Origin of the sequence: Blastococcus colisei, assembly GCF_006717095.1 — a bacterium.
Taxonomy (GTDB): Bacteria; Actinomycetota; Actinomycetes; order Mycobacteriales; family Geodermatophilaceae; genus Blastococcus_B; species Blastococcus_B colisei.
On record NZ_VFQE01000001.1, the window covers coordinates 1,257,480 to 1,312,674 of the forward strand.

Consider the following 55,195-nt stretch of genomic DNA (forward strand, 5'->3'; position numbering starts at 1 on the left):
CGTGCTGTCTGCCCGGGGTCCTTCGACCCGGTGACCAACGGGCACGTCGACGTCATCACCCGGGCCGCCGGCCTCTACGACGAGCTCGTCGTCGCCGTCCTGGTCAACCCCGGCAAGGCCGGGCTGTTCACCGTCGCCGAGCGCATGGAGCTGCTCCGCGAGGCGGTCGCCGACCTCCCCAACGTGACCGTGGACAGCTTCGAGGGGCTGCTCGTCGACTACTGCCGCGCCCACGAGATCCCGGTGATCGTCAAGGGCCTGCGCGCGGTGAGCGATTTCGAGTACGAGCTGCAGATGGCGCAGATGAACCGCGAGCTGGCGGCGGTCGAGACGCTGTTCGTCCCGACCGCCCCGCAGGTGGGCCATCTCTCCTCGAGCCTGGTCAAGCAGATCGCGAAGTTCGGCGGCGACGTCTCCCGGCTGGTGCCGAAGGCCGTCGACGACCGGTTGCGCGAGGGCGCGCGGCGGGAGGGCACGTGACCGAGCTCGCGAGGGCACGCGGAGACAGAGCATGACGGAGGTCGTCTACCGGCTGTACGAGACCGTCGACGAGCTGACGACGGTCATCGAGAACGCCCGCAGCGTCCCGATGTCGGCGTCCTGCATGGTGCCTCGTGACCACCTGCTCGACCTGCTCGACGACCTGCGGGAGTCGCTGCCCGAGGATGTGCAGGCGGCCGGCGCGATCGTGGAGCAGCGCACCGAGATCCTGCAGCAGGCCCAGGCCGAGGCCGAGCGGCTCACCGGCCGGACCCGCGGCGAGAGCGAGCAGTTGCTCTCCTCGGCCCGGCGCCAGCGCGACGAGCTGCTGGGCACCGCCCGCCGTCAGCGCGACGAGCTGCTCGCCCAGGCCCAGGCCGACGCCGAGGACATCGTCGCCGAAGCCGAGGCCGAGGCCGAGCGGCTGGTCGCCGAGGCCGTGGCCCACCGCGAGGCCGTGCTCGCCGACGCCCAGGGGCAGCACGCCGGAATCATCCAGGCGGCGCACGCCGAGCACGAGCGGCTGATCACCGAGACCGAGGTCTACCGCGGTGCCGTCTCCCGCGCCGACGAGCTCGGCGCCCAGGCGCACACCGAGGCCGCCCGCACCCGTGCCGAGGTGGACCAGTACGTCGACAGCCGCCTCGCGGACTTCGAGTCGACCCTCGAGCACATGCTGCTGTCGGTGGAGAAGGCCCGGACGACGTTGCGCGAACCCTGAAAGGACCCTCTTCTTCCCGCCGTTCGCAGGCTCACGGCGGGACCCTGAAGGGGGGCACCTCGGGGCCCGCCAGCCCGGTCCGGGGATCGGGTAGTCTCGACTCCTGGTCCGACCGCCGGTGGTTCCCTGCACGAGGTGGTCCCGGCCGGCCCTTTCCCCACTGCCTACCGCGAGTACTGACATGTCTGCCGCTTCTCCGTCCCGCTCCGGCGCCGCGTCCCCCGACGCCCGGCGCCCCGCAGCCAACCCCTGGCGCGTGGACCTCCGGGAACTCGGCCGTCGCGCGGGATCGATGCAGGAGCTCGACCGGACCGCCCCCACGCCCGAGGACTGGCGGGTGGAGCTGATCGGCGTCCCCGCCGGCACCGAGGTGCACCTGCGGCTGCGGCTGGAGTCGGTCATGGAGGGCGTGCTCGTCACCGGCGAGATCGACGCCCCGGTCACCGGCTCCTGCGCCCGCTGCCTCGAGCCGATCGAGGACACCCTCTCGCTCGACGTCCAGGAGCTCTACGCCTACGAGGGCAGCACCACCGAGGCGACCAGCGAGGAGGACGAGGTCCGTCGCATCGAGGGCGACCACCTCGACCTCGAGGCGCTGGCCCGCGACACCGTCGTCCTGGCGCTGCCGCTGGCCCCGGTCTGCACCGAGGACTGCGCGGGACTCTGCGCCGGCTGCGGCCAGCGCCTCGACGACCTGCCCGCCGACCACGCGCACGAGATCGTCGACGCCCGCTGGGCCGGTCTCGCCGCCAAGTTCGGCGCCACCCCCACTTCCTCGCCGGGCGCCCCCGGCGAGAGCCCCACCACTGAGGAGAACTGACCGTGGCTGTCCCGAAGCGGAAGATGTCCCGCGCCAACACCCGTTCGCGCCGCTCGATGTGGAAGGCCACCGCGCCGACCCTCTCGCCGTGCCCGAACCGCGCCTGCGGCGAGCTCAAGCCCCCGCACCAGGCGTGCCCGACCTGCGGCCAGTACGACGGTCGCCAGGTCCTCTCGGTCTGAGCCGACTGCCCTGAGTCGCTCCGTCGTGGCCGGCGCCGACCCGCTCGCGCCGGGTGGGAAGGCGCACGCCGAGCTCGCTGCCCGCTGGCTGCACGACGCCCTCGGCGTCGAGCTGCCCGGCGGGCTGCTCGGGCTGGCGTTGACCCACCGGTCGTTCGCGTACGAGAACGGTGGTCTGCCCACCAACGAGCGCCTGGAGTTCCTGGGCGACTCGGTGCTCGGCCTGGTCGTCACCGACGAGCTCTACCGCAGCCAGCCGGACCTGCCCGAGGGCCAGCTGGCCAAGCTGCGTGCCTCCGTGGTCAACATGACCTCCCTCGCCGGCGTCGCCCGGCGGCTCGGGGACGGCGGCATCGGTCCGCACCTCCTGCTCGGCCGGGGTGAGGAGACCACCGGCGGCCGGGAGAAGGACTCGATCCTCGCCGACGCCCTGGAGGCGCTGATCGGCGCGATCCACCTCGGCTGCGGCCTGGACGACGCCGCGGCCATCGTCCACCGGCTGTTCGACCCGATGCTGGTCGAGGCCGCGACGCGCGGCGCCGGCCTGGACTGGAAGACCAGCCTCCAGGAGCTGGGTGCCGCCCGCGGCCTGGGCGCCCCCAGCTACCGGGTCGAGGACGAGGGCCCCGACCACGCCAAGACCTTCGCCGCCTCGGTGCTCCTCGCCGGCACCGTCTACGGGCAGGGCAACGGCCGGACCAAGAAGGCCGCCGAGCAGGAGGCCGCCGAGGCGGCCTGGCGGGCGCTCACGCCGGAGGTCTGAGGGCGTGCCGGAGCTTCCCGAGGTCGAGGTGGTCCGGCGGGGCCTGGAGCAGTGGGTCGCCGGGCGCACGGTGGCCACGGTGGAGGTGCACCACCCGCGTGCGGTGCGCCGGCACCTCGAGGGCGCCGAGCACTTCGTCGCGGCGCTGACCGGTCGCACGCTCGCCGCCGCTCACCGCCGCGGCAAGTACCTGTGGCTGCCGGTGGCCGAGCCCGACGGGGCGCCGTCGGGCCGGGCGCTGGTCGCGCACCTGGGCATGAGCGGGCAGCTGCTGGTGGAGAAGCGCAACCAGCCCGACGAGACGCATCTGCGCGCCCGGTTCACCTTCACCGACGGCGGCCGGGAGCTGCGCTTCGTTGACCAGCGCACGTTCGGCGGGCTGGCGGTGGAGGAGAGCGGAGCCGACGGCGCCATCCCACCGCGTCTCGCGCACATCGCGATCGACCCGCTCGACGGCGCGTTCGACGTCGACGCCTTCTCCGCCGCGCTCCGGCGGCGCCGCACCGAGGTCAAGCGGGCCCTGCTGGACCAGACCCTCATCGGTGGCGTCGGCAACATCTACGCCGACGAGGCGCTGTGGCGGGCCCGTCTGCACGGTGCCCGGCCGACGGACAAGCTGACCCGCGGGCAGGTCACCGACCTGCTCGACGGTGTCCGGGACGTGCTGGGGGAGGCCCTCGCCCAGGGCGGTACGTCGTTCGACTCGCTGTACGTCGACGTCAACGGGCAGAGCGGCTACTTCTCCCGGTTCCTCGCCGTCTACGGCCAGGCCGACCGGCCCTGCCCCCGGTGCGGGACACCCATCCGCCGGGAGTCGTTCATGAACCGCTCCAGCTACAGCTGCCCGCAGTGCCAGCCGTCCCCGCGGACCCGGCGGAAGTCGGCAGAGTCCGGAGTGCGGCGGTCATGACCCGGCGGGCGGTGGCCCTGGTGTCCGGGCGCGTGCAGGGCGTGGGCTACCGCTGGTTCGTCCGCGGACTGGCGGAGGCCGCCGGGCTGGTGGGCTTCGCGCGCAACCTCTCCGACGGCCGCGTCGAGGTGGCACTCGAGGGCGACCACGACGCCGTGGCCGATGCGCTGGCCGCGCTCGACGGGCCTCGCGCGCCCGGCGTGGTGACCGCTGTGGACGTACGGGACGAAGCCGCGCGAGGCGGGTCGGCGTTCACCACAGAGTGACGAACGCTACATCCCCCCGACACGGGGAGTAGGCAGTTCTCGCGTTGACCAGCGTGTCCGGGCCTGTCACCCTGGGGATACCACAGCTCGCGCCGACCGTCACCCGGGGCGCCGGGCTCACCTCCTCGCTCGGAAAGGCCCTTGCAGTCATGGCCAAGGCCCTGTTCGGTCACGTCGTAGCACCCGCGGAACTCCGAGTAGTCGAGGAGAACGCGATCCTGCGGGCCAAGGTGCGTCGGCTGGAACAGGAACTCGACGAGCTCCGCGCCCAGCGGGACGCCGCCATCGCCCACGAGCTGCTCTCGATGGCCGGCGACAACGCCGAGCCCGCCCTGGCCTGAACCCTTCCGTCACACCGCCCCCAGACGCCCCTGAGTTGCGGGGCGCGGGTCGTTCCAGCGACTAGGGTGCCTGTTTCGTGCACCTCTCCAGCCTGACGCTCAAGGGCTTCAAGTCCTTCGCGTCCGCCACCACCCTGCGGCTGGAGCCCGGGATCACCGCCGTCGTCGGCCCCAACGGGTCGGGCAAGTCCAACGTCGTCGACGCCATCGCCTGGGTCCTGGGCGAGCAGGGCGCGAAGAGCCTCCGCGGCGGCAAGATGGAGGACGTCATCTTCGCCGGCACCGCCGGCCGCCCCGCCCTGGGGCGGGCCGAGGTGACCCTCACGATCGACAACTCCGACGGCGCGCTGTCCATCGAGTACACCGAGGTGTCGATCACCCGCCGCATGTACCGCTCCGGTGAGAGCGAGTACGAGATCAACGGCGACAAGGTGCGCCTGCTCGACGTCCAGGAGCTGCTCAGCGACTCCGGCATCGGCCGGGAGATGCACGTCATCGTCGGCCAGGGACAGCTCGACGCCGTCCTCTCCGGCCGTCCCGAGGACCGCCGCGCCTTCATCGAGGAAGCCGCGGGAGTCCTCAAGCACCGCAAGCGCAAGGAGAAGGCCCTCCGCAAGCTCGAGGGGATGACGCACAACCTCGACCGGCTCGGGGACCTCACCGTCGAGCTCCGGCGCCAGCTCAAGCCACTGGGCCGTCAGGCCGAGGTGGCCCGCCGCGCCGCGGGTGTGCAGGCCGACCTCCGGGACGCCCGGCTGCGGCTGCTGGCCGACGACCTGGTCCAGCTCCGCGACTCCCTGGACAAGGACGTCGCCGACGAGACCGCCGCCCGCGAGCGCCGGGCCGTCGTCGAGCGCGATCTCTCCGCGGTCTCCCGCCGCGAGGCCGAACTCGAGGCGTCGCTTGCCGCGAGTGCGCCGCGCCTGCAGGCAGCCTCGGAGACCTGGTACCGGCTCTCCGCGCTCGGCGAGCGGTTCCGCGGCGTGGCGTCCCTCGCGGCGGAGCGGCACCGTCACCTGTCGGCCGCCGCGCCGGCGGCCGCCCCCGGCCGCGATCCCGACCACCTGGACGCCGAGGCCGACCGCGTCGAGGCGGCCGAGGCCGAGCTTGCCGCCGGCCTGGAGAGCGAGCGCAGCCGGCTGGCCGCCGTCGTCGCCCGGCGCGGAGAGCTGGAGACCACGCTCGCGGCGGAGGAGCGCGCCTGGGTCGCGGCGGCCCGCGCCCTGGCCGACCGCCGGGAAGGCCTGGCGCGGCTCTCCGGCGAGGTCGCCGCGGCGCGTTCCCGGGTCGCGGCCGGCCAGGCCGAGATCGAGCGGCTCACCCTGGCCGCCGGCGAGGCCGCCGACCGCGCCGAGGTCGCCGCCGAGCGGCTCGCCGAGCGACGGGAGTCGGTGGCCGACCAGCAGGACGGCGACGTCGCCCTGGTGACCGCGCACGAGGAGGCCGTCGCCGCGCACGCGGCCGCTGCCCGGCTGGTCACCGAGCTCACCGAGGCCGAGCGGGCCGCCGAGCGGGACCGGGCCTCGTGGCAGGCGCGCAGGGACGCCCTGGCCCAGGGCCTCACGCCGGTGGACGGCGCGGCCGCCGTCCTCGCTTCGGGTCTGGCCGGCGTGCTCGGCCCGCTGGCCGACCGGCTGACCGTGCGGGCCGGCGACGAGGTGGCCGTCGCCGCGGCGCTGGGCGGGATGGCGGACGCCGTCGTCGTCTCCGGGATCTCCGAGGCCGCCGCCGCGCTCGCGCACCTGAAGGGCACCGACGGCGGGCGCGCGGGTCTGCTGGTCACCGGCGGCCTGCCGCCGGTCCCGCGGGACGGCTGGCCGGCGCTGCCCCAGGACGCACGGTGGGCCCTCGACGTCGTCGAGGCGTCCGAGGAGCTGCGGCCCGCGCTGGCGCGCGCGCTGGAGCGGGTCGCCCTGGTGCCCGACCTGGACGCCGCCGTCGCGCTGGTCGGGGCGCACCCCCGGGTGCGCGCCGTGACCGCCGCCGGTGATCTCGTGGGCGCCGACTGGGCGGTCGGCGGGCAGACCGACGCACCGTCGAACCTCGTCGTCCGCGCGCGGGTGGACGAGGCGGAGGCGGAGTTGAGAGCCGCCGAGGCGCGGGCTACGTCGCTCGCCGAGGAGCTCGCCGCCGCACGCGAGGCCGCCACCCAGCGGTCGGCCGACGTCGATTCGGCTCTCGTCGCCCGCCAGGCTTCCGACCGCTCGCGCTCGGCGGTGGCCGCCGTGCTGGCCGAGCTGGGCGCTGCCGGGCGGTCCGCCGAGGCGGAGGCCGAGCGCTCGCTGGCCGCCCGGGTCCGTGCCGAGCAGGCGCTGGAACAGGTGGTGTCCGGTCTGACCGGGCTGGAGCAGCGGCTGGCCGAGGCCCAGGCCGCCCCGGTGGAGGAGGAGCCCTCCACGGAGGCACGCGACCGCCTGCGGGCAGAGGTCGCCGCGGCCCGGCAGGCCGAGACCGAGGCGCGGCTGGCGGTCCGTACCGCCGAGGAGCGGGCGCGCGCACTGCACGGCCGTGCGGAGTCGCTGCGCCGGCAGGCGCGGCAGGAACGGGCCGCCCGCGACCGGGCGGCAGCTGCCCGCGTGGCCCGGGAGCAGGGGGCTCGGGTGGCCGCCCGTGTGCGGGCCGATGCGGAGACGGCGCTCGCTGCGCTCGCGACCTCGCTGGCCCGCGCGGCCGCGGAGCGGGACGCGCTCGCGTCCGCGCGGAGCTCGTCGGAGGCCGAGTTGCTGGAGGTGCGGGCGCGGGTCCGCTCGGCCACGGCTGAGCTGGACCGCCTGACCGACGAGGTGCACCGCGACGAGGTGGCCCGCGCGGAGCAGCGGCTGCGCATCGAGGCGCTCGAGGGACGTGCCGCCGAGGAGTACGGCGTGGACCTGCCGACGTTGCTCGGGGAGTACGGCCCCGCGGCGCCAGTGCCGCCCACGCCGCAGCAGGTCGCCGCGGCCGAAGCGGCGGGGGAGCCCGAGCCCGAGCCGGCCCCCTACGACCGGGCCGTCCAGGAACGCCGGGCCGCCCAGGCCGAGCGCGACCTCGCCACCCTGGGCAAGGTGAACCCGTTGGCGCTGGAGGAGTTCGCCGCCCTGGAGGAGCGGCACGCCTTCCTGGCCACCCAGCTCGAGGACCTCAAGAACACCCGCCGCGACCTGCTCACCGTCGTCCGGGAGGTCGACGAACGGATCCACGACGTCTTCGCCGCCGCCTTCGCCGACGTCGCCCGCGAGTTCGAGGGTGTCTTCGCGACCCTCTTCCCGGGTGGCTCCGGCCGGCTGGTGCTCACCGAGCCCGACAGCATGCTCACCACGGGCATCGAGGTCGAGGCCAGGCCGCCCGGCAAGAAGGTCAAGCGGCTGTCGCTGCTCTCCGGTGGCGAGCGGTCGCTGACCGCCGTCGCCCTGCTCGTGGCCATCTTCCGGGCCCGGCCGTCACCGTTCTACGTCCTCGACGAGGTCGAAGCGGCCCTGGACGACGTCAACCTCGGCCGGCTGCTCACCCTGATCGAGCAGCTCCGGTCGACGTCGCAGCTGATCGTCATCACCCACCAGAAGCGGACGATGGAGATCGCCGACGCCCTCTACGGCGTGAGCATGCGCGGCGACGGCATCACCGGCGTCATCAGCCAGCGCCTGCGCGAGCTCGAGACCGCCTGACCCCACCGCCCAAGGCATAGGAAGCTATGCATACGGATTCGCGCCGGCGGATTCAACTGGTCGTCGCAACACCAGCTTGTTGATCTTCGGAGAGTAGCTGGGCGAAGGCTTCGGCGGGGGTCTTGAAGCCGAGGGTCTTGCGGGGTCGGCCGTTGAGTCGGGTCTCGATGGCCTCGAGGTCGGCGATGGTGTGCACCGAGAGGTCGGTGCCCTTGGGCAGGTACTGGCGGAGCAGGCCGTTGGTGTTCTCGTTGGTGCCGCGCTGCCAGGGGCTGTGCGGATCGCAGAAGTAGATCGGCAGGTCGGCCGCGATGGTGATCTCGGTGTGCCTGGCCAACTCGATGCCCTGGTCCCAGGTCAGCGAGCGGCGCAGATGTACCGGCAGCGTGGCGATTTTGGTGGTGATGGCGTCGCGGACGGCTTCGGCACCGTGATCGGCCGGCAGGTGCAGGAGCATGGTGAACCGGGTGGTGCGCTCGACCAGGGTGCCGACCGCCGAGCCGCTGTCCTTGCCGACCATCAGGTCGCCTTCGAAGTGGCCGGGTACGGCGCGGTCGTCGGCCTCGGCGGGCCGCTCGGAGATCATGACTTTGTCCTTGATCCGTTCCCGGCGGCCATCGACACGACGGCGGGGCTTACGCAGCGCCCGCCCGGTGCGCAGGTGCTTGGTCAGCTCCCGGTTCAGCCCACCGCGGCCCTGGACGAACAGGGCCTGGTAGATCGCCTCATGTGAGATGCGCATCCGTTCATCGTCGAGGAAATCCACGACCAGACGGCCGGTGATCTGCTCGGGGCTCCAGCCCTCCTTCAACTGCCGCTGCACGTAGGCCTGCAGCTCGGGGAACTCGGCGATCTTGCTCGGCTTCGGGCGGCGGCCCCGCGCCTCGGCCTTGGCTTGCGCCGGCGCGGCCCGATAGCGCAGCCGTGGGCGCCGTCCCGGGCCCTGAGTCCCCGGCGCCGGCCCGGGGCGGTGCCGCTGGCCGACGGGCAGCGGCGGACGCCGCGGATAGCCCTCGAGTCGATTGCGGCGCAGCTCGCGGGAGACCGTCGAGGGATGCCGGCCGATCTCGCGGGCGATGTCGGCCTGCGGCCAGCCCTCGGCCCAGCACAGGTCGATCGTCTCCCGCTCGGCCACGGTCAGGAATCGGTCGCTGGGCTCGGTCAATGCCATCGGCGCCATGCCGCCACCGTCGCGGAACCACCGCTGCCCAGTGTCGGCCGACACGCCGACCGCTTCCGCCGCCTGCTCCGTCGCCGATCCCGCAGCGATCAGCCGCCAGAACCTGCGCTCGATCTCCTTCGGCATCCGCGGACGCCCCATCGACACCACCCCACTTCACCGCGGGGTGTTGCATCGACTCCTTGAACCCAAGGCCCGGATCCACACGAAAAGCTTCCTTTGCCTAGACCCCCGACGGAATCAGCAGGTCGACCACGAGCGGCAGGTGGTCGGAGGCGCCGTCGGCGTCGAGGACCCGTGCGGTGGCGACGGCGATGCCCGACGACACCCAGGCCTGGTCGATGCGACGGTGCGGGGCGCGCGCGGGATGCGTGTGCCCCTCGTCGCGCTGCCAGAAGCGCCAGCCGGCCTGGTCATCGCGGTCCTCGGCCAGCTCCCACGCGTCGGTGAACCGCTGCCTCAGCGGGTCCAGCTCCGGCGCGTCGGGGCGTGCGTTGAAGTCGCCCACCAGGACGCCGGCGGCCATGTCCTCGGTGTGCAGGGCGGCCAGCGCCGTCACCTGCTCGGCCCGCTCCTCGGGGGACCGGGTGGTGAGGTGGGTCGCGGTCACCCACAGCGTGCTGCCGTCCAGTTCCAGCATCGTCCGGAGGGCGCTGCGCGGTTCGCCGCTGCCGGGGAGCCGGTGAACGTCACTGACCAGGATCGGCAACCGGGACAGCAGCGCGTTGCCGTACTGACGCGGCGGCCGGGCACCGGGCCGTGGTTCGTCGATCGCCGGGCCCCAGGCCAGCTGCATGTCCAGCGCCCGCGAGAGGAGCAGCGCCTGGTCGACGTCCTCGCTGCGGTCGCCGAAGTGGCGGTCGACCTCCTGGAGGCAGATCACGTCGGCGTCCGCCGATGCCAGCAGCGTGGCCAACCGCGGCAGGTCGTGCCGGGCGTCGTCGCCGACGCCGTGGTGGGTGTTGAAGGTGACCAGCCGGACGGGGACGGGCGGCTGGTCGGGACCAGGGGCGGGCCGCACCCCGTGCGCACCAGTCATGCGCCCAGCCTGTCACCCGTCCGACAGCGGGCTGTCGAGCACCTGCCGCAGGCGCTCGTCGCCCTTCTCCGACACCGACAGCAGGAACCGGGCCTCCCGGCCGTCGAGCACCAGCTCGCCGATCTGGTTGCCGAAGAACGGCCCGGCGTTCTTGTCCCACTCCAGCGCGGTCGACTCGGCCTGGACCCACCGGGCCAACCGCTCGGTCAGCCGTCGTGCCCTCCTGCTCCAGCCGATCTTGAAGCCGACGCGGATGGGGTGCGGAGCCTGGTTGTGCAGCGGGGAGACGGTGAGCTGGTGCACGCGGGTGATCAGGTCGCTCGGCTCCACCAGTTCCGCGGCGTAGGCATGGTGGACGTCGCCGGAGAGCACCAGCGTCGTGGACGGCGCCCGGCCGTGCTCGCCCCGCGCCACCCGCGTGACCGCCTCGCCCAGCCGGTCGAAGGAGTGCCCGAACGCCGCCCAGTGCTCGAGGTCGGACGTCTGGCGCACGACCTCGGAGATCCGCCCACGCCACCGGCCGTGGTGTCGCACGTTGAGGGTCTCGTTCCACCGCTCCAGGTTGTGGATGGCGTGCGGCAGCAACCACGGCAGGGAGGTGCCGAGGATCAGGTGCTCCACGCCCTCGTCCACGGCGCGGCGCATCGCCGCCTCGACCCAGGCGAACTCGTCCTCGTCGAGCATCCGGCGGTGCTGCTCCTCGAGGACCCGGCCGGCCCGGGTGTCGACCATGATCAGCCGCGCGTCGCCCCAGTGCCGCACGAAGCTCCACCGGATCGTGGCCGGTTCGGCATCGGCCAGTTCGGCCATCTCGCGCAGCATCGGCTCGGCGTCCCGGGTGAGGTCGTCGGCGCTCATGCCCAGGATCGCCTGCCAGGTCTTGTTCTCCGCCAGTTCCTGCGGGCTGAGGTTGCCCAGGTGCTGGTAGACCCAGTAGCTGACCAGGCCGCCGATGATGCGACCCTGCCACCAGGGCTGCCGGGTGATCTTCTCCCGCCACGCGGCCGAGGTGTTCCAGTCGTCGATCATCTCGTGGTCGTCGAAGATCATCGACGACGGGATCGTCGACAGCAGCCACCGCACCTGCGGGTCCCGCCAGGACTCGAAGTACAGCCGCGTGTACTCCTCGAAGTCCGCGACCTGACCGCCCGGGGACTGATTCCTCATCCGGCCGTCGCGCCGGCGGTGCAGCAGCGACTTCGTGTGCTTCGTGAGCTCGTCGGCGTAGACCTGATCGCCCAGGAGGACCAGCGCGTCGGGCCACCGGTCCTCCGGCAGCGCCGCCACCTGGCTCGCGTACAGGTCCAGGGCGTCCGGCGGGATGCCCTCGGAGGCCTCGACGGTGCGCGGGCTGGCGTAGCGGCAGGAGCCGAAGGCCAGCCGGAACGGCCCGGGATGCCCCGGCGTCCGGATGCGGCTGGCCGGGAACGCCGAGTCCTCGGGCGGCCACACCCGGACGTCGTCCAGCCGGACCTCGTAGGGCGTCGTGCTGCCGGGCTCGAGGTCCTCCACGACGACCAGGGCGTAGTGGTGACCGCCGACGCAGAAGGTCCGTGCCGTCCGGCCGAGGACGTCGACCTGGCAGGGGCGGTCGGTCTCGACCCACACGGTGGCGGAGACGGGGTCCACGTGCCGTAGCAGCGGGCCGAGCAGGAGCTCCGGTGAGGACCGGTCGGGGACGGACATGCACCCAGCCTGGCCCATGAACCTGCGTCCCGCCGCAGTGTCCGCTGTGAGGCCGACTGCGACGGCTGGGAGACTCGGGCCCATGGAATTCGTCCTGATCGCGATCGCGATCCTCGTCGTCGCCCTGATCGCCGGGGTCGGTCTGCTCGTCGGCAAGGGCCGCCGAACCACCCGCCTCGACGACGATGCGGTGACCGGGACGACGCTCACCCGGCCGCGCCCACCGGCTCCGGTCGAGGAACCGCGCCCGTCGGGCGCCACGGCCTCCGGGCTGGGGCTGCCACCGGACACCGCGGAGGCGCCCGAGGTCGAGCTGCCCCCGGCCGAGCCGGAGCCCGGGCTGGTCTTCGAGACGCCGCCCCCGTCGGCCGGCCGGCTGGTGCGGTTGCGCTCGCGGCTGGCCCGCTCGCAGTCCTCGCTCGGCCGCGGCCTGCTCACCGTGCTCGCGCGCGAGAAGCTGACCGAGGACGACTGGGAGGAGGTCGAGGAGACCCTCCTGGCCGCCGACGTGGGCCTCGCCGCGACGACCCAGATCGTGGAGCGGCTGCGGACCCAGACGATGGTCCTGGCCACGGCCTCGGGGGCGGAGCTGCGGGAGCTGCTCGTCCGCGAGCTGACCGCCGTCCTCGGGCCGGACATGGACCGCACCCTCGGCACGAGCCGGCACGAGGGCCGGCCCGGGGTCGTCCTCGTCGTCGGGGTCAACGGCGCCGGCAAGACCACCACGGTCGGGAAGATCGCCCGCGTGCTCGTCGGCGACGGCAAGAGCGTCGTCCTCGGGGCGGCGGACACCTTCCGCGCGGCTGCGGCCGACCAGCTCGAGACCTGGGGCGAACGGGTCGGGGTCCTCACCGTGCGGGGCCGCGAGGGCGGCGACCCGGCCTCGGTGGCCTTCGAGGCGGTCCGGACCGGCGTCGAGGGCGAGGTGGACGCCGTCCTGGTCGACACCGCCGGGCGGCTGCACACCAAGTCGGGTCTGATGGACGAGTTGGGCAAGGTCAAGCGGGTGGTCGAGAAGGTCTCGCCGGTGACCGAGGTGCTGCTCGTGCTCGATGCGACGACCGGCCAGAACGGCGTCGTCCAGGCGCGGGTGTTCACCGAGGCCGTCACCGTCACCGGCATCGTCCTCACCAAGCTCGACGGGACGGCGAAGGGCGGCATCGTCGTCTCGGTCCAGCGCGAGCTGGGCATCCCGGTGAAGCTGATCGGCCTGGGGGAGGGGCCCGACGACCTCGCCCCGTTCGAGCCGCGCGCGTTCGCCGAGGGCCTGGTGGGCGAACTCTAGACGTACTTCGGGTCGAACCCGTACGGGAGCTCGAGCCGGTGCCTGCCGAGCAGCTCGGCGTCGCTCAGCAGCTCGCGGGTGGGCCCGTCGGCGACCACCACGCCGCCGTCGAGGACCACCGAGCGCGGGCACAGCTGCAGGGCGTAGGGCAGGTCGTGGGTGACCATCAGCAGGGTCACCGGCAGGGCCTGGAGCACCTCGGCGAGCTCGCGGCGACCCGCCGGGTCGAGGTTCGACGACGGCTCGTCGAGGACGAGGATCTCGGGGTGCATCGACAGCACCGTGGCGACGGCGACCCGCCGGCGCTGGCCGAACGACAGGTGGTGCGGGGGCCGGTCGCCGTACCCGGCCATCCCCACCTGCTCCAGTGCTGCCGAGACGCGCACGGCCACCTCGTCCTCGGGCAGCCCGAGGTTGCGGGGACCGAAGGCGACGTCCTCGCCGACGGTCGGCATGAAGAGCTGGTCGTCGGGGTCCTGGAACACGATGCCCACCCGCCGTCGGACCTCCTGCAATGCCGGCTTGGCCACGGGGAGACCGGCGACGCCGACCCGGCCCCGGCCGGCGCGCAGGATGCCGTTGAGGTGCAGCACGAGGGTGGTCTTGCCGGCGCCGTTCGGTCCGAGCAGGGCGACCCGCTCGCCGCGCTCGATGCGCAGGTCGACGCCGAAGAGCGCCTGGTGGCCGTCGGGGTAGGCGAACGCCAGGTCCTCGACCAGCAGGGACGGCGGGGGAGCAGTCATCCGAGGAGGAACCCGGCACCGAGAACTGCCGCTGCCGAGGCGGGGAGGCTCAGTGCGGTCGGCCACTGGGTGGCCGGTACCGCTCGTCGCGGTCCCTGCGGCAGGCGTCCGTCGTAGCCGCGGGACAGCATCGCCAGGTGCACGCGCTCGCCGCGTTCGTAGGACCGGACGAACAGCGCCCCGGCCGCCGGGCCGAGCACCCGCAGCGCGCCCAGGTGCCGGCCCCGGAACCCGCGCGACTCCCGCGCCACCCGCATGCGCTGGAGCTCGCCGCCGACGACGTCGGCGTACCGGATCATGAACATCAGGATCTGGACCAGCAGCTGCGGCAGCCGCAGCCGCTCCAGGCCGTGCAGCAGCTCGCGCGGCTCGGTGGTCGCGGCCAGCACCGTGGCCGCGAGCACGGCGATGGTGGCCTTGGCCAGGATGCCCCCGCCGGTGGCCAGCCCGTTCTCCGACAGTGACAGGCCGAGCACCTCCACCCGCGGCCCGCGCGCGACGAAGGGCAGCAGGACGGCGAACGCGACGAAGGGGATCTCCACCACGAGGCCCCGGGCCAGCCGGCCCGGTGCGACCCCGGCCACGGCTGCGACGCCGAGGACGAGCAGGAGGTCGGCGGTGTAGACCGCCGGGGCCCAGGGAGCATGCACCGGGGTGGCGACGACGACGAGGGCGAACGCCAGGACGGCCACGAGCTTGGCCTGCGGCGCCAGCCGGTGGACGGGGCTGGAGCCGGCGATGTATCGGGCGCTCAGCGCGCCCGCGGGGCCGGCGGCCACGTCAGTCGGGGACGGGGGTCTCGTCGCGACCGCGGCGGCGGACCACCAGGGCGAGGCCACCGGCCAGCAGCAGGGTCACGACGACGCCGATGACGCCGGCGGCCCCGCCGGACAGCGCGCCGTCCTGGCCACCGATCGCGTAGTCGGCCAGGGGCGAGCCGGCGACGGCGCTGTCCTCGGCGGTGTGCCCGAAGCCGGTGTCCTCGGCGGCCCACTCCAGGCCGTCGGGCGAGGAGCTGGCGAAGCCGCTCAGCACGGCGGCGACCACCAGGGTCACCGCGATGCCCGCCACCCAGAACCAGCGACGGCGGCTCATCGGGTGACGCCCGCCGGCTCGAGCCCGGGACGGCGGGCCAGGGCGGCCTCCCGACGCAGGTGCCCCGCGGCGTGCACGAGGTCGGGCCGGACGGCCAGCACCGCACCCAGGACGGCCACGGTGATCGCCGCCTCGCCCAGGCCGATGAGCAGGTGCACGCCGGTCATGGCGCCGGCGACGGCGCCCAGCGGCACGTCGGCGACACCGCCGAGACCGAACAGCCCGACGAAGGCCAGCGCCGCGACGGGCACCGAGAGGAAGGCGCCGATCCCGGACGCGGCCAGCAGCGACGTGCGGGTGCGCGGCAGGACGGCGGTGAGCGCGCGCACGACCCCGTAGCCGATGACGACGGCGACCAGCCCCAGCAGGGTGACGTTCGTACCGAGCGCGGTGAGCCCCCCGTCGGCGAAGAGCACCGCTTGCACCAGGAGGACGACGGTCATGCTCAGCACCGCCGTCCACGGCCCGACCAGCACCGCGGTCAGTGCGCCGCCGATCAGGTGCCCGCTCGTGCCGGCCGCGACGGGAAAGTTGACCATCTGGACCGCGAAGACGAAGGCGGCGGTGAGTCCGGCCATGGGCGCGGTGCGGTCGTCGAGCTCCTGCCGCGCCTGCCGCAGTGCGACGGCCACGGCGCCGGCGGCGGCCACGCCGGTGGCCACGGACGTGGGCGCGTCGAGGAATCCATCGGGTACGTGCACGCGGCGACCTTATTGCACATCGTTTGCAACTGCGACCGGCCCGGCCCGCTCCAGGTGGCCGAGCCCCGGGGCGCGCAACACCGCCGCAACGCAGGCGCCGGACACGCGGCGGGAGTTCACCGGGCCGAAACGCGAGGACGAACGCCCCGGAAACACCGCGACGGCACGGTGAGCGCCGACCGGATCGACCGGGTCGCCCCTCGACCCCGAACCCTTCAGGAGGTTGCCGTGGTCAACACCGGCGACACCGCCTGGATCCTCACCAGCGCGGCCCTCGTGCTGCTGATGACCCCAGGCCTCGCGCTCTTCTACGGCGGCATGGTCCGTGCCAAGAGCGTGCTGAACATGATGATGATGAGCTTCGGGGCGTTGGCACTGATCAGCGTCCTGTGGGTCCTCTACGGCTATTCGGTCGCCTTCGGCGACGACGTCGGCCTCGGCCTGCTCGGGAACCCGGCGGAGTTCTTCGGCCTCGCGGGCCTCATGGAGGACACCACCAGCGCCGACGGCGGGCTCCCGGCGATGGCGTTCGTCGGCTTCCAGGCCGTCTTCGCCATCATCACCGTCGCGTTGATCTCCGGTGCGATCGCCGACCGCGCCAGGTTCGGCGCGTGGATGGTCTTCGCCGGCGTCTGGGCGACGATCGTCTACTTCCCGGTCGCCCACTGGGTCTTCGACTTCACCCTCACCGACGACGGCACGGTCACCCACACCGGCGGCTGGATCGCCAACGACCTGGCGGCGATCGACTTCGCCGGTGGCACCGCAGTGCACATCAACGCCGGTGCGGCCGGCCTGGCGCTCGCCCTGGTCCTGGGCAGGCGCCGGGGCTTCGGCCGCGAGGCCATGCGCCCGCACAACCTGCCCCTGGTGATGATCGGTGCCGGACTGCTGTGGTTCGGCTGGTTCGGCTTCAACGGCGGCTCGGCGCTGGCCGCCAACAACACCGCCTCGGTCGCCTGGGTGAACACCCTCGTCGCCACCGCTGCGGCCACGCTGGGCTGGCTGCTGGTGGAGAAGCTCCGTGACGGTCACTCGACCTCGCTGGGTGCCGCCTCGGGTGTCGTCGCCGGGCTGGTCGCCATCACGCCCGCGTGCTCCTCGGTCTCGCCGATCGGCGCGATCGTCGTCGGCGCCGTCGCCGGTGCGCTCTGCGCCCTGGCCGTGGGCCTGAAGTACCGGCTCGGGTACGACGACTCGCTCGACGTCGTCGGTGTCCACCTCGTCGGTGGGCTCTGGGGCACGATCGCCGTCGGGTTCCTCGCCACGGCCGAGGCCCCTGCCGGCATCGACGGACTCCTCTACGGCGGTGGCGTCGACCAGCTCTGGCGTCAGGCCGTCGGTGCGGTCGCCGTCCTCGCGTTCTCCTTCGTCCTTACCCTGGCAATCGGCATCGTCATCCAGAAGACGATGGGCTTCCGGATTCCCGAGGAGGACGAGGTCACCGGCATCGACACCGTCGTGCACGCGGAGTCCGGCTACGACTTCGCCTCGCTCGGCAGCAGCGGCTCCACTGCGCCACCGGCCGGCCAGGCGCGCGCCACATCGGCGGACATGGCCCGTAACACCGAGAGGACCCTGGCATGAAGCTGGTCACCGCGATCGTCAAGCCGTTCAAGCTCGACGACGTCAAGAACGCCCTCGAACTGATCGGCGTCGCCGGTCTGACCGTCAGCGAGGTCCAGGGCTTCGGCCGCCAGCGGGGTCACACCGAGGTCTACCGCGGGGCCGAGTACCAGGTGGACTTCGTCCCGAAGGTGCGCATCGAGGTCGTCGTCAGCGAGCTCGACGCCGCCCGCGTGGTCGACGCGGTGGTCGAGGCCGCCTCGACGGGTCAGATCGGCGACGGGAAGGTGTGGGTGACGACGATCGACGAGATCGTCCGGGTCCGCACCGGTGAACGCGGCGAGGACGCGGTGTGAGGGGGACACCCTGAACCCTCTGGCGCTGCCCGGGCTGACCCGCTCCGAGCGCGTCGACGCCGTCGACACGTGGCTGGGCGGACTGCTCGCCGACGCGGTCGCGGGCACGCCCCCGCCCGGGCCGCGCCGCGGTTCGGGTGGGCGGGGGATGGAGCAGCTGCCGACGGGCACCGACGGCGTCGCCCTGGTCGCCGTCGGCAGCCTCGGCCGCCGGGAACTGCCGCCCCACGGGGACCTCGACCTCGTGCTCGTCCACGAGGGCCGGCCGGAGATCGCCGCCATCGCCGACGCCCTCTGGTATCCCGTCTGGGACGCCGGACTCCGCCTGGACCACTCGGTGCGCTCGGTGTCCGAGGCGGTCGCGGTCGCCTCCACCGACGTCAAGGCCGGGCTCGGGCTCCTCGACGTCCGCCTCGTCGCCGGTGACGCGGAGCTCGCCGCGCGGCTGCGCACCGCCACCCTCGCCAGCTGGCGGCAGGCGGCGTGGAAGCTGCTGCCCCAGCTTCGCGACCTCCGCCGCGACCGCGCGCGCCGGCTCGGCGAACTCGCCTTCCTGCTCGAACCCGACCTCAAGGAGGCCTACGGGGGCTTGCGCGAAGGGCAGGTCCTGCGCGCCGTCGCCGCCGCCCAGCTCGGCGACGAGCCGGGCGCGGAGCCGGATCAGGCGTACGCGTTCCTGCTCGACGTGCGCGACGAGCTGCGCCGGCGCACCGGCCGGCCGCACGACGTGCTGATCCGCCAGGAGCAGCGCCCGGTGTCGGTCGCCCTCGGTCTGGCCGACGAGGACGCGCTGCTGCGCGAGGTGAGCCTGGCCGGACGGCGGCTGGCGTTCGTCGCCGACGAGACGTGGCGGCGGGTCGAGGCCGCGCTGGTCCGCCGTCCCCGCGGCCGGTACCGGCGGGTGCGCCGCGAGCCGCTGGCCGAGGGCGTCGTCCGGCAGGGCGACGAGGTGGTGCTCGCGCAGGGGGCGAAGCCGGTCGCCGATTCCGGGCTCCTGCTGCGCGCCGCCGCGGCCGCCGCGCGGGCCGACCTGCTGTTGTCGCCGTACACGCTCAAGGTGCTCGCCGTGCACAGCCCGCCGGTGCCCGAGCCGTGGCCGGCGGAGGTCCGCTGGTCGTTCCTGCGCCTGCTGGCCAGCGGGCGGGCCGCCGTTCCCGTGCTCGAGCAGCTGGACCAGGAGGGACTGCTCGTCCGGCTGCTGCCGGAGTGGGACCGGATCCGGTCCCTGCCGCAGCGGCATCCCTTTCACCGGTACACCGTGGACCGGCACCTGATCGAGGCCGCCGCGGCCGCCGCCGAGCTCACCCGCGACGTCGACCGTCCCGACCTGCTCCTGGTGGCGGCGCTGCTGCACGACATCGGCAAGGGCCGCCCGGGTGACCACAGCGAGGTCGGCGCGCCGATCGCTGCCGGGATCGGCGCGCGGATGGGATTCTCGGATCCGGACGTCGCGACCCTGGCCACCCTGGTGCGCCACCACCTGCTGCTGCCGGCGACCGCCACGCGGCGCGACATCGACGATCCCGCGACCATCGACCGGGTGGCGGCGACGATCGGTCACGACTCCGCCGTCCTCCATCTGCTGCACGCCCTGGCCCAGGCCGACGGCGCGGCGACCAGCGCGTCGGCCTGGTCCCCGTGGAAGGCCCACCTGGTCGCGGCGCTCGTGGCGCGGGTGCAGGCGAAGCTGGGCGGGAGCCCGGTGCCCGACGCGGAGCCGGTGCTGCACCCCGCCGAGGCGCAGGTGACCGCCCGCCCGCTGGGCGTCGCCGGGGCCGAGGGTGCGGTGACGGTCGGCATCGAGGACGTCGCCGACGGCCAGCAGGTGACGATCGGGGCCCCCGACCGGCCGGGCCTGCTGAGCACCTGTGCCGGCGTGCTGGCGCTCAACCAGCTCGACGTCCGCGCGGCCAAGATGTCGGTGGCGGACGGCTACGGCACCAGCGTCTTCGCCGTCCGCCCGCGCTTCGGTCGCGCCCCCGTGCCGGAGATCCTCGCGGACGCCGTCCGGGCCGCGCTGGAGGGAACGCTGCCGCTCGCCGACCGGTTGCGGCAGCGCGAGGCCGACTACCGGCAGGACGACGGCCGGACCGCGCCCCCGCGCATCTCGTGGCACAACAGCGAGGTGAGCGGTGCGGCGACCGGCATCGTCGAGGTGCGGGCCGCCGACCGGGCCGGACTGCTGTACCGGCTCACCGCGGCGATCGCGCGGGAGGGGCTGGACGTGACGTCGGCCCGGATCGAGACCCTGGGCGCGGATGCGGTCGACTGCTTCTACGTGTGCAACCCCTCAGGGTCGCCGGTCGAGCCCGAGCAACGCCGGCGGGTCGACGACGCGCTCGTGTCCGCGACGGTCGGGGTGGGTGTGGCCGGCGGGTTCGGCAAGGCCGACACGCCGGGTGGGTTCCGGTGAACTGTCGGTAGGGCGTGCGACGGTCGCGTGGACGGGGACGGAACGGTCCCCCTGCCGAGAGGAGCCCACGTGGACAGCCGACTGTGGCCCTGCCCCCCGTGCGGGGAGATCACCGAGTTCGTGCAGCCGCCCTGCGCCGACGGGCACACCGACGACGGCGGCGACTGCCCTGAGTGGGCGTGCGTGGGCTGTGGCTCGGCCGTGGTCCTGGGGGAGCTGTCGCTGGTGGCCGACGTCGTGCGCGCCCGCATCGCTGCCTGACACCTCGATACCCTGGGGTCAGGTGGTGCGGGGCTCCCGCATCCGTTGACCCCTGCGAGGACGTGCTGTGTTCGAGACCCTCTCCGACCGCCTGGACAAGGTCTTCACCGGCCTGCGCGGCAAAGGCCGCCTGACCGATGCCGACATCGACGCCACCGCGCGCGAGATCCGCATCGCGCTGCTGGAGGCCGACGTCGCCCTGCCCGTGGTCCGGGCCTTCATCGGCTCCGTCAAGGAACGGGCCCGGGGTGCTGAGGTCTCCGGTGCGCTGAACCCGGCGCAGCAGGTCATCAAGGTCGTCAACGAGGAGCTCGTCGGCATCCTCGGTGGCGAGACCCGCCGCATCCGGCTGGCCAAGCAGTCGCCGACGGTGATCATGCTGGCCGGTCTGCAGGGCTCCGGTAAGACGACGCTCGCGGGGAAGCTCGGCCGCTGGCTGAGGGAGCAGGGGCACACGCCGCTGCTCGTGGCCTGCGACCTCCAGCGCCCCAACGCCGTCAACCAGCTCTCGATCGTCGCCGGCCAGGCCGGGGTGGACGTCTACGCCCCCGAACCCGGCAACGGCATCGGGGACCCGATCCGGGTGGCCGCGGACTCCATCGAGCACGCCCGCCGGACCATGCACGACGTCGTCGTGGTCGACACCGCCGGTCGCCTCGGCATCGACGCCGAGCTGATGGCGCAGGCAGCGGGCATCCGCGATGCCGTCCAGCCCGACGAGACGCTGTTCGTCGTCGACGCGATGATCGGCCAGGACGCCGTGAACACGGCGACGGCGTTCGCCGACGGCGTCGGCTTCAGCGGCGTCGTCCTGACCAAGCTCGACGGCGACGCCCGCGGTGGTGCCGCGTTGTCGGTGCGGTACGTCACCGGTCAGCCGATCATGTTCGCCTCGACCGGCGAGAAGCTCACCGACTTCGACGTCTTCCACCCCGAGCGGATGGCCTCGCGCATCCTCGGCATGGGCGACGTGCTCACCCTGATCGAGCAGGCGGAGAAGACCTTCGACGCCGACCAGGCCGAGCGCATGGCCGGCAAGCTGGCGTCGCGCGAGGGCTTCACGCTCGAGGACTTCCTCGAGCAGATGATGGCCATCCGCAAGATGGGCCCCATCGCCAACCTGCTGGGCATGCTCCCCGGCGCCGGGGCGATGAAGGAGCAGCTCAAGCAGGTCGACGACCGCGACCTCGACCGCACCGCGGCGATCATCCGGTCGATGACGCCGCAGGAGCGCGTCAACTCCAAGATCATCAACGCCTCGCGCCGGGTGCGGATCGCCAACGGGTCCGGCGTCAGCGTCACCGACGTCAACCAGCTGCTCGAGCGGTTCGCCCAGGCCCAGAAGATGATGGGCCAGATGGCCGGCAGCATGGGCCTGCCCGGCATGGGCCCCATGTCGAAGAAGCAGCGCGGGCGGCAGATGCAGGCGCAGTCGAAGAAGGGCAAGAAGGGGAAGGGCGGCAAGAAGGGTGGTCCCGCCCGCCGGCCCGTCGGCGCCCCGGGGCTGCCCCCCGGTGCCGGGTTCCCAGGGGGTGGCATGCCCGGGGGGATGCCGCAGCTGCCGCCGGGTCAGGCGCTACCCGATCTCTCGAAGCTGAACTTCGACCAGTTCAAGGACGACCGGCCGGGCCGGTGAGCGCCATGGCACCGGGGCCGCCGTTCCACCTCGCCGGTGTGGTGCTCCCCGAGGGGGAGCACCGCGACCTCTGGGTGCGCGAGGGCCGGTTCAGCTTCGAGCGCGTCCCCGGTGCCGAGACGATCAGCACGGGCGGCTGGCTGATCCCCGGCCTCGTCGACGCCCACTGCCACGTCGGCATCGGTGTCGGCGGTGCGCACGTGCACGACCTGGACGGGCTGCGGCAGCAGGCGCTCGACGAGCGCGCGGCCGGCGTGCTCGCGCTGCGCGACTGCGGCTCACCCGTCGACACCCGGATCCTGGACGACGAGCCGGACCTGCCGCGGATCATCCGGGCGGGGCGGCACATCGCACGGCCCCGGCGCTACATCCCCCACCTCGGCATCGAGCTGGAGCCCGAGGACCTGAGCGCCGAGGTGCGCGTGCAGGCCGGCCGCGGCGACGGCTGGGTCAAGCTGGTGGGCGACTGGATCGACCGCTCCGTCGGCGACCTGGCGCCGGAGTGGCCGCCCGACGTGCTGGCGGCCGCCATCGCCGCCGCGCACGAGGCCGGCGCCCGGGTCACCGCGCACACCTTCGGCACCGACGCGCTGCCCGACCTCATCGCCGCGGGCATCGACTGCATCGAGCACGGCACCGGCCTGACCGAGGACCTCATCGGCGAGATGGCGAGGCGGGGGACGGCCGTCGTCCCGACGCTGGTGAACGTCGAGAACTTTCCGGGCTTCGCCGCGGCGGGGGAGGAGAAGTTCCCGTCCTACGCGAGCACGATGCGGCGGCTGTACGCGAACTCGGGCGCCGTCGTCCGTGCGGCGTTCGAGGCGGGCGTCCCCGTGTTCGCCGGCACCGACGCCGGCGGCGGCATCGAGCACGGCCGGATCGGCGACGAGGTCCGCGCCCTGCACGAGGCCGGGTTGCCCGCCGAGGCGGCGCTGGCCGCGGCGTCGTGGTCGGCCCGGGCCTGGCTCGGCCTGCCGTGCATCGAGGAGGGCGCGCCGGCCGACGTCGTCGTCTACGACCGTGATCCCCGCGTCGACCTCGACGTCCTCGCCCGGCCCCGTCTCACCCTCCTGCGCGGCCGCGTCGTCGCTTAGGTTGCCGGCGTGCGGGACTACAACTGGATCGCCATCGGCGGCGGGTTCACGATGGACGACGACGCGACGCGCATGCATGCGTTCATGCGCAACGCCGGGAAGGCGCAGCGACTGCTCGATGCTGCGGACGCCGACCTCGAGGCGTGGCGCGACGCGGCAGGGATCGACGCGATACACCTGGTGCTGGAAACCGATTCGGACGCGAGCGAGCCGGAGATCGACCCCATGCCGGTCGGCGAGGACCGCGTGCAGGTGTACGCGGTGCGGGCACCATGGTTGGTGGACGACTTCGTGGACGAAGACATGGGCGCATGGCAGCTCGTCGTCCACGTCGTCGCGGTCCTGATGACCATCCACCGCGAGACGGGGCTGCCCCTGCCCGCGTTCCGCCTCGGTGCCGGGGAGTACGTCATCGGGTGACGCCCTCCGGGCTGTCGGGAAACCGCTTCCGCCCGCCTGGGAGACTTCTTCCGTGCTGTTGCGGATGTCGACCCTGTTCCTGCGAACCCTGCGTGACGACCCGGCCGACGCCGAGGTCCCGAGCCACCGGCTGCTCGCGCGCGGCGGGTACATCCGCCGGGCCGCACCCGGTGGGTTCACCTGGCTCCCGCTGGGCTTCCGCGTGTTCCGCAACGTCGAGCGCATCGTCCGCGAGGAGATGGACGCGATGGGCGCGCAGGAGGTCCACTTCCCGGCGCTGCTGCCCCGCGAGCCCTACGAGGCGACCGGCCGGTGGACCGAGTACGGCCCCAACCTCTTCCGCCTGCAGGACCGGCGGGGCAACGACTTCCTGCTCGGCCCCACGCACGAGGAGATGTTCACGCTCCTGGTGAAGGACCTCTACGGCTCCTACAAGGACCTGCCGCTCTCGCTGTACCAGATCCAGACGAAGTACCGGGACGAAGCGCGGCCGCGGGCCGGGCTCTTCCGCGGGCGCGAGTTCACGATGAAGGACAGCTACTCCTTCGACGTCGACGACGCCGGGCTGGACCGCTCCTACGCCGCGCACCGCGCCGCCTACATCCGGATCTTCGACCGGCTCGGCCTGGACTACGTGATCGTCTCGGCGATGTCCGGTGCGATGGGCGGGTCCAAGAGCGAGGAGTTCCTGCACCCGACGTCGATCGGCGAGGACACCTTCGCCCGCTCGCCCGGCGGCTACGCGGCGAACGTGGAGGCCGTCTCCACCGTCGTCCCCGAGGCGATCCCGTTCGACGGGCTGCCGGAGGCGCACGTCGAGGACACCCCCGACACCCCGACCATCGAGACGCTGGTCGCCGTCGCGCAGGAGATGTTCCCCGACGCCGGGTACACCGCCGCGTCGACGCTGAAGAACGTCGTCGTCACCCTCGTGCAGCCCGACGGCAGCCGCGAACCGCTGGTCATCGGTCTGCCCGGCGACCGCGAGGTCGACGCCAAGCGGCTGGAGGCGCAACTCGCCCCGGCCGAGGTCGAGCCGTTCACCGACTTCGCCGGCAACCCGGCCCTCGTCAAGGGCTACATCGGACCGCAGGTGCTCGGCAGCGAGAGCGAGTCGAAGATCCGCTACCTGGTCGATCCCCGGGTCGTCCCCGGCACCCGCTGGATCACCGGCGCGAACGAGTCCGGCAAGCACGTGTTCGACCTCGTGGCGGGGCGGGACTTCACCTGGGACGGCGTCATCGAGGCGGCCGAGGTGCTGCCCGGAGACCCCGCGCCCGACGGCTCCGGGCCGCTGGAGCTCGCCCGCGGCGTGGAGATGGGCCACATCTTCCAGCTCGGCCGCAAGTACGCCCAGGCCCTCGACCTCAAGGTGCTCGACGAGAACGGCAAGCTGGTCACGGTGACCATGGGGTCCTACGGCATCGGGGTCTCCCGCGCCGTCGCGGCGATCGCCGAGTCCACGCACGACGAGCTGGGCCTGGTCTGGCCCCGCGAGGTCGCCCCGGCCGACGTGCACGTCGTCGCCACGGGCAAGGACGCGGCCGTGTTCGAGGCCGCCGAGTCCCTGGCGGCCGAGCTCGTGGCCGCCGGTCTCACCGTGCTCTACGACGACCGGCCGAAGGTCTCCCCAGGCGTGAAGTTCAGGGACGCCGAGCTGCTCGGTATGCCGACGATCGTCACGGTCGGCAGGGGCCTCGCCGAGGGCGTCATCGAGGTGCGCGACCGGAGGACCGGCGAACGCGAGGAGGTGCCCGTCGCCGAGGCGGGTGCCCGCGTGCTCGCCGCCGTCCGCGGCTGACGCCGGGGGCCGGACGGCGCCCCCACACCGTCTGGCACAATGGCGGGTCGAACACGGCGGTGGCGGCCCTCTCACCGTTTCCGGCCGTGTCCATCGCTCCGCCCCGGCGTACCCCCACACGCCGCTCCGGCGAGCAACCACACAGCGTTCGAGGAGTACACCACCCACCGTGGCCACCAAGATCAAGCTCATGCGCCTGGGCAAGATGCGCGCGCCGTACTACCGCATCGTCGTCGCCGACGCCCGGACCAAGCGTGACGGCCGCTCGATCGAGACGATCGGCAAGTACCACCCGAAGGAGGACCCCTCCTTCATCGAGGTCGACGCCGAGCGCGCTGCCTACTGGCTCGGCGTCGGCGCCCAGCCGACCGAGGCCGTCGCCGCCATCCTCCGGGTGACCGGCGACTGGCAGAAGTTCAAGGGCGAGCCGGCCCCCGCCCCGATGCGGGTCGCCGAGCCCAAGCCGGACAAGAAGGCCCTCTACGAGGCCGCCGTCCGCGCCGGCATGGACGAGCCGACCAACGAGGCGACCACCGCCAAGAAGAAGGCCGCTCCCAAGAAGGCCGCCGCTGCCGACGAGGCACCGGCCGCCGAGGCTGCGCCCGAGGCACCCGCCGCGGACGCCGCCGCAGAGACGCCCGCCGAGTAAGACGTGCTGGAAGACGCGCTCGAGCACCTGGTCAAGGGCATCGTCGACCACCCGGAAGACGTGACCGTCGACCTGCTCACCAACCGTCGCGGCAAGACCCTCGAGATCCGGGTCCACCCCGACGATCTCGGCAAGGTCATCGGCCGGGGCGGGCGCACCGCCAAGGCGCTGCGCCAGGTGATGACCGGCGTCGGCGGGCGCGGCCTCCGGGTCGACGTCGTCGACACCGACGGGCGCTGAGCGTCGGCTTGACCGAAGGTTCCTCCGACACCGTGGTGGTCGGCCGCATCGGCCGACCCCACGGTGTTCGTGGTCTGGCCACCGTCGAGGTGCGCACCGACGACCCCGACGACCGGTTCGCCCCCGGCGCGGTGCTGGCCACCGATCCGCCCAAGCGCGGGCCGCTCACCGTCGTCGACAAGCGCTGGCACAGTGGCACCCTGCTGCTGCAGCTGGCGGCCCCCTCCGGTGAGGTCTACGGCACCCGCGAGGACGTCGACGCCCTGCGCAACACGCTCCTGCTCGTCCCCGTCGCGGACCTGCCGGAGATCGAGGACCCGGACTCCTACTACGACCACCAGCTGGTGGGCCTGAGCGTCCGGCTGCCCGACGGCTCGGCCGTCGGCGAGGTCACCGCGGTCCGCCACGAGGCGCAGGATCTGCTGGTCGTCCGCCGCGGCGACGGCGGGGAGGCGCTGATCCCCTTCGCGTCCGCGATCGTGCCCACGGTCGACGTGGCCGGGGGCTTCCTGGTCGTCGACCCACCGGAGGGGCTGCTCGACCTGTGACCTTCCGCGTCGACGTCGTCACGATCTTCCCCGAGTACCTCGCCCCACTGGGGCAGTCGCTGCTGGGCAAGGCCGCCGAGCGGGGGCTGGTCGCAATCGGTGTGCACGACCTGCGGCAGTGGACCGACGACGTGCACCGCACCGTGGACGACGCTCCGTACGGCGGCGGCCCCGGCATGGTCATGAAGCCCGAGCCGTGGGCGCTCGCCCTGGAGGCCGTCCGCCCGCCCGGTACCCGGCTCGTCGTCCCCACGCCCGCCGGCCGGCCCTTCACCCAGGCCATGGCCGCCGAGTGGGTGACCGAGCCCGGCCTGGTCTTCGCCTGCGGCCGCTACGAGGGCATCGACCAGCGGGTCGCCGACTGGGCAGCCGAGGCGGGCCCGGTGTCGGAGGTCTCCATCGGCGACTACGTGCTCGCCGGCGGGGAGTCCGCGGTCCTGGTGATGGTCGAGGCGGTCACCCGGCTGCTGCCCGGCGTCGTGGGCAACCGGGAGTCCGTCGAGTTCGACTCGCACGCCGACGGGCTGCTCGAAGGGCCCTCCTACACCCGGCCGGCAACATGGCGCGGCCACGAGGTCCCGCCGGTGCTGCTGTCGGGCGATCACGCGGCCATCGCCCGCTGGCGGCGCGCGGAGTCGCTGCGGCGCACGGCCACCCGCCGTCCCGACCTGCTCGCCGCACTTCCGGAGGATGGCCTCACTGACGCGGAACGGGCCGCTCTGGACCACTCGTGAAGCGTCCATGGGTCCGGCCGACCGCTCGGGTCGTCGTCCTCGATCCCTCCGACCGGGTGCTCCTGCTCGGGGCCCGGCTCAGCGACCCCGCGGTGCCGCCCGGCGACGTCCTGTTCTGGTACACGCCCGGCGGGGGAGTGGAGGACGGCGAGGGCGTGCGGGATGCCGCCGTCCGCGAGCTCGCCGAGGAGATCGGATTCGTCGCCGCACCGTCGGCGCTGGAAGGACCGGTGTGGCTGCGCCGGCACGTCGGCGTCTTCGCGGGGATGGACATCGACTCGCGGGAGACCTTCTTCGTCCTCCGCGACGTCGTCCACGAGGTGGACGCCCGCGGCCGTACCGAGCTGGAGCTGCTGGGTGAGGAACCGCACCGCTGGTGGTCGGTCGAGGAGATCGCCGCGAGCACGGAGACCTTTGCGCCCGGTGACCTCGCCGACCGGCTGTCGGAGCTGCTCACCGGCTCGTGGACGGGGCCGCCGCGCATCGTCAGCTGAAGATGTGGCACAGTAGAGAGCTGCTGCAGACCGTCGGCGCCGCCGGTGGGAGCTCCTCCGCAGGAGCCGCAGCTCCCCGGGACCGGACAGCCGGGGCGTTCCGCTGTCCGCACCGAGAACGAGCCATCTGAGACTGAGGACTGCCGAGATGAACACCCTGGACGCACTCGACGCCGACTCGTTGCGCGACGACATCCCCGACTTCCGCCCCGGGGACTCCGTCAAGGTGCACGTGCGCGTGGTCGAGGGCAACCGCTCGCGTATCCAGGTCTTCCAGGGCGTCGTGATCCGGCGCCAGGGTGGCGGCATCCGCGAGACCTTCACCGTGCGCAAGGTGAGCTTCGGCGTCGGCGTGGAGCGCACCTTCCCGGTGCACACCCCGGTCGTCGAGAAGATCGAGGTCGTCACCCGCGGTGACGTGCGCCGCGCCAAGCTGTACTACCTCCGTGAGTTGCGCGGCAAGGCCGCCAAGATCAAGGAGAAGCGGGACGTCGTCTCGCGCTGACACGCTTGACAGTCGGTTCTGACCGGCTGTGGTCGCGGCGGGTCTCCCGCGCCGTACGCTGCTCCCTGATGAGCAGCGACCGGCCCGGGGGGCCCGCCGACGTCGTTCCGGGGGATGGCCGGGGGGACGACGTCCCCACGGCGGACGAGGCGACCGGCCGGAGCTCGCGCCGCGCCCGTCGCGACAAGGCCGCGAAGAAGGGCTCCCTGCTGCGCGAGCTGCCGGTGCTCCTGCTCATCGCGTTCGTGCTCGCCCTGGTCGTCAAGACCTTCTTCGTCCAGGCCTTCTTCATCCCCTCGGGGTCGATGGAGCAGACGCTGCACGGTTGCACCGGGTGCACCGGGGACCGCGTGCTGGTGAACAAGGTGCCGTACTGGTTCGGCGAGCCCGAGCCCGGCGACATCGTCGTCTTCAGGGGCCCGGACACCTGGACGCCGGAGGTGTCCGTGGCCGAGCCGTCCAACTGGTTCTCCGCGGCGATGCTCTGGCTCGGTCGCACGGTGGGGGTGGCGCCACCGAGCGAGGACGACTTCGTCAAGCGGGTGATCGCCGTCGAGGGCCAGACCGTCGAGTGCTGCGATCCCGAGGGCCGCGTGACCGTCGACGACGAACCCCTGGACGAGCCCTACATCTTCGAGAACATCCGCCTCGAGGACCGCCCCTTCGGCCCGGTGACCGTCCCGGAGGGGCGGCTCTGGGTGATGGGTGACCACCGCTCGGCCTCGGCCGACTCCCGGTCGCACGTCGGCGACCAGTACGGCGGCACGATCGCCGTCGACGACGTCATCGGCAAGGCCGCGGTGATCGTCTGGCCGCTCAGCCGTTTCGGGCTCCTGGACTCTCCCGACATCCAGGCTGCCCACGCGGCAACTGCGGACCCGTCCGGCATCGCGGCGTCGACGGTGACGGCGTCGGCGGTGGCACCCTGGGCGATCGGGCTGACCGGCGCCCTGCCGGTGACGGCCTGGCTGCGGCAGCGGCGCTCGTCGGAGCGCTGACCACTCCCGCTCGTCCCTCTGCTGCGCCGCGATCCTGACCGGCGCGGTTCTTCCCGCATATCCCCATCACGACCGTTCTCGTGTTACGCGTGGGGTCACGCCGCCGCCATTGCGCCGCTGCTGATACCAATCAAGAAATTGTCGAGAAAGTGTTCAAGTAACCGTTTCACCCTTCCGATGGAGACATTGCAAGTTCCCGGAGTCGAAACGGAGTCAGTTGTGTCTGCACCTATGGCGAGCAACGCCCGCGGGGTCACCCGCGTGCTCCTCCTCGCTGACGCGCCCGTCCTGCGTCGCGGTCTGGTCAGCATGATCAACGAGACGGCCGGCATGCAATCGGTGGGTACGCCCGGCGAACTGCGCCGCGCCCTCACGCTGGTCGAGTCGGCCCGTCCCGACGCCGTCGTCGTCGAGCTCGGCTCCGGCCGCGCCGCGACCCTCAACGCCTGCCGCGACCTGCGGCGCCGCTTCCCCCGTGTCGCGATCGTGGCACTGGCCACGTCCGAGGACCCGGCGATCGTGAACGAGGCGATCGCCGCGGGCATCCGTGGCTACCTGATGATCAACACCTCGCCGACGCTGCTCGGCTGGGCGATCCTGGCCGCTCGTGCGGGCCGGACGGTCGTCGACCCGCAGATCCGCCGGGTCGAGCCGTCGGCCGTGCCGGCCGCCAAGCCCTTCACGCCGGAGGTGCCCCTGACCCGGCGCGAGTCCGACGTGCTCGACGAGCTGCTGCTGGGCCAGTCCAACCGGCAGATCGGGCGGAACCTCTTCATCAGCGAGGACACCGTCAAGTCCCACGTCAAGGCCATCCTGCGCAAGCTGGGTGCCCGCGACCGGGCGCACGCGGTCTCCCTGGTGCTGTCCAACCGGCAGCCCGGCTGCACCTGTGGTGCCCACGGCCTGTCCTCCGCCGCCCCGGCGGAGGCCGAGGTGTCCAGCCCCGACATGGGGCTCGCCGAGCTCTGACTCCACGGCGCTTCCTCCGGCAGAACGGGCCGGCCCCATCCGGGGGCGGCCCGTTCTGCCGTTCCGGCGGTGTCCGGTCGTCGTGCGCCGGTCGAGCCGTCGTACTGTCGGAGCGCGATGGCCTCCCGATCCACCCACTCCACGTCGAGCCCGGCCGTGCGTGTCCGGCGCACGATCGCCGAGGAGGACCGCCCCGACTCGCTCTGGGACATGGAGCGTTCCCTGCGCCGTCGCGGGTTCGAGGTCGTCGCCGGCGCCGACGAGGCGGGTCGCGGGGCCTGTGCCGGTCCGCTCGTGGCCGCCGCATGCGTCCTCCCGTCCGGCCGTCGGGGCCGGGTCCCCGGCCTCGCCGACTCCAAGCTCCTCACCGCGGCCGTGCGGGAACGGGTCTACGCCGAGGTCGTCGACCGGGCACTGGCCTGGTCGGTGGTCGTCATCCCCGTCGACGAGCTGGACGCCCGCGGCATGCACGTCACCAACATTGAGGCGCTGCGGCGGGCCGTCAGCGCACTGGACCCCTCGCCGGACTACGTCCTCACCGACGGCTTTCCCGTGCCCGGCATGGCCAGGCCGGGCCTGGCGGTGTGGAAGGGGGACCGGGTGGCCGCGTGCGTCGCCGCGGCCTCGGTGCTGGCGAAGGTCACCCGGGACGGGATGATGCTCGAGCTGCACGAGAAGTGGCCGCAGTACGACTTCGCGGGCCACAAGGGCTACATCACCGACGTGCACAGCGCCGCCCTGGAGCGGCACGGCCCCTGTCCCGAGCACCGGATGCGGTTCGTCAACGTCCGCAGCGCGCGTGACTCGTACGCCGCGCGGGCGGCCCAGCTGACCGGCTCCGGTGGGATGGTCGATGATGGGGCCATGAGTCCAGTGCCCGGAGAGGTTCGATGAGCACCGAGGATCTCGAGAAGTACGAGACCGAGATGGAGCTGCAGCTCTATCGCGAGTACCGGGACATCGTCCGCCAGTTCACCTACGTGGTGGAGACCGAGCGGCGGTTCTACCTGGCCAACTCGGTCGACCTCCAGGTCCGCGAGGCCGGCGGAGAGGTCTACTTCGAGCTGAAGCTGTCCGACGCCTGGGTCTGGGACATGTACCGGCCCGCGCGCTTCGTGCGGAACGTGCGGGTGCTGACATTCAAGGACGTCAACGTCGAGGAGCTCGACAAGCCCGACCTCGAGCTGCCGGAGAACCCGCGGATCACCTGAGCGGCCTCGACGGCGTTGGTCACGTGCTGGAGCGGTCCGACTGCACGGTGTGGTCCTCATCCGCGTGCCCCGGGGCGCCGGCGTCATCCGTGGAGGATCCGATTGTCGGAGCTACACGAGGCTCCCTAGCGTCCGGGCACTGCGCCCGCCCGCCGAAGGGAAATCCCATGCGCGCATCACGAGTCCTGCTCAGCGTCACCGTCATCGCCGCGCCCCTGCTGGTCGTGACACCGGCGACGGCCGCGCCGCCGGAGATCCCGGCGGACTGCGCGGTGCCGCCGGACATCGACCTCAGCGAGTACAACGTGATCATCGGGACCAACCGCTCCGAGGTCATCCAGGGCACCAGCGGACCTGACGCCATCTGCGCCCGGCTGGGCGACGACGTGATCCACGCGGGATCCGGGAACGACCTGATCCTCGGCGACACGTCGACCTTCTTCGGCAACGTCGGAGCTGCCGGCGGCCACGACGTGATCGACGCCGGCTCCGGGGACGACGAGGTGCTGTCCGGCCCCGGGAACGACCGGGTGTCCGGTGGGTCCGGCAACGACTTCCTCGCGCTGGCCGTCGGCAACGACGTCGGATCCGGTGGATCCGGCGACGACGCCATTCAGGGGGGCTTCGGTCGGGACGAGATCGATGCCGGCTCAGGGAACGATTTCGTCGCGGGCGGCTTCGACGCCGATGTGCTCCTGGGCGGCTCGGGAAGCGACTTCCTCGCGGGCGAGTTGGCGCCCGACTCGCCGCCTCCGCCGCCGGGAGTGCAGGTGCCCGGGCCCGCGCGCGACGTCTGCCAGGGTGGCAGCGGAACCGATACCGGAGTCGACTGCGACGTCCGCACCTCCGTCGAGGCATGACCGCCGCGGATTCCTGACCGGGGTAGTCCACAGGGCGATCCGCTCTCCACAGATCCGGTGGCCTCCTGTCCGGGGGCCACCGGACCGGCCAGGGTCGATCCGTGTCCACCACTACCGACCTCGGCCTCCGTGGCGAGCGGATCGCCGCTGCCTTCCTGAGCGACCTCGGGTTCCTCGTCATCGACCGCAACTGGCGCTGTCGCGAGGGCGAGCTCGACCTCGTCGCCCGTGAGCACGACGCCCTGGTCTTCTGCGAGGTGAAGACAAGGCGGGGGGTCGGCTACGGCCATCCCGTCGAGGCGGTCACCTCGGCGAAGCAGCGGCGGCTGCGCACGCTGGCCCACCGCTGGCTGGCCGCCCACGACGAGCACGCGCCCGAACTGCGCTTCGACGTCGTGGGAGTCCTGGTCCGTCCTTCCCGTCCGGCGCTCGTCACGCACATCCGGGCGGCCTTCCTGTGACCCTCGCCCGCACCTGGTCGGTCGGCCTGGCAGGCGTGCACGGCGCCATGGTCGAGGTCGAGGTCGACATGGCCAACGGCGTGCCGCACGTCGCGCTCGTCGGCCTGCCGGACGCGGTGGTGCGTCAGTCGGTGGACCGCGTGCGCGCCGCGGTCGTGAACGCAGGTGCGAGCTTTCCGCAGCGGCGGATCACGATCGGCCTCTCGCCGGCCTCGATGCCGAAGCAGGGGAGCGGCTTCGACCTGGCCCTGGCCGCGGCGGTTCTCGCGGCGTCCGGGACGGTGTCGCCGGAGTCCGTCGACCGGCTGGTCCTCCTGGGCGAACTGGGGCTGGACGGATCGGTGCGCGGCATCCGCGGGGTGCTGCCCGCGGTTCTGGCGGCGGCCCGGGCCGGCCACGCCCAGGTGGTCGTCCCCGCCGCCAACGCCGAGGAAGCCGCGCTGGTCGACAGCGTCGAGGTGCTCGCGGCGCGCACGCTCGGGGAGGTCCTCGCCCACCTGGCCGGGCGCACGCGGCTGAGTCCGCACGTCCGGGGGCCGCTGCCCGAGCCTCCACTCCCACCCGACCTCGGCGACGTCGTCGGCCAGGCGGCGGGGCGGCGGGCCGTCGAGGTAGCGGCCGCGGGCGGGCACCACCTGCTCCTCGCCGGCCCACCGGGAGCGGGCAAGACCATGCTCGCGGAACGCCTGCCCGGCCTCCTGCCGCCGCTGGACGAGCAGGCCGCGCTGGAGGTGACGGCCATCCACTCCGTGGCGGGCACGCTGCCGCCAGGGGCGCCGCTGGTCACCCGGCCGACGTTCGAGGCGCCCCACCACTCCGCCACCATGGCTGCCCTCATCGGCGGCGGCTCGGGCCAGATCCGGCCCGGCGCGGTCTGCCGGGCCCATCGCGGCGTCCTCTTCCTGGACGAGGCACCCGAGTTCCCTCGCGCGGTGCTCGACACGCTGCGGCAGCCGCTCGAGCGCGGCCAGGTGACGATCCAGCGCGCGGCCGGATCGGCCACGTTCCCCTGCCGGGCCCAGCTGGTGCTGGCTGCCAATCCCTGTCCTTGCGCGAGCGCCGCCGGCGACACCGCCTGCACCTGCAGTCCGCTGGAGCGGCGGCGCTACCGGTCCCGTCTGTCGGGGCCGTTGCTGGACCGGATCGATCTGCGGGTCGACCTGCCACCGGTCACGAGGGCCGCGTGGCTGGACGGGCTGGAGGCGCCGGAGACGACGGCCGAGGTGGCCCGGCGGGTGGCCGCCGCACGGGGCGCGGCGGGGGAGCGGCTGACGGGCACCGGCTTCACGGTCAACAGCCAGGTCCCCGGGCGGCTGCTGCGGGAGCGGTGGGCGGTGCCGCGCTCCTCCCTCGGGCTGGTCGAGCGGGCCCTGGAGCGGGGGGCACTGTCGGTCCGCGGGTTCGACCGGGTCCTGCGCGTGGCATGGACGTTGTGCGACCTGGCCGGACGCGCCGTGCCCGGTCCCGACGAGGTGGCCGAGGCCCTCGGCATGCGCCTGCAGCGGGTGGCGGCATGAGCCTCGACGAGGATCTCGAGGAGGCCGCGGCTGCCGGGGTCGGCCTGCCCGCCGGTCTGGGCCTGCGCCGGGCCCGTGCCTGGCTGAGCCGGGCCGTCGAGCCCGGCACGATCGACTTCTGGCGCTACGTCGAGGACGTCGGCCCGGTGGAGGCCGTCCGCCGGCTGCGTTCGGGCCGGGCGCCGGAGCGGATCCGGTCGCTGGTCGGGGCCCGGGCGGAGCAGGACGCGACCCTGGCCGACCTGACGCGGGCCGAGCGCTGCGGCGCCCGGCTCGTGGTCCCCGAGGACGACGAGTGGCCGGCGCTGCCGCTGCACGCGCTCACCCTGGCGGTGAGCGCCGAGCCACGGGAGCCGGCGAACCAGTCCGACCGCACCAAGGCCCCCGTACCGCCGCTCGCGCTGTGGGTGCGCGGACCGGCGCGGCTGGACGAGCTGGTCGACCGGTCGGTGGCGATCGTGGGGTCGCGGGCATCGACCGCGTACGGCGAGCACGTGGCCGCCGAGCTGGGGCACCAGCTCGGCGAGCGTGCGTGGACCGTCGTCTCGGGCGGGGCCTTCGGCATCGATGCCGCGGCCCATCGGGGGGCCTTGGCAGCCGGAGCGCCGACCCTGGCCGTCCTGGCCTGCGGCGTCGACCGGCCCTATCCCGCGGCCCACGGCGCGCTCTTCCACCGCATCGCCGAGACCGGGCTCCTGGTCAGCGAATGGCCGCCGGGCTGCGCGCCACTGCGCCACCGCTTCCTCGTCCGCAACCGGCTGATCGCCGCGCTGACGAGGGGAACCGTCGTCGTGGAGGCCGCCGCGCGCTCCGGTGCCCAGGCGACGGCACGTCGCGCCCAGGACCTCGGCCGTCAGGTCCTGGTCGTGCCCGGCCCCGTCACGAGCGCGATGAGTGTGGGGTGCCATGAGCTGCTGCGCGACGAGAACCTCCAGGCGGTCCTGGTGACCTCTGCAGCACAGGTCGTCCAGGCTGTCGGGCGGATCGGCGACGACCTCGCCCCGCCGGTGGTGGGACCCACGTCGCTCCGGGACGGGCTCGGTGACCTGGCGGCCCGCGTCCTGGACGCCTGCCCGGTCCGCGCCGGCGCGAGCCCCGAGCGGCTGGCCGCCATCGCCGGCTGCGACGTCCTCGAGGTCCTGAGAGTGCTGCCGGTCCTGGAACTGGCCGACCTCGTGGAGTGGACCGGCACCGGGTGGCGGGTGGCGCCACCGTCCGGGCGGAAGGGAGGTCCCGGCGCGGCGGCTTGACGGTCGGGGGAGCGCCGTCGGACGGTTCCCGGGTGGCCGCGGGGACAGCAGACGTGCGGGCGGCGCTGCCGTCAGCGCTGGCCGCTGCCCTGGAAGGGTACGAGGACCACCTGCGCACCCAGCGTGACCTGTCCGACCACACCGTTCGCGGCTACGTGACGGACGCGGTCGGTCTGCTGGACCACCTCTCCCGGCGCGGAGGCGCGCAGGCACACGACCTCGACCTCGCCACGCTGCGCAGCTGGCTGGCCCAGGGCCGCACCCGGGGGCACACCCGCGCGACGATCGCCCGACACGCGGCGTCCGCCCGGTCGTTCACGGCCTGGCTGCGTCGTGCCGGGCTCACGCCGGAGGACGCCGGCCTGCGGCTGGTCAGCCCGAAGGCGCACCGCACGCTGCCCGGGGTGCTCGCCCCGGACCAGGCGCGCGCGGTCGTCGAGTCGACCTCCGGCGCCGACGAGCCGATCGGGCTGCGCGACGCGGTGGTGCTGGAGCTGCTCTACGCGAGCGGAATCCGGGTCAGCGAGCTCGTCGGCCTCGACGTCGACGACGTGGACCGCGGTCGACGGCTGCTCCGCGTCCTCGGGAAGGGGAGCAAGGAGCGCAGCGTGCCCTACGGCGTCCCGGCCGAGTGCGCCCTGGACGCCTGGCTGACCCGTGGCCGGCCTGCGCTGGCCACGCCCGACTCTGGGCCGGCCCTGCTGCTGGGCGCGCGCGGCCGCCGGCTCGATCCCCGCGAGGTCCGGCGGACCGTCCACGCAGCCGTCGCCGGCACGGACGGAGCGCCCGACATCGGACCGCACGGCCTGCGGCACTCCGCGGCCACCCATGTGCTGGAGGGCGGCGCCGACCTGCGCTCGGTCCAGGAGTTGCTCGGCCACGCTAGCCTCGCGACGACCCAGATCTACACGCACGTGACGGTCGAGCGGCTCCGTGCGGTCCATGCGCAAGCGCATCCCCGCGCCTGAGAGGGTGGCCGCCTGCCGATACGAAACGGCAGTGGCTGCAACGGGGCAGGACCACAGGGCAGGACCGACCACCAGTACCGAGGAGCGCGACCGTGCCTGAGGCGACCATCCACCGGCTGGACGAGTACGACGATTCCCACGATGACGCGGACGCCTTGCTGGCCCAGCTGTGGGCCGACTACGTCGCCGACCGTGACCCCGGGCTGCGGGACCGGCTGATCCTCCACTACGCGCCCCTGGTGAAGTACGTCGCCGGCCGGGTGGGCAGCGGCCTGCCCGCGCACGTCGAGCAGGCCGACCTGGTCTCCTACGGCACCTTCGGTCTCATCGACGCGATCACCCGCTTCGAGCCCACCCGCGAGGTCAAGTTCGAGAGCTACGCGATGGCGCGGATCCGCGGCGCGATCATCGACGAGCTGCGCAACACCGACTGGATCCCGCGGTCGGTGCGCATGAAGGCCCGCCAGTTCGAGCGCACCGTCGCCGAGCTCGAGGCCAGGCTGCACCGCACCCCGACCGATGAAGAGGTCGCGGCCGAGATGGACATGGACGTCGAGGACATCCGCAAGTTCCTCGGCCAGCTGTCCCTGGTCAACGTGGTCGCCCTCGACGAGCTGCTCACCGACGACGACGGCGGCGGCTCGCCGCGTCTCGGCGACACCCTCCAGGACTCCAGTGCCCTCGACCCGCAGGCCATGGCCGAGCACGGCGAGGCTCGCCAGCTGCTCGCCCGCGCCGTCGAGCAGCTGCCCGAGCGCGAGAAGGTCGTCGTCAGCCTCTACTACTTCGAGGGGCTCACGCTGGCCGACATCGGGCGGGTGCTGGGCGTGACCGAGAGTCGCATCTGCCAGCTGCACACCAAGGCCGTGCTGCACCTGCGCACCAAGCTCGCCGACATCGCCTGACACCGGGACGGTCGACTCCCCATCTTCCGCCTCCGGGCAGTTCGCTCGTCGCCATCGGCGGCGCCGTGCGGTCTCGGCGTCGATTCGCCATCAGAAGTATCGGCAGTTGTGGCTATCATCGCCGCGTGGCGATGCAGATGTCCGAACCCCAGCGTGCCGCGGAACCGGCGGTGAACGAGTCCGCCGCGCTGTCCGCGGCGGCGTGCATGTTCCGCAGCCTCGGCGATCCCGCCCGCCTGGCGATCCTGCGGCACCTCGCACTGGGCGAGCACAAGGTCGCCGACCTCACGTCCCACCTCGGGCTGGCGCAGTCCACGGTCTCGGCGCACCTGGCGTGCCTGCGCGACTGCGGCCTGGCCGTCTCCCGCCCGCAGGGTCGCGCGTCGATGTGGTCGTTGGCCACCGCCCCCGAACTGCTCGACCTGCTCGCTGCTGCCGAGCGGCTGCTCGCGGTCACCGGCGACGCCGTCGCCCTCTGCCCGGCCTACGGCGAGGCGGCCGGCCGATGATCGCCACCCACGCGCACCCCGGTCTGACGGCGGCCCAGCGCACCCGGCTGGGCCGCCGCGCCCGGCTGCTGGCCGGTGCGTCCGTCACCTACAACGTCGTCGAGGCGATCATCGCGGTCGCCGCCGGTGTCGCCGCGGGATCGGTCGCCCTGATCGGATTCGGCCTCGACTCGGTCGTCGAGGTCTCCAGCGGGTTGATCATCCTGTGGCAGTTCCGGCACCGGCTGCCTGAGTCCCGGGAGCGGCAGGCGCTGCGGCTCATGGCGCTCTCGTTCTTCGCCCTCGCCGCCTACGTGACCGTGGAATCCCTCCGGGCACTCTTCCTCGGCGGTGACCCCGAGCCCTCGCCGGTCGGCATCGCACTCGCGACCGCCTCGCTGCTCGTCATGCCGTTCCTGTCCTGGGCGCAGCGGCGCACCGGCCGTGCTCTCGGCTCCTCCGCGGTCGTAGCCGACTCCACCCAGACGCTGCTGTGCACCTATCTGTCAGCGGTGCTGCTCGTCGGCCTGCTGCTCAACGCGACACTGGGGTGGGGCTGGGCGGATCCGATCGCCGGCCTGATCATCGCCGCCGTCGCGGTCCGGGAGGGCGTCGAGGCGTGGCGCGGCGAGGGCTGCTACCCACCCGGCCCCAGCGGCGACATCAGCGCCGTCGAGAAGGCGTGCGGCTGCTGCGCGCCCGCTGCGACCGCAGGGCCGCAGACCGTCGCGCCGGGCCGGCCCCCAGCCGCCCGCTGATGGTGCCCGAACGCGGAGTCCGGGTCACCGCCTGACCGCGAGGGGTGGCAGCCGGCTCACGGCACCTGACCGAGCAGCGGCTGCACGCCGGGGGCGTTCCGGTACCCGGGCTGCCACGGCAGGCGGCCGGTGGAGTCCGGCCAGACCAGTTGCAGAGCCTCGACCGAGCCGTAGACGTCCCGCGCCGACGCCAGGCCGCCGGTGTCCTCGACCCGGAGGAAGACCACGGGGCCGTCCTCGTCGGTGAACTCTCCGGTGCGCTGTCCGGGGCGGTAGGAGCCACCCGCGCGGACCTGCTCGGCGACGGCGTTCAGGAAGTCCTGGGCGACCGGGGCCGGCAGCCCCAGCACCACGATCTCGGGATGGCCGGCCGCGGTGAGCCCGACGGTGTAGGACGACGGCGTCCCCGTCGACCTTCTCGGTACGCGGACGTGCTCCACCGCCCAGCCGAAGCGTTCGATGAGGAGCCGCAGGTCGGCGTGGGGCTCGGAGCTGCGCGAGCGACGCCATCCCATCGGCCGACCATAGCGACGCCCCGAGGAGCAGGTGCGAGGAAAGCAGGGGCGTGCCGCATCGGCGCACGGAGCCCGCCGACATCGCCCGACGACATGCCCGGCTTCGCCCGATAGCGTCGGGTCGTGCCCACGTCGGATCTCGCGCGCATGATCGGGGCCGGGCTGGCCGGCCGGGTCGCAGAGGCCCGGGCTCGCGCGGCGGCGCTGCCCGTCGTGCCGGCGCTGTGCGCCGAACCCATCCGTCGGGAGGAGCGGGAAGCGTGACCGGCCTGGTCGCGAGATCGCTCGACGCCACGACGTGGCCGGACGTCGCCCGCCTCGTGGAGAGCCACAACGGCGTGTGGGGCGGCTGCTGGTGCATGGCCTTCCACCCCCAGCGCGAGGGCGGACCGAAGACCGCCGCCGACAACCGCAGGGACAAGGAGTCGCTGGTCCGCGAAGGCCAGGCGCACGCGGCACTGGTGTACGACGGCGCCGACTGCGTCGGCTGGTGCCAGTTCGGCCCCACGGACGAGTTGCCCCGGATCAAGCACCGCAAGGCCTACACGGCCGGACCGAGCACCCTTCCGGACTGGCGCATCACCTGCTTCTTCGTCGACCGCGGGGACCGGCGCCGCGGCGTCGCGTCGGCGGCACTCGACGGGGCCCTGCAGGAGATCGCGCGACTCGGCGGTGGACTCGTGGAGAGCTACCCCGAGGACGTCGAGGGCCGGAAGGTCTCCAGCTCCTTCCTGCACAACAGCACCGTCTCGTTGTTCGAGCGACACGGGTTCGAGCGCACCCGACGGATCGGCAAGGACCGCTGGGTCGTGGCCCGGCTCGTCCTCCAGTCGGCGCTCGGCGCCGGGCTGGTCAGCCCATAGGCAGGAGACGCACGCGCGGCGGCCGCAGCAGCGTCAACGGGTCGAGGTAGGTCCCGCCGCGACGCAGCCCCCAGTGCAGGCAGGCCTGGACCGGGCACCCGGCGTGGCCGATGGCCAAGGTCCCGATGGGAGAGCCCCGGCTGACGGGCTGGCCGGCCGCGATGGACGGGTCGACCGGCTCGTACGTCGTCCGGAGTCCGCCCGCGTGGTCGATGCTCACCACCGGGCGGCCGGCCACCATGCCCGCGAAGACCACCACGCCGTCGCCGGCCGCGAGCACCGGAGCGTGCGGCGGGCCGTGCAGGTCGACCCCACGGTGACCGGCGGCGTAGGGATGGGGGAGTCGGTCGAAGGGGCGGGTCACCGTCAGGTCGCCGTCCAGCGGTGGTCCCCACGCACTGCCGGCCACGGAGAGGGCGCGCGCCACGGCTACCGGCTCGGCCGCCGCGGATGCCGGCAGCACGGCGAGGCCGACGCAGAGCAGGAGGAGGGCCAGAGCGCGGGAGGGCATGGGGCACGCTGGCTCGGAGCCCGCCGTCGGAGGGTGGTCCGGACGCATCTGTGGACGGCCGCCACCGCTGGGGAGAGCAGCGCCCGGCCTCGCGTATGCTGTCCGGTGCGACCCGAACCGATGGGTCGACTTCGCGCGTCCTCTTCCCGCCGCATTCGGCGGGGCAGTCGCCACCTCGGTCCCGACGGGCAACCGCCGGGGATGTGGCGCGGCCGGACGCCAGGGCGGTGCACCACCCGGTGCCCGCGACGAACCGAGACGAGCGCGGCTCCGGCCGCGCGGACACAGAGAGGCTGCAATGGCAGTCGTCAGCATGAAGCAGCTGCTCGACAGCGGCGTGCACTTCGGGCACCAGACCCGCCGCTGGAACCCGAAGATGAAGCGGTTCATCTTCACCGAGCGCAACGGCATCTACATCATCGACCTGCAGCAGACGCTCGGGTACATCGACAACGCCTACGAGTTCGTCAAGCAGACGGTCGCCCACGGCGGCTCGATCCTGTTCGTCGGCACCAAGCGCCAGGCGCAGGAAGTCGTCGCCGAGCAGGCCACCCGCGTCGGCATGCCCTACGTCAACCAGCGCTGGCTGGGCGGCATGCTCACCAACTTCCAGACCGTGCACAAGCGCCTGCAGCGCCTCAAGGAGCTCGAGGACCTCGAGCAGACCGGCGCGCTGGTCAGCCTCTCCAAGAAGGAGCAGCTGGTCCTCAGCCGCGAGAAGGGCAAGCTGGAGCGCAGCCTCGGCGGTATCCGCGACATGCAGAAGGTGCCCAGCGCCGTCTGGATCGTGGACACCAAGAAGGAGCACATCGCCGTCGGCGAGGCCCGCAAGCTCAACATCCCGGTGGTGGCGATCCTCGACACCAACTGCGACCCCGACGAGGTCGACTACAAGATCCCGGGTAACGACGACGCGATCCGCAGCATCACCGTGCTGACCCGCGTCATCGCCGACGCCGTCGCCGAGGGCCTCATGGCCCGCTCCGCGGCGCAGGCCGACGCAGGGCGTGGCGAGGCCGCCGAGCCCGCCGTCGGTGCCGGCGAGCCGCTGGCCGACTGGGAGCGCGAGCTCCTGACCGGTGGCGACGCCGCTGCGGCCCCCGCCGCGGACGCGACCGCCACCCCGCTGCCCGAGACCCCGGCCGAGCCGCCCGCGGTCACTGCGGAGGAGGTCGCCCCGGTCGAGGGCGTCCCCGCCACCGGCGACACGAGCACCGGCACCCAGGGCGCTCAGAACGGCTGATGTCCGGCGCCGTCCCCGCGTAGCGGGGGCGGCGCCCCGGCACGTCCGCACCACGTCTTTTCGCACCACCCCCAGACCACAGAGGAAGTGACATGGCTGAGTTCACCGCAGCCGACGTCAAGCGTCTCCGCGACGCCACCGGCGCCGGCATGATGGACTGCAAGAAGGCGCTCACCGAGGCCGACGGCGACTACGACAAGGCCGTCGAGCTGCTGCGCGTCAAGGGCGCCAAGGACGTCGGCAAGCGCCTCGAGCGCTCCACCACGAACGGGGTCGTCGTCAGCAAGGACGGCGCACTGCTCGAGCTCGACTGCGAGACCGACTTCGTCGCCAAGAACGCCGACTTCGTGAAGCTCGCCGACCGTCTGCTCGACATCGTCCTGGCCCAGAAGCCGGCCGACGTCGACGCGCTGCTCGCCACGGACGTCGACGGCCAGACCGTCGCCGCCCTGGTCGAGTCCGAGTCCGCCCGCATCGGCGAGAAGCTCGTGCTCAGCCGGTTCGCCGTCTTCGAGGGCACCACCGCGACCTACCTGCACAAGCGGGCCACCGACCTGCCCCCGGCCATCGGTGTCGCGGTGCAGTACAGCGGCGGTTCCGAGGAGGCCGCGCGCAGCCTGGCGATGCACATCGCCGCCGCACGCCCACGCTTCCTCACCCGCGAGGAGGTCTCCGCCGAGGCGGTCGAGACCGAGCGTCGCGTCGCCGAGCAGACGGCCAAGGAGGAGGGCAAGCCCGAGCAGGCGATCACCAAGATCGTCGAGGGTCGGGTCAACGCCTTCTACAAGGACTTCGTCCTGCTCGAGCAGCCGTCGATCACCGAGCCCAAGCGCACGGTGAAGCAGATCGTCGACGAGGTCGGCATGACCGTCGAGCGGTTCGCCCGCTTCGAGGTCGGCCAGGCCTGAGCAGAAGGACCACCCTTCCCCCCACGCCCCGCAGGCTCGGCGCGGGACCCTGAAGGGTGGCCGCTCCAGCATGTCGCGTTCGGCCCCGCTCCCGTCCCGGGAGCGGGGCCGTTCGTCCATGCGGCAGGATCAGACAACTGAAGTCGAGCAAGGGATGACGCGTTGACCGACACCACACCTCCGCTGTCCGCTCCCACCGCCTTCCAGCCGGCTGACGGCAGCGGCTATCAGCGGGTGCTGCTCAAGCTCTCCGGCGAGACCTTCGGCGGGGGGAATGTCGGCGTCGACGCCGACATCGTCCGCGGCATCGCCGAGCAGCTGGCCGAGGTCGTCGCCAAGGGCACCCAGGTCGCGGTGGTCATGGGCGGGGGCAACTTCTTCCGTGGCGCGGAGCTCAGCCTGGCCGGCATGGACCGCACCAAGGCCGACTACATGGGCATGCTCGGCACGGTCATGAACTGCCTGGCCCTGCAGGACTTCTGCGAGAAGGCCGGCCTGGAGACCCGCGTGCAGTCCGCGATCACGATGGGCCAGGTGGCCGAGCCCTACATCCCGCGCAAGGCGATCCGGCACCTCGAGAAGGGCCGGCTGGTCATCTTCGGGGCCGGAGCCGGCATGCCCTACTTCTCCACCGACACCGTGGCCGCCCAGCGCGCCCTGGAGATCGAGTGCCAGGTGCTGCTCATGGGCAAGAACGGTGTCGACGGCGTCTACGACGACGACCCGCGCACCAACCCCGACGCCATCATGTACGACGACCTGGACTACGCGACGGTGCTGGCCAAGCAGCTCAAGGTCGCCGACGCCACGGCGATCAGCCTCTGCATGGACAACCAGATGCCCATCGTCGTGTTCAACCTGCTGCGTGACGGCAACATCGCCAGAGCGACCGCAGGTGAGAGGATCGGCACGCTGATCAGCCAGCCCGCGTGAGCGTGGACTGACCGGGCAGCACGCAAGGACGACAACCAGTTGAGCCGACGGCCGCTCGAGCCGGGCCGCCGATGGAGGGAAGACCCGTGATCGACGACACCCTGCTCGATGCCGAGGAGCGGATGGACAAGGCCCTGTCCGTCGCCCGCGAGGACCTCGGCTCGGTGCGCACCGGCCGGGCGGCACCCTCGATGTTCAACAAGATCATGGTCGACTACTACGGCGCCTACACCCCGGTGCCGCAGATGGCGTCGATCACCGTGCCCGAGGCGCGCATGGCCGTCATCAAGCCCTACGACATGAGCCAGCTGTCGGCCATCGAGAAGGCCATTCGCGACAGCGACCTCGGCGTGAACCCCACCAACGACGGCCAGATCCTCCGCGTGGTCTTCCCGCAGCTCACCGAGGAGCGGCGCCGCGACCTGGTGAAGCAGGCACGCGCCAAGGGCGAGGACGCCAAGGTCGCGATCCGCAACATCCGCCGCCGGGCCAAGGACGAGCTCGACCGCATCGCCAAGGACGGCGAGGCCGGCGAGGACGACGTGCGCCGCGCGGAGAAGGAGCTCGACCACCTCACCGAGCAGCACGTCCACGGCATCGACGAGGCGATGAAGAACAAGGAGACCGAGCTGCTCGAGGTCTGACCCCGACGGCCCCGTCCGCCCATGACGACCCCCTCCGCCGCCGACCGTCCCGGGAGCTCCGGGCCGGGCACCGAGCCGTTGCCCCGCTACGGCTCGGGAGCGGCGCAGTCGTCGGGCACCCTCGGTCGCTCCGGCCCCGCCTGGTCACACCGCCCGGGGCGGAACGAACGCCCGGGGCGAGACGAGCGCCCGGGGCGAGACGAGCGCCCGGAGCGGAACGAACGCCCGGAGCGGAACGAACGCCCAGGGCGGAACGACCGGGAGGACGACGACACCGGCCCGGTGCCGATCGTCGGTGACCGCCCCGCCCCGCCGCCGCGGCCCGCCGACGACCTTCCCGCGTCGACCGACCAGCCCACGTCGACGGCGATGCCGTCACCGCTCGAGGTGGGTGAGCTGGCCACGACCGAGCGACCCGCCGGGGGCCGTGCCGGGCGCGACCTGCGTGCCGCGATCGGCGTGGGGGTCGGCCTGGTCGCCGTCATCGTGGCGTCGCTCTTCGTCTGGCGCCCCGCCTTCCTGGCAGTCCTCGTCACCGCGATCCTGGTCGCGGTCGTGGAGCTCACCCGGGCGCTCGGTGCCGGCCGGTTCAGTCCGCCGCTGGTCCCGCTCCTCCTCGGGACGCTCGTCATGGAGGGCCTGGCCTGGAGCCGGGGGCCCACCGGGCTGGTCGTCGGGTTCCTGCTCACCGCGCTCGCCGTGGTGCTCTGGCGGCTGGGCCACGGGCCGGCCGGGTACCTGAAGGACGCCGCCTCCGGTGTCCTGGTCGCGCTCTACGTGCCACTGCTGGCGGGTTTCGCCGTCCTGCTCCTGGTGCCGGACGACGGTGCCGTGCGGGTGCTGGCGTTCATCGCCACCGTCATCGCCAGCGACGTCGGGGGCTACGCTGCGGGGGTCCTCTTCGGCAAGCACGCCATGGCGCCATCGATAAGCCCGAAGAAGTCCTGGGAAGGCATGGCCGGGTCGGTGGTGGCCTGCATGCTCATGGCCACGCCCTTCGTCGTGCTGTGGCTGGGCGGACCGTGGTGGAGCGGCCTGGTCTTCGGTGCCGCGCTGGCCGTGTCGTCCACCGTCGGCGACCTGGGAGAGTCGCTGATCAAGCGCGACCTCGGCATCAAGGACATGGGCAATCTGCTGCCCGGCCACGGCGGGATCATGGACCGCCTGGACTCCCTGTTGCCCTCGGCCGCGGTGGCCTACCTGCTGCTGTCCCTCCTCGCGCCGGTCTGAGAAAGGACCCCGCTGCCCCCCCACCGGCCCTCTGCAGGGTCCCGCCGCGAGCGGGCGAGCGGTGGGGGCAGGGGGTGTATCTCCCTGCAGCGGGGCCGCTCCAGCACGTCACCGGGCTCGGGGCGGTGCCCTGGACGGGGGCCGTGCCGACACGGGCCTACGGCGCGGTCCATCAGGCCGGGCGGCTGAGGGACCACGAGACGCCCACCGTCTCGAAGCCCCGCCGGGCGTACCAGTGCCGCGGCCAGTCGTCGGCCGCGGCCTCCAGCACCACGAGGTCGCAGCCGGCCCGGCCCGCCAGGTCCAGCGAGCGGGCGAGGACGGCGTCGGCGTAGCCGCGGCCCCGGACCGCGGGGTCGGTCATCACCGACTCCACCGCGGCCGTGGCGCCGTCGACGCGCAGCTGACCGGCGGCCACCACCCGGCCTCCCTCGCGGACCACCACGTCGCTGACCGCGACCACCCGGTCGTTGAGCTGCTCGCGGCCGATCAGCTGCGCCACGACGCGGTCCAGGTCCGGGCCGAGGTCGGCCAGACCCCTTCGCCACGACCGGTCCCAGAGTTCGCGGACCTCGCCCTGGTCGACCACCTCGGCGCGCTCCGCACCGGGCAGGCCATCCGGCCGCCGGGCCATGAGCAGCAGCTCCTCGGCCTCCCAACCCCGCCGGGTCAGTTCCCCGGCGACGTCGGCCGCCCCGGGCCACAGCATCTGCGCCGCCTGGTGCGGCCAGCCGGCGTTCCCGGCCACCTCGCCGGCCGCGGCCTCGATGGTGCCGGCGTCCACCGGCTCGGTGAGGACCAGCCGGTTGTTGTCCCGGGAGTGCGGGAAGTCGGGGTCCAGGACGGCGACGCCACCCGGGACGTCACCCACGCCGACCGCCCTGCGCACCGGCAGGGACGCGTAGAACGCCACGGTCCGGCCGAGGACGTCGTCCGGGGCAGGCAGCACCGGCGCGACCGGCGGGCGGTAGGGGACGACGGCCACCACGGCGCTCACCGGCAGCGGGCCGTAGAGGTGCGGGAAGAGCCGACCGTCCGGGTCGGCCGGCACGCCGGGCTCCGTCCGCACCGGGTCGGTCAGCCGGGCCGGATCGACGACCAGCAGCACCAGGTCCCGGCGGCCCGGGTACAGGGCCTGGGCGGGGAGATGCACCTGCTCGGGGGTGGACAGGTGCACGAATCCGACGGACTCCAGCGAGGGCGGGCGGACCGCGCCCTCGGACAGGGCGGTCCGCCAGTGCCGCGGCTCGATGAGGTGGACGAACAGGGCGGGGCCTCCGGTCAGCTGTCGACGGTCGCCAGCGGGGGATCGGCGTCGATGCCCCGGGCGCGCAGGGCGGCTTCGATCGCCTCGCAGACGGTGCGCACCACCGCGACGCGGGCCCACCGCTTGTCCTCCGCCGCGATGACGTGCCAGCGGCCGCAGGGGTGGTCGGTCCGCTCGAGCATCTCCGCGACGGCGGCCTCGTAGGCGCCGCGCTTCTCCCGGTTGCGCCAGTCCTCCTCGGTGAGCTTCCACGCCTTGTACGGGTCGCCCCTGCGGGACTCGAACCGGCGGAGCTGCTCCTCGGGCGAGAGGTGCATCCAGAACTTGACCAGGATCGTGCCCTCGGCGGCCAGCGTCGTCTCCAGGTCCACGATCTCGGCGTAGGCCCGCTGCCATGCCTCCTCGGAGGCGAAGCCCTCGACCCGCTCCACGAGCACCCGGCCGTACCAGGTGCGGTCCAGGACGGCCATGCCTCCCCAGCCGGGGAGGACCGGCCAGAACCGCCAGAGGAAGTGGTGCCGCTTCTCGTCGAACGTCGGGGCGGCGAACTGGGCGACCCGGACGTGCCTCGGGTCCAGCTCGCCGACCAGGCGCTTGATGGCCCCGCCCTTGCCCGAGGCGTCCCATCCCTCGAAGAGCACGCACAGCGGCGGTCCCAGCTCACCCGGGCCGATCTGGCCGCCGAGCAGCAGGCGCAGGTGGACCAGCCGGTCCTGGGCCTCCTCGAGCTGCCGCTGGGCCTCCTTCTTCGGGAGGCTGACGGAGAGGTCGACGTCGGCGAGACGGCTCATGGGCAGAGCCTGGCAGGCCGCGCTCGACGCTGCGCGCGGACGCCGGCCACCAGCCCCGACTCGTGGGCCAGCACGATCGCGTGGGCGCGGTCCCGGAGGTCGAGCTTGGCGAGGATGTGCCGCACGTGGCTCTTCACCGTCGCCGGCGAGATGAACAGCTCTTCGGCTATCTCGGCATTCGACCGGCCGGCGCCGATCAGGGCCAGCACGTCGCGCTCGCGCCCGCTCAACGGACGCAGTCGTTCCGAGGCCGGCGGGACCGGCGGGCGGCTCACGAAGGAGGCCACCAGCCGGGCGACGACCGACGGAGCCAACGGCATGTCACCGGCCGCGGCCGCCCGCACTGCGGCGACGATCCGCTCACCGCCGGCGTCCTTGAGCAGGTAACCGGTCGCACCGACCTGCAGCGCCCGGAAGGTGTGCTCCTCGCCCTCGAAGGTGGTGAGGACGACGACGCGTGACCGGACCCCGGCGGCGACGATCCGCCGGGTCGCCTCGACGCCGTCCATCCTGGGCATGCGCAGGTCCATGAGCACGACGTCCGGTTGCCGTTCCAGCACGAGCGGCACCGCCTCGGCGCCGTCCACGGCCTCGCCGACGACGTCGATGCCGGCCAGCTCCAGGATCAGCCGCAGCCCGTCGCGTACCAGCGCCTGGTCGTCGACGAGGACCACCGTGACCGGTGCCGCGCCGGTCACGGGGCGGCCCGCACCCCGAGCGGGAGCCGGGCGCTCACCGCGAAACCGTCCACGGTCGGGCCCGCCTCGAGTTCGCCCCCGTGCATGCGCACCCGCTCGTGCATCCCCGCCAGGCCGTGCCCGCCGCCGGGCGTCCGCCCCTGCCCGCCGCCGCTGCTGACCACCTCGACGCAGACTGCGCCGGCGTCCACGTCGACCCGCACGCGGACCGCCGAGCCGGGCGCGTGCCGCCGGGCATTCGTCAGGGACTCCTGGACGACCCGGTAGACCGCGACCTGCACGCTCTGCGGAACGGGCACCTGGGGCGGCCGCAGGTCGAGCACCACGTCGGTGTCGGTCGAGCGGGTCCGTTCCACGAGAGCCGGCAGGTCGGTGAGTCCGGGCTGGGGCCGCAGGTCGTCGTCCTCCTCGGCGGCGCGGAGCATGCCGACCACCCGCCGCATCTCGTCGAGCGCCTCGGCCGCCGACCGCCGGATCGCGGCCACGGGCGCGGCCGCCCGTTCCGGTGCCTTGGCCAGGGCCGCCGCGGCGGCATCGGCCTGCAGCGCGATCACGGTCACCTCGTGCCCGATGACGTCGTGCAGTTCGCGGGCGATCCGAGCACGCTCCTCGGCGGCCGCGGCACGCTCGGCGGCGGTCCGCTCCTGCACGAGCTGCTCGGTGAGCTCCTCCAGCCGGGCGTTCTGCGCTCGCTGGTGGGCCACGAGGCGGCCCGCCGCGGCAGGGCCGGCGACGGCGAGCACCGAGCCGATCGCGGCCTGCCAGATCTCCGGCCCGAGCAGCGTGACGACGACGCCGACGGTCACCCCCACCGCGGTGACCACGACGACCCGCCACGGTCGGGGTTCGTACGCGCCGAGCGAGTAGTAGAGGACGGCCGCGATCACGTAGCCGAGGAGCAGGTAGCCCTCGGGCGTCGGGATGATCCACACCGCCGTCATGGCCAGCGCCGCGGCGGCGGGGGCGGTGCGGCGCCACGCGATGGGAACCGTGCAGCCCAGCGCGACGACCACCGACACGACCGGGCCGGCGATCGGGGCGACCGCGATCTGCGCCGCGGACACGGCGAGGAAGGCAGCCGCGAGCACGACGTCGGACCAGATCGGCAGGGCCGGACGGCGCCGCGACTCGTCCACGAGCCGGAGCGTAGGGCGCTGCGCGCGTCCTGCCATCAGCCCGTGGGCTGATCGCAGGAACAGCCCCGCGGTCGATGCAGCCGAGGGCCCGTTCTCCCTAGCGTTCCTCGCGCCGCTCCGGCCCCGTCCAGGAGGAGATCATGACCACCACCGCTGTTCGCCCCCCGATCCGGCGCGACGCCGTGCTGCACGGCACTCGGGTCCTGCTCGCCCTCTTCGGTGCCGTCAAGCTCTACGGCACCGCGTACTTCACGTTCTTCGCCACAGCCGAGCAGGGCGGCGACCCCCAGGGGGGCGTGGACTGGTCGGTCGCGGCGTGGTCGACCGCGCTGGCCGTGGCCTACCTCGTCGGCGCCGCCCGGCTCGGCCGCGATCGTCGGGTCATCCGCTGGCTCGGCGGCGTGCTGCTCGTCGACCTCGTCTTCGGGCTGGTGAAGCTCACTGCGTACGACGAGGTGGAGGCGCTCGGGTTCATGGCCGTCGACCTGGTGATCCTCGGCCTGCTCGCCGTCATCGCCCGGAGGCGCTGACGCCCCATCCGCTCCGGCAGTAGTGCGCGGATGCGCACTTCCGAGTCCTGGAGGTGCGCATCCGCGCACCCTGTCGGCCTACACCGCGTGTTGTCGGATCCACGCGTGCATGGCGATGCCCGCAGCCACCCCCGCGTTGATCGACCGGGTGGAGCCGTACTGGGCGATGGAGAGCACCCCGTCCGCGGCGTCACGGGCCTCCTGCGACAGGCCGGTGCCCTCCTGCCCGAACAGCAGCACGCAGGCCCTCGGCAGCCCGGCCGTCTCCAGCGGCCGGGCTCCCGGCAGGTTGTCGACGGCCAGGAGCGGCAGGTCCGCCGTCCGGGCCCAGGCGACCAGCTCAGCGACGTCGGGGTGGTGCCGGACGTGCTGATATCTGTCGGTCACCATCGCGCCGCGCCGGTTCCAGCGCTTCTTCCCGACGACGTGCACGGCCTCGGCGAGGAACGCGTTCGCCGTCCGGACGACGGTGCCGATGTTCAGGTCGTGCCGCCAGTTCTCGATGGCCACGTGGAAGGGGTGCCGGCGGGTGTCGAGGTCTGCCACGATCGCCTCGACGGTCCAGTACCGGTAGCGGTCGACGACGTTGCGCCGGTCGCCGTGCTCGAGGAGTTCGGGGTCGAACCGGGGATCGTTGGGCCACGATCCGCTCCACGGGCCCACCCCGACCGAGTCGAGGACGGCCTCCGGCGGGGTGAGGTCCGTCTCGGGCTTCGTCACCCGGCGCACGGTAGTGGGACCATGGGCGACGCCATGACTGCCCTCCCCCTCGTCTTCGACGCCCCCCGCCGGGGGATCCCCCCGCGCCACCTCGCCGACCTCACCCGCGAGGAGGCCCGCGCGGCGGTCGCCGAGCTCGGGCAGCCGGCCTTCCGGGCCGACCAGCTGGCCCGGCACTTCTACCGCGGCGTGGCGGACCCGGCGCAGATGACCGACCTCCCGGCCGACGCCCGGGAGGCGCTCGCCGAGGCGCTGCTGCCCGGCTTGCTGACCGTCGTCCGGCACCAGACCGCCGACAACGGGCGCACCCGCAAGACCCTGTGGCGGCTGCACGACGGCGCGCTCGTCGAGAGCGTGCTGATGCGCTATCCCGACCGGGCGACCGTCTGCATCTCCAGCCAGGCCGGGTGCGGCATGGCCTGCCCGTTCTGCGCCACCGGCCAGCAGGGACTCACCCGCAACCTGTCCGCCGCCGAGATCATCGGGCAGGCGGTCGCCGCGGCCGCGGCGATGGCCAACGGCGAGCTCGACGGCGGCCCGGGGCGGCTGTCCAACGTCGTCTTCATGGGCATGGGCGAGCCGCTGGCCAATTACCCGCGTGTCCGGAAGACCCTGGACGCGCTGCTCACCCCCGCCCCGCACGGGCTCGGCCTGTCCCAGCGCTCGGTGACGGTGTCGACCGTCGGGCTGGTACCGGCGATCCGGCGGCTCACCGAGGAAGGGCGCAACGTCACGCTGGCGGTCAGCCTGCACGCCCCCGACGACGAGCTGCGCGACACCCTGGTGCCGATCAACACCCGCTGGAAGGTCGGCGAGGTCATCGACGCCGCCGACGCCTACGCGCGGAAGACCGGCCGCCGGTATTCGGTGGAGTACGCGCTGATCCGCGACGTCAACGACCAGCCGTTCCGGGCGGACCTCCTGGGCAGGCTGTTGGCCGGGAAGCTCGCGCACGTGAACCTCATCCCGCTGAACCCGACCCCGGGCAGCCCCTGGGACGCCAGCCCGCTGCCCGCGCAGCGCGAGTTCGTCGCCCGGCTGCGCGCCGCCGGCGTCGCGACGACGGTCCGGGACACCCGCGGGCAGGACATCGACGGCGCCTGCGGCCAGCTCGCCGCCGCGGACCAGGTGGCAGGCGTCCCGAGTGTCGCCGTGCCGGTGCCGTCGGTGGAGCCGCCGGTGGAGCTGGGCGCCGAGGGCGACGAGTGACCGCCGCTCCGGAGGCCGAGGCGCACGAGCACAGCCACGCCGACGTCTCCGGTGGCTGGTTGCGGGCCGCCGTCTTCGGGGCCATGGACGGCCTGGTCACGAACACCGCGCTGGTGGCCGGCGTCGGGGGTGGCGGCGGCACGCCGCGCGCCATCGTGCTGGCCGGGACGGCCAGCATGGTCGCCGGGGCGATCTCCATGGCGCTGGGCGAGTACACGTCGGTGAAGACGCAGAACGAGCAGCTCGACCTCGAGGTGGAGAAGGAGCGCCGCGAGCTCGAGCGCAACCCCCAGGGAGAGCTCGCGGAGCTGGTCGAGATGCTGCGCGTGCGGGGTGTCGACGATCAGCTGGCACGCAAGGTCGCCGTCCAGCTCTCCCGCGATCCGGAGACGGCGTTGCGGCTGCACGTCGTCGCCGAGCTGGGGCTCAGCCCGGAGGACAAGCCGTCCCCGATGACGGCGGCGGTCTCCTCGTTCCTCACCTTCGCGGCCGGTGCCCTGCTGCCGCTGCTGCCCTACCTGCTCGGCTTCTCCGTGCTGTGGGCCGCGCTGCTGCTCGGCGGTCTCGGCCTCCTGGCGGCCGGTGCGCTGTCCTCGCGATTCACCCCGCGCCCGTGGTGGTTCGCCGGCCTCCGCCAGATGCTGTTCGGCGCCTTGGCAGCGGGCGTCACGTACGCGATCGGCTCCTTGATCGGCGTCACCATCGCTTGAGCGGTCACCCGGCGCATGACATGCCGGCAGCCTCCACCGCGGCGTGGGTCTCGGGGGTGGCGAACCGCGTGACCGTGCCCCCGACGGGCTCGCCGACGGGCAGCACGACCGGGCGGCCCAGATCGGCGCGGAGCAGGGAACCGAGGTCCGCCAGCCCGGTGTGGCGGTCCATCGTGAGGGCGGCCGACGCCGACCACGCGAGCGCATGGGCACGCCAGGGCGAGGCCGCCGAGCGGCGCACGGTGTCGGTCAGTGCCCCGAGCACCGTTCCCGCCATCGCAGCGCGCCCGTCGGGGTCCACGGTGGCAGGCGTCCACGCCCCGTCGACCAGTTCTTCGGGATGGCGGGACCGCACCATGGCCAGTGCCGTGCGCCCATCGACGTGCTGGCGGCCGGCGGACGGCAGTTCCAGTCCGGCCTGGGGGTCGCGCACGGGTGCCGGGACGTCGACCTCGAGCCCCCCGGCTGCGTCCACCACCGCCGCGAAGCCCCCGAGGTCCACGGTGACGAGGTGGTCGGTCGGGATGCCGATGCCGCAGAGCGCGTCCACCGTGGACTGAGGACCGTCCAGCCAGCTCAGCGCCAGCCGGCCCGGCGTCGCGGCCCCGGCGACGACGAGGTCGCGGGGGACCGAGAGCATCGTCGTTCCGGAGGCGGCGACGTGCACGACGAGGATGACGTCGGCGCGACTACCGGGCACCTGGGCCGTCGTCCCGAAGTCACGGGATGTGGTGCCGGCGGGAAGGTGTGCGCGGAAGTCCAGGCCGACGAGGACCCACGTCGTCCCCGGCCCGTCGGGCAGCACGACGTCCAGCCGGTCCACCCGTCCGGCCAGGACCGCCAGTTCGGCGGCGCCGAGACCGAGCACCACGGAGAGGACCGCGAGGGTCAATCCCACCCGGCGGAGCAGCCGGTTGCGCCGGGCATGCGACGGACGCAGGCCGGGCGATGCCCGACCTGCGTCCGTCGCCCGGACCGACGTGCTCAGACCTGCGTCGCTCCGGCGTTCCGACGGCGGGCGACCACCAGCGCGCCGCCGCCGGCGGCGAGGAGGGCCCCACCCACCATCAGGGGCACCGTCACGTCCGCCCCGGTGCTGGCCAGCTGCTCTTTCGCGGCCGCGATGGTGATGGCGTAGGAGACGACAGAGCCGTCCGCGCGGGTGACCTTGAGGGTGTGGTCACCGGCCGTGGTGCCCTCGGGCGCCCGGAACGCGACGACGACGATGCCGTTCGCGTCGGCCGTGAACGTGCCGAGCGTCTGCGGGGTCGAGTGCAGCACCAGGGTGACCTGCTCGAACGGCAGGTAGCCGTAGAGAGCGAGGTTCCGCAGCTCACCCGGGACGACCGCCCGGTCGGCGCTGAGCTTCGCGCCCGGCGCGACCACCTGGCAGTTGCTGCCGCAGGTGGCCGGCGCAGGCGGCACGGGCCGTCCGACCGTGACCGTGGTGGTCGGGTACTGGAACTCGTAGGTGCCCAGGTAGTCGGCGCAGCCGGAGATGACGTCGTAGGTCCCGGACTGGAAGCCCTCCGGAATCGTGAGCGACACCGTCCAGGAGCCGTCGGCGGCCGGCTCGGCCCCGTCGCCGATGCCCATCTGGGCGTCCGGGCCGAGATCGATGAACGCGACGGCCGCGATCGGGTTGGTCGGGTCGGTGCTCGGCGTGCAGCCGGCGCCGGAGACGGTGAAGGACTGACCCGCCGTGACCGAGCTCGGCGAGAGCACGGGTGTGCTGGGTGCGGCTCCAGCAGCCGGGGCGGTGGCGAGGGAGGCGCCGGCCAGCACGACGCCGAGCAGGCTACCTGTGGCGAGACGGGTGAGGAACGGGCGGGGCATCAGGGTCTCCGTCGAGTTTCGGCGGCCCGACGTCCGGACCGGTCAGTGCGATGTCTATCGCTCCGACCGCAAGATCCAACTCCGGTGAGTGACGACACGCTGACGCGGTTCCGTAACGGTTCGGTATCGGGACTCGGGGGACCATCCTGGTGCCACGAACGACGAGGCCCGCTCCCTCGCGGGAGCGGGCCTCGTCGATCCGGATCGGTGCCGTCAGCGGCTGCGCCAGGCGTTCTTCCGGCGGCGCACGTCCCACAACAGGATCAGCACCATGATCAGCGCGATGCCGAGCAGCCAGAGGTCCTCCATCCGGCCCTCGTGGTTGCCGACCAGGTAGCTCAGGAGCACGAGGACGGCGATCCACGCACCGATGCGCCCCTTGTTCCCGGTCTCGCCGTGCCAGCCCCAGTCCTCGGGCCGCTCGTGCTCCACGGGGTGGTCACCGACGCGGACGACGCCCTCTTCACGACCGGGCTGGTTGACCCGCTGCGTC

At 73.3% G+C, this 55,195-nt stretch carries 63 protein-coding genes (2 of these 63 only partly in view); 46 read left to right on the forward strand and 17 right to left on the reverse strand.

The annotated features are described in order from the left end of the window. From coaD to smc, 9 genes are all read left to right on the forward strand, one after another. Nucleotides 1-480, forward strand: partial view of a pantetheine-phosphate adenylyltransferase gene (gene coaD / locus FHU33_RS05995; RefSeq protein ID WP_142024524.1) — the 3' portion only. Its footprint begins 6 nt before the window's first position; 480 of the gene's 486 nt are visible here — the last part of the coding sequence; its start codon lies beyond the left edge, outside the window; the stop codon is at nt 478-480. Nucleotides 481-511: 31 nt separating this feature from the next. After that, entirely contained in the window at nt 512-1,201 is a 690-nt protein-coding gene (locus FHU33_RS06000; protein WP_142024525.1) for a hypothetical protein, read from the forward strand. Between the two features lie 181 nt (nt 1,202-1,382). Beyond that, nucleotides 1,383-2,021 carry a YceD family protein gene (locus tag FHU33_RS06005; protein WP_142024526.1) on the forward strand — a complete coding sequence of 213 codons (639 nt, stop codon included), beginning with the start codon at nt 1,383-1,385 and terminating at the stop codon, nt 2,019-2,021. Between the two features lie 2 nt (nt 2,022-2,023). Beyond that, the gene (rpmF, locus tag FHU33_RS06010; protein ID WP_092196382.1) at nt 2,024-2,203 is read left to right on the forward strand and encodes a 50S ribosomal protein L32; all 180 of its coding nucleotides are present in this window, start codon (nt 2,024-2,026) and stop codon (nt 2,201-2,203) included. Between the two features lie 25 nt (nt 2,204-2,228). Further along, nucleotides 2,229-2,966, forward strand: a complete 738-nt coding sequence (rnc, locus tag FHU33_RS06015; RefSeq protein ID WP_246063314.1) for a ribonuclease III — start codon at nt 2,229-2,231, stop codon at nt 2,964-2,966. Between the two features lie 4 nt (nt 2,967-2,970). After that, nucleotides 2,971-3,876 carry a bifunctional DNA-formamidopyrimidine glycosylase/DNA-(apurinic or apyrimidinic site) lyase gene (gene mutM / locus FHU33_RS06020; RefSeq protein WP_142024528.1) on the forward strand — a complete coding sequence of 302 codons (906 nt, stop codon included), beginning with the start codon at nt 2,971-2,973 and terminating at the stop codon, nt 3,874-3,876. Beyond that, complete coding sequence (locus FHU33_RS06025) at nt 3,873-4,142, forward strand: acylphosphatase (RefSeq protein ID WP_142024529.1); 270 nt, start codon at nt 3,873-3,875, stop codon at nt 4,140-4,142. Before mutM ends, FHU33_RS06025 begins: the two co-directional genes overlap by 4 nt. 149 nt (nt 4,143-4,291) lie before the next feature. Next, the gene (locus tag FHU33_RS06030) at nt 4,292-4,483 is read left to right on the forward strand and encodes a hypothetical protein (RefSeq protein WP_142024530.1); all 192 of its coding nucleotides are present in this window, start codon (nt 4,292-4,294) and stop codon (nt 4,481-4,483) included. A gap of 77 nt (nt 4,484-4,560) precedes the next feature. Then, nucleotides 4,561-8,127, forward strand: a complete 3,567-nt coding sequence (gene smc, locus FHU33_RS06035) for a chromosome segregation protein SMC (protein ID WP_142024531.1) — start codon at nt 4,561-4,563, stop codon at nt 8,125-8,127. A 52-nt stretch (nt 8,128-8,179) separates the two neighbouring features. Here the strand turns inward: smc and FHU33_RS06040 are convergent, their stop codons facing one another. The 3 genes from FHU33_RS06040 to FHU33_RS06050 all read right to left on the reverse strand — a co-directional run bounded on the left by FHU33_RS06040 (nt 8,180) and on the right by FHU33_RS06050 (nt 12,032). Beyond that, entirely contained in the window at nt 8,180-9,448 is a 1,269-nt protein-coding gene (locus FHU33_RS06040) for an IS30 family transposase (RefSeq protein WP_211355014.1), read from the reverse strand. An 82-nt stretch (nt 9,449-9,530) separates the two neighbouring features. Next, complete coding sequence (locus FHU33_RS06045) at nt 9,531-10,346, reverse strand: endonuclease/exonuclease/phosphatase family protein (protein ID WP_142024532.1); 816 nt, start codon at nt 10,344-10,346, stop codon at nt 9,531-9,533. Between the two features lie 12 nt (nt 10,347-10,358). Continuing rightward, nucleotides 10,359-12,032 (reverse strand): alkaline phosphatase D family protein, encoded by a 1,674-nt coding sequence (locus FHU33_RS06050; protein ID WP_142024533.1) that lies wholly within the window; start codon nt 12,030-12,032, stop codon nt 10,359-10,361. Between the two features lie 82 nt (nt 12,033-12,114). On the opposite strand from FHU33_RS06050, the gene ftsY reads away from it, so the two are divergent. Next, a complete protein-coding gene (gene ftsY / locus FHU33_RS06055) occupies nt 12,115-13,317 on the forward strand; it encodes a signal recognition particle-docking protein FtsY (protein ID WP_142024534.1) in 1,203 nt (400 codons plus the stop codon). On the opposite strand, the gene FHU33_RS06060 is transcribed toward ftsY, so the two are convergent. From FHU33_RS06060 to FHU33_RS06070, 4 genes are read right to left on the reverse strand one after another with little or no spacing between them, the layout of a single operon-like run. Continuing rightward, a complete protein-coding gene (locus tag FHU33_RS06060; RefSeq protein WP_142024535.1) occupies nt 13,314-14,060 on the reverse strand; it encodes an energy-coupling factor ABC transporter ATP-binding protein in 747 nt (248 codons plus the stop codon). The two genes, ftsY and FHU33_RS06060, sit on opposite strands and share 4 nt — an antisense overlap. Next, on the reverse strand, nt 14,057-14,839 hold the full coding sequence (gene cbiQ, locus FHU33_RS06065; protein WP_142024536.1) for a cobalt ECF transporter T component CbiQ: 783 nt from the start codon (nt 14,837-14,839) through the stop codon (nt 14,057-14,059). The genes FHU33_RS06060 and cbiQ overlap by 4 nt, the downstream gene beginning before the upstream one ends. Before the next feature lies 1 nt (nt 14,840). Then, on the reverse strand, nt 14,841-15,155 hold the full coding sequence (locus FHU33_RS25340) for a PDGLE domain-containing protein (RefSeq protein WP_211355015.1): 315 nt from the start codon (nt 15,153-15,155) through the stop codon (nt 14,841-14,843). Beyond that, nucleotides 15,152-15,856, reverse strand: coding sequence for an energy-coupling factor ABC transporter permease (locus FHU33_RS06070; protein WP_211355016.1), 705 nt, complete (start codon nt 15,854-15,856; stop codon nt 15,152-15,154). Before FHU33_RS06070 ends, FHU33_RS25340 begins: the two co-directional genes overlap by 4 nt. A gap of 228 nt (nt 15,857-16,084) precedes the next feature. Between FHU33_RS06070 and FHU33_RS06075 the strand changes: the two genes are divergently transcribed. The 26 genes from FHU33_RS06075 to FHU33_RS06200 all read left to right on the forward strand — a co-directional run bounded on the left by FHU33_RS06075 (nt 16,085) and on the right by FHU33_RS06200 (nt 38,958). Further along, complete coding sequence (locus tag FHU33_RS06075) at nt 16,085-17,443, forward strand: ammonium transporter (protein ID WP_142024537.1); 1,359 nt, start codon at nt 16,085-16,087, stop codon at nt 17,441-17,443. Beyond that, the gene (locus tag FHU33_RS06080) at nt 17,440-17,778 is read left to right on the forward strand and encodes a P-II family nitrogen regulator (RefSeq protein WP_142024538.1); all 339 of its coding nucleotides are present in this window, start codon (nt 17,440-17,442) and stop codon (nt 17,776-17,778) included. The genes FHU33_RS06075 and FHU33_RS06080 overlap by 4 nt, the downstream gene beginning before the upstream one ends. Then, nucleotides 17,753-20,191 carry a [protein-PII] uridylyltransferase gene (locus FHU33_RS06085; protein WP_246063317.1) on the forward strand — a complete coding sequence of 813 codons (2,439 nt, stop codon included), beginning with the start codon at nt 17,753-17,755 and terminating at the stop codon, nt 20,189-20,191. Before FHU33_RS06080 ends, FHU33_RS06085 begins: the two co-directional genes overlap by 26 nt. A gap of 69 nt (nt 20,192-20,260) precedes the next feature. Beyond that, on the forward strand, nt 20,261-20,452 hold the full coding sequence (locus FHU33_RS06090) for a hypothetical protein (protein ID WP_142024539.1): 192 nt from the start codon (nt 20,261-20,263) through the stop codon (nt 20,450-20,452). 67 nt (nt 20,453-20,519) lie between these two features. Continuing rightward, complete coding sequence (gene ffh / locus FHU33_RS06095; protein ID WP_142024540.1) at nt 20,520-22,088, forward strand: signal recognition particle protein; 1,569 nt, start codon at nt 20,520-20,522, stop codon at nt 22,086-22,088. Nucleotides 22,089-22,093: 5 nt separating this feature from the next. Then, entirely contained in the window at nt 22,094-23,182 is a 1,089-nt protein-coding gene (locus FHU33_RS06100; protein WP_142026990.1) for an amidohydrolase family protein, read from the forward strand. Between the two features lie 9 nt (nt 23,183-23,191). Next, nucleotides 23,192-23,602: a hypothetical protein gene (locus FHU33_RS06105; protein WP_142024541.1), complete on the forward strand. Its 411-nt coding sequence runs from the start codon at nt 23,192-23,194 to the stop codon at nt 23,600-23,602. Nucleotides 23,603-23,654: 52 nt separating this feature from the next. Then, nucleotides 23,655-25,403, forward strand: coding sequence for a proline--tRNA ligase (locus tag FHU33_RS06110; protein ID WP_142024542.1), 1,749 nt, complete (start codon nt 23,655-23,657; stop codon nt 25,401-25,403). Nucleotides 25,404-25,572: 169 nt separating this feature from the next. After that, nucleotides 25,573-26,052 (forward strand): 30S ribosomal protein S16, encoded by a 480-nt coding sequence (gene rpsP, locus FHU33_RS06115; RefSeq protein ID WP_142024543.1) that lies wholly within the window; start codon nt 25,573-25,575, stop codon nt 26,050-26,052. Between the two features lie 3 nt (nt 26,053-26,055). Further along, a complete protein-coding gene (locus FHU33_RS06120; RefSeq protein WP_089336030.1) occupies nt 26,056-26,292 on the forward strand; it encodes an RNA-binding protein in 237 nt (78 codons plus the stop codon). Between the two features lie 8 nt (nt 26,293-26,300). Then, on the forward strand, nt 26,301-26,840 hold the full coding sequence (gene rimM / locus FHU33_RS06125; protein WP_246063319.1) for a ribosome maturation factor RimM: 540 nt from the start codon (nt 26,301-26,303) through the stop codon (nt 26,838-26,840). Further along, nucleotides 26,837-27,574: a tRNA (guanosine(37)-N1)-methyltransferase TrmD gene (gene trmD / locus FHU33_RS06130; RefSeq protein WP_142024545.1), complete on the forward strand. Its 738-nt coding sequence runs from the start codon at nt 26,837-26,839 to the stop codon at nt 27,572-27,574. Before rimM ends, trmD begins: the two co-directional genes overlap by 4 nt. Next, a complete protein-coding gene (locus FHU33_RS06135) occupies nt 27,571-28,068 on the forward strand; it encodes an NUDIX hydrolase (protein ID WP_142024546.1) in 498 nt (165 codons plus the stop codon). Before trmD ends, FHU33_RS06135 begins: the two co-directional genes overlap by 4 nt. A gap of 148 nt (nt 28,069-28,216) precedes the next feature. Next, nucleotides 28,217-28,573, forward strand: coding sequence for a 50S ribosomal protein L19 (gene rplS, locus FHU33_RS06140; RefSeq protein ID WP_142024547.1), 357 nt, complete (start codon nt 28,217-28,219; stop codon nt 28,571-28,573). 68 nt (nt 28,574-28,641) lie between these two features. Then, entirely contained in the window at nt 28,642-29,571 is a 930-nt protein-coding gene (gene lepB / locus FHU33_RS06145; RefSeq protein WP_142024548.1) for a signal peptidase I, read from the forward strand. A gap of 219 nt (nt 29,572-29,790) precedes the next feature. Next, complete coding sequence (locus FHU33_RS06150; protein WP_246063326.1) at nt 29,791-30,540, forward strand: LuxR C-terminal-related transcriptional regulator; 750 nt, start codon at nt 29,791-29,793, stop codon at nt 30,538-30,540. Between the two features lie 117 nt (nt 30,541-30,657). Beyond that, nucleotides 30,658-31,434: a ribonuclease HII gene (locus FHU33_RS06155; RefSeq protein WP_142024549.1), complete on the forward strand. Its 777-nt coding sequence runs from the start codon at nt 30,658-30,660 to the stop codon at nt 31,432-31,434. After that, nucleotides 31,431-31,751, forward strand: a complete 321-nt coding sequence (locus FHU33_RS06160; RefSeq protein ID WP_092196408.1) for a DUF2469 domain-containing protein — start codon at nt 31,431-31,433, stop codon at nt 31,749-31,751. The genes FHU33_RS06155 and FHU33_RS06160 overlap by 4 nt, the downstream gene beginning before the upstream one ends. Before the next feature lie 167 nt (nt 31,752-31,918). Continuing rightward, nucleotides 31,919-32,611, forward strand: a complete 693-nt coding sequence (locus FHU33_RS06165) for a calcium-binding protein (RefSeq protein WP_142024550.1) — start codon at nt 31,919-31,921, stop codon at nt 32,609-32,611. A gap of 101 nt (nt 32,612-32,712) precedes the next feature. Then, nucleotides 32,713-33,072 (forward strand): YraN family protein, encoded by a 360-nt coding sequence (locus FHU33_RS06170; protein WP_142024551.1) that lies wholly within the window; start codon nt 32,713-32,715, stop codon nt 33,070-33,072. Then, nucleotides 33,069-34,589 (forward strand): YifB family Mg chelatase-like AAA ATPase, encoded by a 1,521-nt coding sequence (locus tag FHU33_RS06175; RefSeq protein WP_142024552.1) that lies wholly within the window; start codon nt 33,069-33,071, stop codon nt 34,587-34,589. The genes FHU33_RS06170 and FHU33_RS06175 overlap by 4 nt, the downstream gene beginning before the upstream one ends. Continuing rightward, a complete protein-coding gene (gene dprA / locus FHU33_RS06180) occupies nt 34,586-35,839 on the forward strand; it encodes a DNA-processing protein DprA (protein ID WP_142024553.1) in 1,254 nt (417 codons plus the stop codon). The genes FHU33_RS06175 and dprA overlap by 4 nt, the downstream gene beginning before the upstream one ends. A gap of 32 nt (nt 35,840-35,871) precedes the next feature. Further along, nucleotides 35,872-36,807 carry a tyrosine recombinase XerC gene (locus FHU33_RS06185; RefSeq protein WP_142024554.1) on the forward strand — a complete coding sequence of 312 codons (936 nt, stop codon included), beginning with the start codon at nt 35,872-35,874 and terminating at the stop codon, nt 36,805-36,807. A gap of 92 nt (nt 36,808-36,899) precedes the next feature. After that, a complete protein-coding gene (gene whiG / locus FHU33_RS06190; RefSeq protein WP_142024555.1) occupies nt 36,900-37,712 on the forward strand; it encodes an RNA polymerase sigma factor WhiG in 813 nt (270 codons plus the stop codon). 131 nt (nt 37,713-37,843) lie between these two features. After that, nucleotides 37,844-38,221 (forward strand): ArsR/SmtB family transcription factor, encoded by a 378-nt coding sequence (locus FHU33_RS06195; protein ID WP_211355224.1) that lies wholly within the window; start codon nt 37,844-37,846, stop codon nt 38,219-38,221. After that, a complete protein-coding gene (locus tag FHU33_RS06200; RefSeq protein WP_142024556.1) occupies nt 38,218-38,958 on the forward strand; it encodes a cation diffusion facilitator family transporter in 741 nt (246 codons plus the stop codon). The genes FHU33_RS06195 and FHU33_RS06200 overlap by 4 nt, the downstream gene beginning before the upstream one ends. A gap of 56 nt (nt 38,959-39,014) precedes the next feature. Here the strand turns inward: FHU33_RS06200 and FHU33_RS06205 are convergent, their stop codons facing one another. Beyond that, on the reverse strand, nt 39,015-39,473 hold the full coding sequence (locus FHU33_RS06205) for a DUF4262 domain-containing protein (protein WP_142024557.1): 459 nt from the start codon (nt 39,471-39,473) through the stop codon (nt 39,015-39,017). Nucleotides 39,474-39,596: 123 nt separating this feature from the next. Here FHU33_RS06205 and FHU33_RS24840 point away from each other — a divergent pair, with 123 nt between their 5' ends. Both FHU33_RS24840 and FHU33_RS06210 read left to right on the forward strand, forming a co-directional pair. Further along, nucleotides 39,597-39,737 carry a hypothetical protein gene (locus FHU33_RS24840; protein WP_170182335.1) on the forward strand — a complete coding sequence of 47 codons (141 nt, stop codon included), beginning with the start codon at nt 39,597-39,599 and terminating at the stop codon, nt 39,735-39,737. Continuing rightward, nucleotides 39,734-40,336, forward strand: a complete 603-nt coding sequence (locus FHU33_RS06210) for a GNAT family N-acetyltransferase (protein WP_142024558.1) — start codon at nt 39,734-39,736, stop codon at nt 40,334-40,336. Before FHU33_RS24840 ends, FHU33_RS06210 begins: the two co-directional genes overlap by 4 nt. Here FHU33_RS06210 and FHU33_RS06215 read toward each other — a convergent pair. After that, entirely contained in the window at nt 40,326-40,847 is a 522-nt protein-coding gene (locus FHU33_RS06215; RefSeq protein ID WP_142024559.1) for a M23 family metallopeptidase, read from the reverse strand. The two genes, FHU33_RS06210 and FHU33_RS06215, sit on opposite strands and share 11 nt — an antisense overlap. 298 nt (nt 40,848-41,145) lie before the next feature. On the opposite strand from FHU33_RS06215, the gene rpsB reads away from it, so the two are divergent. The 5 genes from rpsB to FHU33_RS06240 all read left to right on the forward strand — a co-directional run bounded on the left by rpsB (nt 41,146) and on the right by FHU33_RS06240 (nt 45,805). Next, nucleotides 41,146-42,090, forward strand: a complete 945-nt coding sequence (gene rpsB, locus FHU33_RS06220; protein ID WP_142024560.1) for a 30S ribosomal protein S2 — start codon at nt 41,146-41,148, stop codon at nt 42,088-42,090. Between the two features lie 92 nt (nt 42,091-42,182). Continuing rightward, the gene (tsf, locus tag FHU33_RS06225; protein ID WP_142024561.1) at nt 42,183-42,998 is read left to right on the forward strand and encodes a translation elongation factor Ts; all 816 of its coding nucleotides are present in this window, start codon (nt 42,183-42,185) and stop codon (nt 42,996-42,998) included. A 162-nt stretch (nt 42,999-43,160) separates the two neighbouring features. After that, on the forward strand, nt 43,161-43,931 hold the full coding sequence (gene pyrH / locus FHU33_RS06230; protein ID WP_425456760.1) for a UMP kinase: 771 nt from the start codon (nt 43,161-43,163) through the stop codon (nt 43,929-43,931). Between the two features lie 86 nt (nt 43,932-44,017). Beyond that, nucleotides 44,018-44,575 (forward strand): ribosome recycling factor, encoded by a 558-nt coding sequence (frr, locus tag FHU33_RS06235; protein WP_142024562.1) that lies wholly within the window; start codon nt 44,018-44,020, stop codon nt 44,573-44,575. A 21-nt stretch (nt 44,576-44,596) separates the two neighbouring features. After that, the gene (locus FHU33_RS06240) at nt 44,597-45,805 is read left to right on the forward strand and encodes a phosphatidate cytidylyltransferase (protein WP_142024563.1); all 1,209 of its coding nucleotides are present in this window, start codon (nt 44,597-44,599) and stop codon (nt 45,803-45,805) included. Nucleotides 45,806-45,977: 172 nt separating this feature from the next. Here FHU33_RS06240 and FHU33_RS06245 read toward each other — a convergent pair whose 3' ends face one another. From FHU33_RS06245 to FHU33_RS06260, 4 genes are read right to left on the reverse strand one after another with little or no spacing between them, the layout of a single operon-like run. Then, nucleotides 45,978-47,090 carry a GNAT family N-acetyltransferase gene (locus tag FHU33_RS06245; protein WP_142026994.1) on the reverse strand — a complete coding sequence of 371 codons (1,113 nt, stop codon included), beginning with the start codon at nt 47,088-47,090 and terminating at the stop codon, nt 45,978-45,980. Continuing rightward, the gene (locus FHU33_RS06250) at nt 47,087-47,863 is read right to left on the reverse strand and encodes a polyphosphate kinase 2 family protein (RefSeq protein ID WP_142024564.1); all 777 of its coding nucleotides are present in this window, start codon (nt 47,861-47,863) and stop codon (nt 47,087-47,089) included. The genes FHU33_RS06245 and FHU33_RS06250 overlap by 4 nt, the downstream gene beginning before the upstream one ends. Next, nucleotides 47,860-48,561: a response regulator gene (locus tag FHU33_RS06255; RefSeq protein WP_142024565.1), complete on the reverse strand. Its 702-nt coding sequence runs from the start codon at nt 48,559-48,561 to the stop codon at nt 47,860-47,862. Before FHU33_RS06255 ends, FHU33_RS06250 begins: the two co-directional genes overlap by 4 nt. Then, the gene (locus FHU33_RS06260) at nt 48,558-49,697 is read right to left on the reverse strand and encodes a sensor histidine kinase (RefSeq protein WP_170182336.1); all 1,140 of its coding nucleotides are present in this window, start codon (nt 49,695-49,697) and stop codon (nt 48,558-48,560) included. The genes FHU33_RS06255 and FHU33_RS06260 overlap by 4 nt, the downstream gene beginning before the upstream one ends. Nucleotides 49,698-49,837: 140 nt before the next feature. Between FHU33_RS06260 and FHU33_RS06265 the strand changes: the two genes are divergently transcribed. Then, complete coding sequence (locus tag FHU33_RS06265) at nt 49,838-50,227, forward strand: hypothetical protein (protein WP_142024567.1); 390 nt, start codon at nt 49,838-49,840, stop codon at nt 50,225-50,227. Nucleotides 50,228-50,305: 78 nt separating this feature from the next. Here the strand turns inward: FHU33_RS06265 and FHU33_RS06270 are convergent, their stop codons facing one another. Beyond that, on the reverse strand, nt 50,306-50,947 hold the full coding sequence (locus FHU33_RS06270) for a TrmH family RNA methyltransferase (RefSeq protein ID WP_142024568.1): 642 nt from the start codon (nt 50,945-50,947) through the stop codon (nt 50,306-50,308). A gap of 33 nt (nt 50,948-50,980) precedes the next feature. Between FHU33_RS06270 and rlmN the strand changes: the two genes are divergently transcribed. Next, complete coding sequence (gene rlmN, locus FHU33_RS06275; protein ID WP_142024569.1) at nt 50,981-52,156, forward strand: dual-specificity RNA methyltransferase RlmN; 1,176 nt, start codon at nt 50,981-50,983, stop codon at nt 52,154-52,156. Continuing rightward, the gene (locus FHU33_RS06280) at nt 52,153-52,866 is read left to right on the forward strand and encodes a VIT1/CCC1 transporter family protein (protein WP_142024570.1); all 714 of its coding nucleotides are present in this window, start codon (nt 52,153-52,155) and stop codon (nt 52,864-52,866) included. The genes rlmN and FHU33_RS06280 overlap by 4 nt, the downstream gene beginning before the upstream one ends. A gap of 4 nt (nt 52,867-52,870) precedes the next feature. On the opposite strand, the gene FHU33_RS06285 is transcribed toward FHU33_RS06280, so the two are convergent. The 3 genes from FHU33_RS06285 to FHU33_RS06295 all read right to left on the reverse strand — a co-directional run. After that, nucleotides 52,871-53,764 (reverse strand): LCP family protein, encoded by an 894-nt coding sequence (locus FHU33_RS06285; RefSeq protein WP_246063328.1) that lies wholly within the window; start codon nt 53,762-53,764, stop codon nt 52,871-52,873. 86 nt (nt 53,765-53,850) lie between these two features. After that, entirely contained in the window at nt 53,851-54,702 is an 852-nt protein-coding gene (locus FHU33_RS06290) for an LPXTG cell wall anchor domain-containing protein (protein WP_142024572.1), read from the reverse strand. Between the two features lie 213 nt (nt 54,703-54,915). Beyond that, a protein-coding gene (locus tag FHU33_RS06295) for a DUF2631 domain-containing protein (RefSeq protein ID WP_246063330.1) crosses the window boundary here: on the reverse strand, nt 54,916-55,195 show its 3' portion. Its footprint extends 8 nt past the window's final position; only the last 280 of its 288 coding nucleotides appear in the window; its start codon lies beyond the right edge, outside the window; it ends in the stop codon at nt 54,916-54,918.

Bases quoted from the DNA above. Each gene is read 5' to 3' on its own strand.
- FHU33_RS06205 (WP_142024557.1), bottom strand. From the start codon at position 39,473: ATGGGATGGCGTCGCTCGCGCAGCTCCGAGCCCCACGCCGACCTGCGG.
- FHU33_RS06290 (WP_142024572.1), bottom strand. From the start codon at position 54,702: ATGCCCCGCCCGTTCCTCACCCGTCTCGCCACAGGTAGCCTGCTCGGC.
- FHU33_RS06195 (WP_211355224.1), top strand. From the start codon at position 37,844: ATGCAGATGTCCGAACCCCAGCGTGCCGCGGAACCGGCGGTGAACGAG.
- FHU33_RS06200 (WP_142024556.1), top strand. From the start codon at position 38,218: ATGATCGCCACCCACGCGCACCCCGGTCTGACGGCGGCCCAGCGCACC.
- FHU33_RS06080 (WP_142024538.1), top strand. From the start codon at position 17,440: ATGAAGCTGGTCACCGCGATCGTCAAGCCGTTCAAGCTCGACGACGTC.
- lepB (WP_142024548.1), top strand. From the start codon at position 28,642: ATGAGCAGCGACCGGCCCGGGGGGCCCGCCGACGTCGTTCCGGGGGAT.
- FHU33_RS06030 (WP_142024530.1), top strand. From the start codon at position 4,292: ATGGCCAAGGCCCTGTTCGGTCACGTCGTAGCACCCGCGGAACTCCGA.
- FHU33_RS06040 (WP_211355014.1), bottom strand. From the start codon at position 9,448: ATGGGGCGTCCGCGGATGCCGAAGGAGATCGAGCGCAGGTTCTGGCGG.
- FHU33_RS06165 (WP_142024550.1), top strand. From the start codon at position 31,919: ATGCGCGCATCACGAGTCCTGCTCAGCGTCACCGTCATCGCCGCGCCC.
- FHU33_RS25340 (WP_211355015.1), bottom strand. From the start codon at position 15,155: ATGAGCCGCCGTCGCTGGTTCTGGGTGGCGGGCATCGCGGTGACCCTG.
- FHU33_RS06025 (WP_142024529.1), top strand. From the start codon at position 3,873: ATGACCCGGCGGGCGGTGGCCCTGGTGTCCGGGCGCGTGCAGGGCGTG.
- FHU33_RS06060 (WP_142024535.1), bottom strand. From the start codon at position 14,060: ATGACTGCTCCCCCGCCGTCCCTGCTGGTCGAGGACCTGGCGTTCGCC.
- rpsB (WP_142024560.1), top strand. From the start codon at position 41,146: ATGGCAGTCGTCAGCATGAAGCAGCTGCTCGACAGCGGCGTGCACTTC.
- tsf (WP_142024561.1), top strand. From the start codon at position 42,183: ATGGCTGAGTTCACCGCAGCCGACGTCAAGCGTCTCCGCGACGCCACC.
- FHU33_RS06100 (WP_142026990.1), top strand. From the start codon at position 22,094: ATGGCACCGGGGCCGCCGTTCCACCTCGCCGGTGTGGTGCTCCCCGAG.
- FHU33_RS06215 (WP_142024559.1), bottom strand. From the start codon at position 40,847: ATGCCCTCCCGCGCTCTGGCCCTCCTCCTGCTCTGCGTCGGCCTCGCC.
- FHU33_RS06160 (WP_092196408.1), top strand. From the start codon at position 31,431: ATGAGCACCGAGGATCTCGAGAAGTACGAGACCGAGATGGAGCTGCAG.
- FHU33_RS06050 (WP_142024533.1), bottom strand. From the start codon at position 12,032: ATGTCCGTCCCCGACCGGTCCTCACCGGAGCTCCTGCTCGGCCCGCTG.
- dprA (WP_142024553.1), top strand. From the start codon at position 34,586: ATGAGCCTCGACGAGGATCTCGAGGAGGCCGCGGCTGCCGGGGTCGGC.
- FHU33_RS06250 (WP_142024564.1), bottom strand. From the start codon at position 47,863: ATGAGCCGTCTCGCCGACGTCGACCTCTCCGTCAGCCTCCCGAAGAAG.
- FHU33_RS06045 (WP_142024532.1), bottom strand. From the start codon at position 10,346: ATGACTGGTGCGCACGGGGTGCGGCCCGCCCCTGGTCCCGACCAGCCG.
- FHU33_RS06155 (WP_142024549.1), top strand. From the start codon at position 30,658: ATGGCCTCCCGATCCACCCACTCCACGTCGAGCCCGGCCGTGCGTGTC.
- rplS (WP_142024547.1), top strand. From the start codon at position 28,217: ATGAACACCCTGGACGCACTCGACGCCGACTCGTTGCGCGACGACATC.
- FHU33_RS06005 (WP_142024526.1), top strand. From the start codon at position 1,383: ATGTCTGCCGCTTCTCCGTCCCGCTCCGGCGCCGCGTCCCCCGACGCC.
- FHU33_RS06000 (WP_142024525.1), top strand. From the start codon at position 512: ATGACGGAGGTCGTCTACCGGCTGTACGAGACCGTCGACGAGCTGACG.
- FHU33_RS06240 (WP_142024563.1), top strand. From the start codon at position 44,597: ATGACGACCCCCTCCGCCGCCGACCGTCCCGGGAGCTCCGGGCCGGGC.
- ftsY (WP_142024534.1), top strand. From the start codon at position 12,115: ATGGAATTCGTCCTGATCGCGATCGCGATCCTCGTCGTCGCCCTGATC.
- rlmN (WP_142024569.1), top strand. From the start codon at position 50,981: ATGACTGCCCTCCCCCTCGTCTTCGACGCCCCCCGCCGGGGGATCCCC.
- FHU33_RS06265 (WP_142024567.1), top strand. From the start codon at position 49,838: ATGACCACCACCGCTGTTCGCCCCCCGATCCGGCGCGACGCCGTGCTG.